Origin of the sequence: Lichenihabitans sp. Uapishka_5, from assembly GCF_033947565.1 — a bacterium.
In the GTDB taxonomy this organism is placed as follows: domain Bacteria; phylum Pseudomonadota; class Alphaproteobacteria; order Rhizobiales; family Beijerinckiaceae; genus Lichenihabitans.
Window position 1 is genome coordinate 1 of the sequence record NZ_JARPVX010000024.1, and the last position, 48,788, is coordinate 48,788.

At 69.0% G+C, this 48,788-nt stretch carries 50 protein-coding genes, 1 tRNA gene and 1 pseudogene; 21 read left to right on the forward strand and 31 right to left on the reverse strand.

The genetic code is table 11. The annotated features are described in order from the left end of the window. Positions 1-1,014: 1,014 nt before the first annotated feature. Positions 1,015-1,554 carry a protease adaptor protein RcdA gene (rcdA, locus tag P7D22_RS10885; protein WP_319934255.1) on the forward strand — a complete coding sequence of 180 codons (540 nt, stop codon included), beginning with the start codon at positions 1,015-1,017 and terminating at the stop codon, positions 1,552-1,554. A gap of 13 nt (positions 1,555-1,567) precedes the next feature. On the opposite strand, the gene P7D22_RS10890 is transcribed toward rcdA, so the two are convergent. The 4 genes from P7D22_RS10890 to dinB all read right to left on the reverse strand — a co-directional run bounded on the left by P7D22_RS10890 (position 1,568) and on the right by dinB (position 6,243). Continuing rightward, on the reverse strand, positions 1,568-2,374 hold the full coding sequence (locus P7D22_RS10890; protein WP_319934256.1) for an HpcH/HpaI aldolase family protein: 807 nt from the start codon (positions 2,372-2,374) through the stop codon (positions 1,568-1,570). 202 nt (positions 2,375-2,576) lie between these two features. After that, complete coding sequence (locus P7D22_RS10895; RefSeq protein WP_319934257.1) at positions 2,577-2,828, reverse strand: hypothetical protein; 252 nt, start codon at positions 2,826-2,828, stop codon at positions 2,577-2,579. A 149-nt stretch (positions 2,829-2,977) separates the two neighbouring features. Then, positions 2,978-5,074: an ATP-dependent DNA helicase RecG gene (gene recG / locus P7D22_RS10900; protein ID WP_319934258.1), complete on the reverse strand. Its 2,097-nt coding sequence runs from the start codon at positions 5,072-5,074 to the stop codon at positions 2,978-2,980. An 86-nt stretch (positions 5,075-5,160) separates the two neighbouring features. Beyond that, a complete protein-coding gene (gene dinB, locus P7D22_RS10905; RefSeq protein ID WP_319934259.1) occupies positions 5,161-6,243 on the reverse strand; it encodes a DNA polymerase IV in 1,083 nt (360 codons plus the stop codon). Positions 6,244-6,700: 457 nt separating this feature from the next. On the opposite strand from dinB, the gene P7D22_RS10910 reads away from it, so the two are divergent. Then, positions 6,701-7,249 (forward strand): FxDxF family PEP-CTERM protein, encoded by a 549-nt coding sequence (locus P7D22_RS10910; RefSeq protein WP_319934260.1) that lies wholly within the window; start codon positions 6,701-6,703, stop codon positions 7,247-7,249. A gap of 383 nt (positions 7,250-7,632) precedes the next feature. Here the strand turns inward: P7D22_RS10910 and P7D22_RS10915 are convergent, their stop codons facing one another. Further along, positions 7,633-8,580: an exopolyphosphatase gene (locus P7D22_RS10915; protein WP_319934261.1), complete on the reverse strand. Its 948-nt coding sequence runs from the start codon at positions 8,578-8,580 to the stop codon at positions 7,633-7,635. A 233-nt stretch (positions 8,581-8,813) separates the two neighbouring features. Here P7D22_RS10915 and P7D22_RS10920 point away from each other — a divergent pair, with 233 nt between their 5' ends. From P7D22_RS10920 to zwf, 3 genes are all read left to right on the forward strand, one after another. Then, positions 8,814-8,960, forward strand: coding sequence for a hypothetical protein (locus tag P7D22_RS10920; RefSeq protein WP_319934262.1), 147 nt, complete (start codon positions 8,814-8,816; stop codon positions 8,958-8,960). A gap of 77 nt (positions 8,961-9,037) precedes the next feature. Continuing rightward, a complete protein-coding gene (locus tag P7D22_RS10925; protein ID WP_319934263.1) occupies positions 9,038-9,592 on the forward strand; it encodes a hypothetical protein in 555 nt (184 codons plus the stop codon). Positions 9,593-9,701: 109 nt separating this feature from the next. After that, positions 9,702-11,234, forward strand: a complete 1,533-nt coding sequence (zwf, locus tag P7D22_RS10930) for a glucose-6-phosphate dehydrogenase (protein ID WP_319934264.1) — start codon at positions 9,702-9,704, stop codon at positions 11,232-11,234. Positions 11,235-11,373: 139 nt separating this feature from the next. Here zwf and P7D22_RS10935 read toward each other — a convergent pair whose 3' ends face one another. The 6 genes from P7D22_RS10935 to P7D22_RS10960 form a co-directional block, all read right to left on the reverse strand. Continuing rightward, positions 11,374-11,976 carry an adenylate kinase gene (locus P7D22_RS10935; RefSeq protein ID WP_319934265.1) on the reverse strand — a complete coding sequence of 201 codons (603 nt, stop codon included), beginning with the start codon at positions 11,974-11,976 and terminating at the stop codon, positions 11,374-11,376. Then, a complete protein-coding gene (gene secY / locus P7D22_RS10940; protein WP_319934266.1) occupies positions 11,973-13,307 on the reverse strand; it encodes a preprotein translocase subunit SecY in 1,335 nt (444 codons plus the stop codon). The genes P7D22_RS10935 and secY overlap by 4 nt, the downstream gene beginning before the upstream one ends. Before the next feature lie 265 nt (positions 13,308-13,572). Further along, positions 13,573-14,073, reverse strand: coding sequence for a 50S ribosomal protein L15 (gene rplO / locus P7D22_RS10945; protein ID WP_319934267.1), 501 nt, complete (start codon positions 14,071-14,073; stop codon positions 13,573-13,575). A 14-nt stretch (positions 14,074-14,087) separates the two neighbouring features. Next, positions 14,088-14,279, reverse strand: a complete 192-nt coding sequence (gene rpmD / locus P7D22_RS10950; protein ID WP_319934268.1) for a 50S ribosomal protein L30 — start codon at positions 14,277-14,279, stop codon at positions 14,088-14,090. Between the two features lie 17 nt (positions 14,280-14,296). Continuing rightward, a complete protein-coding gene (rpsE, locus tag P7D22_RS10955; RefSeq protein ID WP_319934269.1) occupies positions 14,297-14,857 on the reverse strand; it encodes a 30S ribosomal protein S5 in 561 nt (186 codons plus the stop codon). A gap of 109 nt (positions 14,858-14,966) precedes the next feature. Beyond that, the gene (locus P7D22_RS10960; RefSeq protein ID WP_319934270.1) at positions 14,967-16,235 is read right to left on the reverse strand and encodes a glycerate kinase type-2 family protein; all 1,269 of its coding nucleotides are present in this window, start codon (positions 16,233-16,235) and stop codon (positions 14,967-14,969) included. A 218-nt stretch (positions 16,236-16,453) separates the two neighbouring features. Here P7D22_RS10960 and P7D22_RS10965 point away from each other — a divergent pair, with 218 nt between their 5' ends. Then, a complete protein-coding gene (locus P7D22_RS10965) occupies positions 16,454-17,659 on the forward strand; it encodes a glycosyltransferase (protein WP_319934271.1) in 1,206 nt (401 codons plus the stop codon). On the opposite strand, the gene P7D22_RS10970 is transcribed toward P7D22_RS10965, so the two are convergent. From P7D22_RS10970 to P7D22_RS10980, 3 genes are read right to left on the reverse strand one after another with little or no spacing between them, the layout of a single operon-like run. Continuing rightward, positions 17,589-18,173, reverse strand: coding sequence for a class I SAM-dependent methyltransferase (locus P7D22_RS10970; RefSeq protein WP_319934272.1), 585 nt, complete (start codon positions 18,171-18,173; stop codon positions 17,589-17,591). The two genes, P7D22_RS10965 and P7D22_RS10970, sit on opposite strands and share 71 nt — an antisense overlap. Beyond that, positions 18,170-18,910, reverse strand: coding sequence for a PIG-L deacetylase family protein (locus P7D22_RS10975; RefSeq protein WP_319934273.1), 741 nt, complete (start codon positions 18,908-18,910; stop codon positions 18,170-18,172). Before P7D22_RS10975 ends, P7D22_RS10970 begins: the two co-directional genes overlap by 4 nt. Beyond that, complete coding sequence (locus P7D22_RS10980) at positions 18,907-20,061, reverse strand: acyl-CoA dehydrogenase family protein (RefSeq protein ID WP_319934274.1); 1,155 nt, start codon at positions 20,059-20,061, stop codon at positions 18,907-18,909. Before P7D22_RS10980 ends, P7D22_RS10975 begins: the two co-directional genes overlap by 4 nt. 136 nt (positions 20,062-20,197) lie before the next feature. On the opposite strand from P7D22_RS10980, the gene P7D22_RS10985 reads away from it, so the two are divergent. The 4 genes from P7D22_RS10985 to P7D22_RS11000 all read left to right on the forward strand — a co-directional run bounded on the left by P7D22_RS10985 (position 20,198) and on the right by P7D22_RS11000 (position 24,398). Then, positions 20,198-21,379 carry an MFS transporter gene (locus P7D22_RS10985; RefSeq protein ID WP_319934275.1) on the forward strand — a complete coding sequence of 394 codons (1,182 nt, stop codon included), beginning with the start codon at positions 20,198-20,200 and terminating at the stop codon, positions 21,377-21,379. Between the two features lie 80 nt (positions 21,380-21,459). Continuing rightward, positions 21,460-22,623, forward strand: a complete 1,164-nt coding sequence (locus tag P7D22_RS10990) for an MFS transporter (RefSeq protein ID WP_319934276.1) — start codon at positions 21,460-21,462, stop codon at positions 22,621-22,623. A gap of 58 nt (positions 22,624-22,681) precedes the next feature. After that, positions 22,682-23,893 carry a DUF2252 family protein gene (locus tag P7D22_RS10995; RefSeq protein WP_319934277.1) on the forward strand — a complete coding sequence of 404 codons (1,212 nt, stop codon included), beginning with the start codon at positions 22,682-22,684 and terminating at the stop codon, positions 23,891-23,893. Positions 23,894-23,936: 43 nt separating this feature from the next. Beyond that, on the forward strand, positions 23,937-24,398 hold the full coding sequence (locus tag P7D22_RS11000) for a hypothetical protein (protein ID WP_319934278.1): 462 nt from the start codon (positions 23,937-23,939) through the stop codon (positions 24,396-24,398). 7 nt (positions 24,399-24,405) lie between these two features. Here P7D22_RS11000 and P7D22_RS11005 read toward each other — a convergent pair whose 3' ends face one another. Continuing rightward, entirely contained in the window at positions 24,406-25,185 is a 780-nt protein-coding gene (locus tag P7D22_RS11005; RefSeq protein WP_319934279.1) for a metallophosphoesterase, read from the reverse strand. 90 nt (positions 25,186-25,275) lie between these two features. Here P7D22_RS11005 and P7D22_RS11010 point away from each other — a divergent pair, with 90 nt between their 5' ends. Further along, positions 25,276-25,434, forward strand: coding sequence for a hypothetical protein (locus P7D22_RS11010; RefSeq protein ID WP_319934280.1), 159 nt, complete (start codon positions 25,276-25,278; stop codon positions 25,432-25,434). A gap of 22 nt (positions 25,435-25,456) precedes the next feature. On the opposite strand, the gene P7D22_RS11015 is transcribed toward P7D22_RS11010, so the two are convergent. The 3 genes from P7D22_RS11015 to P7D22_RS11025 form a co-directional block, all read right to left on the reverse strand. Beyond that, positions 25,457-25,951, reverse strand: a complete 495-nt coding sequence (locus P7D22_RS11015) for a DUF892 family protein (protein WP_319934281.1) — start codon at positions 25,949-25,951, stop codon at positions 25,457-25,459. A gap of 105 nt (positions 25,952-26,056) precedes the next feature. Then, positions 26,057-26,539, reverse strand: a complete 483-nt coding sequence (locus tag P7D22_RS11020; protein ID WP_319934282.1) for a c-type cytochrome — start codon at positions 26,537-26,539, stop codon at positions 26,057-26,059. A gap of 27 nt (positions 26,540-26,566) precedes the next feature. Continuing rightward, a complete protein-coding gene (locus tag P7D22_RS11025) occupies positions 26,567-26,983 on the reverse strand; it encodes a Fur family transcriptional regulator (RefSeq protein WP_319934283.1) in 417 nt (138 codons plus the stop codon). A gap of 148 nt (positions 26,984-27,131) precedes the next feature. On the opposite strand from P7D22_RS11025, the gene P7D22_RS11030 reads away from it, so the two are divergent. Next, on the forward strand, positions 27,132-28,727 hold the full coding sequence (locus P7D22_RS11030; RefSeq protein ID WP_319934284.1) for a catalase: 1,596 nt from the start codon (positions 27,132-27,134) through the stop codon (positions 28,725-28,727). A 159-nt stretch (positions 28,728-28,886) separates the two neighbouring features. After that, positions 28,887-28,962, forward strand: a tRNA-Glu gene (locus P7D22_RS11035). 97 nt (positions 28,963-29,059) lie between these two features. Here P7D22_RS11035 and P7D22_RS11040 read toward each other — a convergent pair. Then, on the reverse strand, positions 29,060-29,254 hold the full coding sequence (locus tag P7D22_RS11040; protein WP_319934285.1) for a hypothetical protein: 195 nt from the start codon (positions 29,252-29,254) through the stop codon (positions 29,060-29,062). A 215-nt stretch (positions 29,255-29,469) separates the two neighbouring features. Here P7D22_RS11040 and P7D22_RS11045 point away from each other — a divergent pair, with 215 nt between their 5' ends. After that, positions 29,470-30,033 carry a DUF4337 family protein gene (locus tag P7D22_RS11045; protein WP_319934286.1) on the forward strand — a complete coding sequence of 188 codons (564 nt, stop codon included), beginning with the start codon at positions 29,470-29,472 and terminating at the stop codon, positions 30,031-30,033. A 111-nt stretch (positions 30,034-30,144) separates the two neighbouring features. Continuing rightward, a complete protein-coding gene (locus P7D22_RS11050) occupies positions 30,145-31,257 on the forward strand; it encodes an FAD-binding domain-containing protein (protein ID WP_319934287.1) in 1,113 nt (370 codons plus the stop codon). 42 nt (positions 31,258-31,299) lie between these two features. Here the strand turns inward: P7D22_RS11050 and P7D22_RS11055 are convergent, their stop codons facing one another. The 3 genes from P7D22_RS11055 to P7D22_RS11065 all read right to left on the reverse strand — a co-directional run bounded on the left by P7D22_RS11055 (position 31,300) and on the right by P7D22_RS11065 (position 35,316). Further along, a complete protein-coding gene (locus P7D22_RS11055; protein WP_319934288.1) occupies positions 31,300-32,289 on the reverse strand; it encodes a bile acid:sodium symporter family protein in 990 nt (329 codons plus the stop codon). Between the two features lie 331 nt (positions 32,290-32,620). Then, complete coding sequence (locus tag P7D22_RS11060) at positions 32,621-34,414, reverse strand: cation:proton antiporter domain-containing protein (RefSeq protein ID WP_319934289.1); 1,794 nt, start codon at positions 34,412-34,414, stop codon at positions 32,621-32,623. Next, complete coding sequence (locus P7D22_RS11065) at positions 34,411-35,316, reverse strand: uracil-DNA glycosylase (RefSeq protein ID WP_319934290.1); 906 nt, start codon at positions 35,314-35,316, stop codon at positions 34,411-34,413. Before P7D22_RS11065 ends, P7D22_RS11060 begins: the two co-directional genes overlap by 4 nt. 85 nt (positions 35,317-35,401) lie before the next feature. On the opposite strand from P7D22_RS11065, the gene P7D22_RS11070 reads away from it, so the two are divergent. Continuing rightward, positions 35,402-37,096 carry an electron transfer flavoprotein-ubiquinone oxidoreductase gene (locus P7D22_RS11070; protein ID WP_319934291.1) on the forward strand — a complete coding sequence of 565 codons (1,695 nt, stop codon included), beginning with the start codon at positions 35,402-35,404 and terminating at the stop codon, positions 37,094-37,096. Positions 37,097-37,232: 136 nt separating this feature from the next. Continuing rightward, positions 37,233-38,252, forward strand: a complete 1,020-nt coding sequence (locus tag P7D22_RS11075; RefSeq protein WP_319934292.1) for a glycosyltransferase family 2 protein — start codon at positions 37,233-37,235, stop codon at positions 38,250-38,252. A gap of 291 nt (positions 38,253-38,543) precedes the next feature. Here the strand turns inward: P7D22_RS11075 and P7D22_RS11080 are convergent, their stop codons facing one another. The 4 genes from P7D22_RS11080 to P7D22_RS11095 form a co-directional block, all read right to left on the reverse strand. Further along, on the reverse strand, positions 38,544-38,957 hold the full coding sequence (locus tag P7D22_RS11080; protein WP_319934293.1) for a DUF3830 family protein: 414 nt from the start codon (positions 38,955-38,957) through the stop codon (positions 38,544-38,546). Between the two features lie 115 nt (positions 38,958-39,072). Continuing rightward, the gene (locus P7D22_RS11085; RefSeq protein ID WP_319934294.1) at positions 39,073-39,693 is read right to left on the reverse strand and encodes an urease subunit gamma; all 621 of its coding nucleotides are present in this window, start codon (positions 39,691-39,693) and stop codon (positions 39,073-39,075) included. Positions 39,694-39,711: 18 nt separating this feature from the next. Next, on the reverse strand, positions 39,712-40,539 hold the full coding sequence (locus P7D22_RS11090) for an urease accessory protein UreD (protein ID WP_319934295.1): 828 nt from the start codon (positions 40,537-40,539) through the stop codon (positions 39,712-39,714). 2 nt (positions 40,540-40,541) lie between these two features. Continuing rightward, the gene (locus P7D22_RS11095; protein ID WP_319934296.1) at positions 40,542-41,114 is read right to left on the reverse strand and encodes a DUF1190 domain-containing protein; all 573 of its coding nucleotides are present in this window, start codon (positions 41,112-41,114) and stop codon (positions 40,542-40,544) included. A 352-nt stretch (positions 41,115-41,466) separates the two neighbouring features. On the opposite strand from P7D22_RS11095, the gene gspG reads away from it, so the two are divergent. Next, the gene (gene gspG / locus P7D22_RS11100; protein ID WP_319934297.1) at positions 41,467-41,964 is read left to right on the forward strand and encodes a type II secretion system major pseudopilin GspG; all 498 of its coding nucleotides are present in this window, start codon (positions 41,467-41,469) and stop codon (positions 41,962-41,964) included. Positions 41,965-41,968: 4 nt separating this feature from the next. Here gspG and P7D22_RS11105 read toward each other — a convergent pair whose 3' ends face one another. The 5 genes from P7D22_RS11105 to P7D22_RS11125 are packed head-to-tail and all read right to left on the reverse strand — an operon-like array spanning position 41,969 to position 46,479. Beyond that, a complete protein-coding gene (locus P7D22_RS11105; protein ID WP_319934298.1) occupies positions 41,969-42,664 on the reverse strand; it encodes a PulJ/GspJ family protein in 696 nt (231 codons plus the stop codon). After that, the gene (locus tag P7D22_RS11110) at positions 42,664-43,056 is read right to left on the reverse strand and encodes a type II secretion system protein (protein ID WP_319934299.1); all 393 of its coding nucleotides are present in this window, start codon (positions 43,054-43,056) and stop codon (positions 42,664-42,666) included. Before P7D22_RS11110 ends, P7D22_RS11105 begins: the two co-directional genes overlap by 1 nt. Then, positions 43,053-43,502, reverse strand: a complete 450-nt coding sequence (locus P7D22_RS11115; RefSeq protein WP_319934300.1) for a GspH/FimT family pseudopilin — start codon at positions 43,500-43,502, stop codon at positions 43,053-43,055. The genes P7D22_RS11110 and P7D22_RS11115 overlap by 4 nt, the downstream gene beginning before the upstream one ends. Further along, complete coding sequence (locus P7D22_RS11120; RefSeq protein ID WP_319934301.1) at positions 43,499-44,713, reverse strand: type II secretion system F family protein; 1,215 nt, start codon at positions 44,711-44,713, stop codon at positions 43,499-43,501. Before P7D22_RS11120 ends, P7D22_RS11115 begins: the two co-directional genes overlap by 4 nt. Next, positions 44,713-46,479 carry a GspE/PulE family protein gene (locus tag P7D22_RS11125; protein ID WP_319934302.1) on the reverse strand — a complete coding sequence of 589 codons (1,767 nt, stop codon included), beginning with the start codon at positions 46,477-46,479 and terminating at the stop codon, positions 44,713-44,715. The genes P7D22_RS11120 and P7D22_RS11125 overlap by 1 nt, the downstream gene beginning before the upstream one ends. Positions 46,480-46,665: 186 nt before the next feature. On the opposite strand from P7D22_RS11125, the gene P7D22_RS11130 reads away from it, so the two are divergent. The 3 genes and pseudogenes from P7D22_RS11130 to P7D22_RS11140 form a co-directional block, all read left to right on the forward strand. Further along, on the forward strand, positions 46,666-47,733 hold the full coding sequence (locus tag P7D22_RS11130; RefSeq protein ID WP_319934303.1) for a PilN domain-containing protein: 1,068 nt from the start codon (positions 46,666-46,668) through the stop codon (positions 47,731-47,733). A 3-nt stretch (positions 47,734-47,736) separates the two neighbouring features. After that, positions 47,737-48,312, forward strand: a complete 576-nt coding sequence (gene gspM / locus P7D22_RS11135) for a type II secretion system protein GspM (RefSeq protein WP_319934304.1) — start codon at positions 47,737-47,739, stop codon at positions 48,310-48,312. A gap of 10 nt (positions 48,313-48,322) precedes the next feature. Then, a pseudogene (locus P7D22_RS11140) lies at positions 48,323-48,788 on the forward strand (hypothetical protein); the annotation flags it as partial.

Below are 48,788 nucleotides of genomic sequence, written 5' to 3' on the forward strand. Positions count from 1 at the left end.
AGATGTGTATAAGAGACAGGCGCAAGGGCGCCTATCCGCCGCCGCCCGGCGCCTCCGACCTGCTGGGCCTCGAGGTCGCCGGCCTCGTGGCGGGCTTGGGCGAGGGCGCCGGGCGCTATGCTTTGGGCGACGCAGTCTGCGCCCTGACGCCCGGCGGCGGTTATGCCGGCTATGTCGTGGCGCCCGAGCCGCAGGTGCTGCCGGTGCCGGCCGGGCTCGGGCTGCTCGAGGCCGCGGCCCTGCCCGAAACCTTCTTCACGGTCTGGACCAACGTGTTCGACCGCGGCGGCCTGAAGCGCGGGGACACGCTGCTGGTGCATGGCGGCACCTCGGGCATCGGCACGGTGGCGATCATGCTCGGCAAGGCTTTTGGGGCAACCGTGCTGGCCACGGCCGGCTCACCCGAGAAATGCCAGGCCATCCTGTCGCTCGGCGCCGACGGCGCCATCGACTACCGCGCCCAGGATTTCGTCGCCGCCGTAAAGGAGGCGACCGGCGGGCGCGGCGCCGACGTGATCCTCGACATGGTCGGCGGCTCCTATGTGGGACGCAACTACGAGGCCGCGGCCGAGCGCGGCCGCATCGTGCAGATCGCCTTCCTCGAGGCCGCAACCGCGACGGTCGACTTCACCAAGCTGATGACCAAGCGGCTGGTCCATACCGGATCGACCCTCCGGCCCCGCAGCATCGACGAGAAGGCCGCCATCGCGCGGGCGCTCGAAGCGGAGGTGTGGCCGCTGATCGAAGCCGGCACGGTGCGGCCCGTGATGGATCGCAGCTTCCCGCTGCGGGAAGCCGCCGACGCGCACCGCCGTATGGAGGCCGGCCACCATGTCGGCAAGATCATGCTGACGGTCGACGCCGCGTTAACCTTAAGCGGAAGTTAACATGGGGACGGGCGCTCCGGCGCGGTGCTTGCAACCATCCCGACAGTTACAACGAAGCGGTTCAAAACGAGACAAGGCGGGCATGGCCCCCCTTGTCCGTCGGGCCGTGACGCAAGCGAGGTCGAAGATGGCGAGCACGGAATTTCGGGACAACACGGTGAGCTTCGCCGATCGGCTTGCCTCGTCCCAACAGTTCAAGGCGCTGTTCCAGGATGGGATGCGGCTCGTCGAGGAGGTTGCGGCCTATCTGGACGGCCCCGGCCGCCAACAGTCGAAGGGGCTGCCGCGCCCGCTGGCGCTGGCCTATGCGGCCGAAAGCATGCGCTTGACGACACGGCTGATGCAGATCGCGTCCTGGCTGCTGGTGCAGAAGGCCGTCAACGACGGCGAGATCGCCGACGACGACGCGGCCCGCGGGCGGCAACGGCTCACGGCATCGAGCCAGGGCATCGCCTCGCAGGCGAGCCAGTTCGCCCAGCTGCCCGAGGATCTGCAGGAGTTCACGGCGCAGTCGCTGCGGGTGCATGCGCGCATCGTGCAGCTCGACGCCCAGGTGCATGCCAAGCCGGTGGAAGCGCCGCGCAGCGCGGCCGCCGGGGTGCAGGCCCAGTTCGACATTCTGCGCCGCGCCTTCCCGGGGCAGGCACAGCCGGGCCTCGGGGGCTGACGGCGCCGGCGCCCTAGTAGGCGGAACGGGCCGCCGGCACGGCGGCCTCGCCCAGCCGCTCGCGGACCTCGGCGAGGCTTGCGGCGGCGCCGCTCGCCAGGAGCTGCACGTCGCCCGGCAGCGTCACCATGTCGAACCCCCAGCCGACCGCGCGCGCCGCATAAGCGGCCGAGCCGCAATGCAGGCCGGTGCGCAATCCGGCCGCCTTGGCGGAGCGCAGGATGGCCTGAAAAGCCTCGATGATCTCCGGCTCCTCCCGGTCGAGGCCGAAGCGGTAGCGCCGCCCCGTCAACGCGATCGTCAGGTCCGACGGGCCGACATACAGCCCATCGAGCCCCGGCGTGCGAGCGATGGCCTCGAGGTTGCGGAACCCGGCCGCCGTCTCGATCATGGCGAAGCCAAGCATGTGGTCGTCGGCCGTGCCGTCATAAGGCATGCCGACCGAGAAGGCCGCCCGCGTCGGCCCGAACGAGCGCGTGCCGACCGGCGGATACCGCAGATAGGACACCAGCGCCGCCGCCTGTTCGGGCGTGTCGATCATCGGGGCGATGACGCCGAGGCAGCCGGCATCGAGGGCCCGCATCACGGCGGCCGGATCGAGCCAGGGCACGCGCGCGAGCGGCACCACGCCGCTGGCCCGCATGGCCTGCAACAGCCCCACCATGGCCTGGGCGTCGACGACCCCGTGCTGCAGGTCGACGGTCAGGCTGTCGTAGCCCTGGGCCGCCATGATCTCGGCCGAGAACGGGTTGGCGATCGACAGCCAGCCGTTCAGCACCGGGCGCCCTGCCGCCCAACGCTCCTTGAGTGGGTTGCGCATCGTGTTTTCCCTTCAGCCTGGGCTTTGACGGCGGGGCCGTCCCATCGTGAGGCCCACGCCTCCATGGTCCTTGAGCGATGGTCTGCGCTTCATGGCCGACGCGCAAGGCCAGCGCCAGCGCCCGGTCGTCCGTGCGGGCGCCACAACAACAAACGGCCCAGCCATGAGGACTGGGCCGCAACGGCGAGAAGCGTCCGACGGCTCAGTCGGTGCGGCCGGATTCCTTATAGGCGGCCTCGCATTTGGCGCTGATCTCGCTCTTGTGCTGCTTCATGCAGGCCGCGACCTTGGCCTCGTCCGGCATGGCGTCCTTGCAGAGCTTCTCGACGTCCGGGTAGCAGGCGGCCTGCAGCTTGTCCTCGGCAGTCGGCGCCTGGGGGCCGGCCGCCAGGGCGGGCGCGACGGCGGCGGACAAAAGCAGGCCGGCGGTGCAGAAGGTGCGGAACAGCGTCATCGGGAACTTTCTCGGTTGATCGGGACCGTTCTGGATCACCGGCCCTGAACGCAGAATGTACAAGGGTGGCATCGAGGTCCCGCGGCCCGCCCGACGGCGCGCCGATTCGCGCTGAGGTGTGTTGTTTCGGCCTCGCCGACGGCACGACGCTATCCCGCGGCCAGCAACCGCACGGCGGCATCGCGCTCGAACAGGTAGAGCAACGTGCGCAGCCGCACGCCGCGATCGGACGCAAGCTGCGGATCGTCGGCGAAGATCCCGGCGGCCTCCTCGCGGGCTTCGGCCAGGAGGGCGCCATGCTGGTCGAGCCGCGCCACGCGGTAGGTCGGCAGGCCCGACTGGCGGGTGCCGATGAGCTCGCCCTCGCCGCGCAGCTCGAGGTCCTTTTCGGCGATGACGAAGCCGTCCTCGGTGTCGCGCATGACCCGCAGCCGCGCCTCGCCGGTTTCGCCGAGCGGCCCCCGATAGACCAGCACGCAGCTCGACTTCGCGGCGCCGCGCCCGACGCGGCCGCGCAACTGGTGCAGCTGGGCGAGGCCGAAGCGCTCGGCATGTTCGATCACGATGACGCTCGCTTCGGGCACGTCGACCCCCACTTCGATCACCGTGGTGGCGACCAGCACCTGGGCTCGACCGGCGGCAAAATCCGCCATGGCCACATCCTTCTCGACCGCCTTCATCTGGCCGTGGACGAGCCGCACCGCGTCGCCGAAGGCTTCCCGCAGGGCGGCGTAACGGTCTTCGGCCGCCACGAGGTCGCTGTGCTCGCTTTCGCTGACCAGCGGGCACACCCAATAGATCCGGGCGCCGTCCCGGATGGCGCGCGCCAGACCCGCCACCACCTGGTCCAGCCGCTCGGCGCCGATCAGCACGGTGGTGATCGGCTGCCGCCCGGCCGGCTTTTCGCGCAGGATCGAAACGTCCATGTCGCCGAACACCGTCATCACCAGGGTGCGGGGGATGGGGGTGGCGGTCATCACCAGCATGTCGGCCGCGGTGCCTTTTTCGGCCAGCAAGAGGCGCTGGTTGACGCCGAAGCGATGCTGCTCGTCCACCACCACGAGGCCGAGGTCGCGGAAGGCGATCGGGTCGGTGAACAGCGCGTGGGTGCCCACCACGATGTGGATGGCCCCCGACGCCAGGGCTGCGAGCTTCGCCTCCCGCTCCTTCGGCCGGTCGCGGCCGGTGACCAGTTCCACCACGAGGCCGACGGTGGCACCGAGCGCGCTCAGGCGCTCGTGATGCTGGCGGGCCAGGATCTCGGTCGGCACCATCAGGGCCGCCTGCCGGCCCGCCTCGACGGCCGTCACCATGGCCAGCAACGCCACCACGGTCTTGCCCGAGCCGACGTCGCCCTGCAGCAGCCGCAGCATGCGCTCGGGCGCCGCGAGGTCGGCGCGGATCTCGGCCAGGGCCTGCGCCTGCCCGTCCGTCAGGCGGAACGACAGCGCCGCCTCGAGCCGATCCGCGATGGCGCCGGTGCCCAGCGTGCGTCGCCCATCGCCGGCGCGCAGCCGCCCGCGCACGCTGGCGAGGGCCAGTTGGCTCGCCAGCAGTTCGTCATAGGCGAGGCGCTGATGGGCGGGGCTCGTGGGCTCGACATCGGCCGGCTTGGCGGGCCGGTGCAGCGTCGCCAGAGCGGCGTGGAACTCCGGCCAGCCGCGCAGGATGCGGCGGTTGTCGTCCTGCCACTCGGGCAGGACCGGGACGCGCACGAGCGCGTCCGCCACGATGCGGCCGAGCACCCGGGGGAACAGCCCCTCGGTCAGCGGATAAATGGGCTCGACCGCCGGCATGGTGGCCAGGTCCTCGGCCGTCATCACCCGGTCGGGGTGCACCATCTGCAGGTGGCCGTCCCACAGCTCCAGCCGGCCCGACACCCAGCGGGTGGCGCCCACGGGCAGCATCTTGCCGATCCAGGCGGCGCTGTTGTGGAAGAAGATCAGCGTCACGGTGCCGGTGTCGTCCTCGACCAGCACCCGAAACGGCGCCTTGCCGGAGCGGCTCTGGGCCGGCGGCTGGTGATTGACCACCCGCACCTCGAGCGTCACCACCTGGTCGCGCGCGGCCTCGACGACCCGGGGGCGGGCGCGCCGGTCGATGACGCCGGTCGGCAGATGCAGCGCGAGGTCGAGCACCCGCGCATCGCGGCCGATAAGCCGGTCGAGCGTCGGCGCGAGCTTCGGCCCCACCCCCTTCAGGGTCTTGGCCGCGGCGAACAAGGGATTGAGGCTATCGGGGCGCATGGGGTCCGGAATTCATCCTTGTCCATAGCCAAGCCGGCCCCGCGACGAAACCCATGCGCCTCAACGACACCAAGGCTCTGCGGGCCTCAGATCTCGAAGCCGAGCTGTTCTTCCCGCAGGTCGCGTGGTGGCTCGAAACCTGACAGCGTGATGCCGAGCAGGCGCACGCCGCGCTCCATCGGGCAGAGGTCGCGCAGCAGGCCGCCCCCGGAAGCCGCGAAACGTTCGAACGAAGTCACCACATCGGCATGGCTCTGGGCCCGCGTCAGCTGGCGAAACGTGTCGAACTTGACCTTCAGGGTGACGGTGCGGCCGAAGCTGTTGCCGGAGGTCACGCGATCCCACACTTTGGTGGCGATCTCCCCCAGCGCGGCGAGCAGGTCCGCTTCGGCCCGCAGGTCGACCGGAAAGGTGCGCTCGGCGCCGATCGACTTGCGAATGCGATGCGCCCGCACCGGCCGCTCGTCACGCCCCCGCGCAGCCCAATAATAATAATCGGCCGACTTGCCGAACTGGTCCTGCAGGAAGGCCAGCGATTGGTTCTTCAGGTCGGCGCCGGTGGCGATGCCGAGTCGGGCCATCTTGGCGGCCGTGACCGGGCCGACGCCGTGAAAGCGCGACACCGGCAGGCCGGCCACAAAGGTTTCGCCCTGGCGAGGGGTGACGATGCAGAGCCCGTCGGGCTTGTGGTGGTCGGAAGCGAGCTTGGCCAGGAACTTGTTGTAGGACACGCCGGCCGAGGCCGTCAGGCCGGTCTCGGCGCGGATCGCGGCCCGGATGGCCTCGGCGATCGCGGTGGCGGTGCCGAGGCCGGCGGGGTCGGCCGTGACGTCGAGATAGGCCTCGTCGAGCGACAAGGGCTCGATCACATCGGTGTAGCGTTCGAAGATGGCCCGGATCTGCGCCGACACGTCCTTGTAGACGTCGAAGCGGGGCGACACGAACAACAGCTCCGGGCAAAGCCGCCGCGCCGTGACGGAAGGCATCGCCGACCGAACCCCGAAGCGGCGCGCCTCGTAGCTCGCGGCCGCCACGACGCCGCGCTCGCGTGAGCCGCCAACCGCGAGCGGCCGGCCGCGCAGCGCGGGATCGTCCCGCTGCTCGACGGACGCATAGAAGGCATCCATGTCGACATGGATGATCTTGCGGGATGAAGCCTCCGGATCCATAGGAACAGAAGAGGAACAATCAAACCCGGCGTCAAGGGGGAAGGTCCTCCCTAAACACGATTTTCACGGCGTCCTGGCAGCGCGGACCAGTTCGGGCTGCACAAGTTAAATAACAAGATCGAACACGCAATGGGTCCCTGTTTATTCCACGAGGCCGGGCGCCACTGTGCCCCACTCCGGCTCGTCGAACGTCGCGGCAATTCCACCGGTCAGGTTCGACTATGCTTTATGTGAAAAGATGGATCGACATCTTGCAAAAGCGGCCTACCGCCGAGTTTTAGCGTCTCAACAAATGATAATATTTGAACTTATTATTACAAAACAAACAAATGTAAGTGAACGTAGACATTTTTGTTACAAGAACATATTATGTCTGCGTTTTTATCTTAAATTAGTGTGCCAGATTCCGAGATCAATTTTCGTGACCGGGGACATTGCGTCCCCGAGGATGTTACTCATGACGTCATTGCTTAGGATAGGCTTGCTCGCCGGCGCTGTTATTTTCCCGGCTATCGCTCCGGCCCATGCCTCGACCATTTCCTTCGGGGTTGTCACGGGAACACCCGCGAACGACTCCCGATCGTGGATGAACACGGTCAAAGGCACGTTCACGGATTACGCAACCTTCTCCACCGTCTCGACCGCCTCCTTCTCGGCATCGATCACGAACTCCTACTCGTCCGCAGCGCAATACATCTCCGACTTTACGCTGGCTCTCTACAGCGGCAGCATCGGTTCTGGAACGTTGGTGACGTCGTTCACCAGCACCGATCCGAATGCTCCGCCAGAAACGCAAGGCACGAAGCTCAAGGCCTTTCTGCAACCTGCCAATAATTATTACCTGCAGGTCAGCGGCACCACGAGCGACACGCCGTCTTACGGCGGGTCCCTGGCGGTCTCTTCCGTCCCGCTGCCGTCGTCGGCGCCGCTTTTCGCCGCCGGCCTCTTCGGTCTCGGTGTTCTTGGCTACCGCGCCAAGCGCCGGAAGGTCCTTGTGCAGGCCTGATCGAACCCGCCACATAGCCGGATGCGCCCGCGGCTCACGCCGCGGGCGTTTTTAAATTATTCTCGCCGCCATGCGGAATCGTGCGTTCCAGCAAGGTCGCTGCCATCAGGAAGCCCATGGCGTTCTCTTGAATCTCCTCGTTGGTCAGCTGTCGGACTTGGCGAAAGCGTGGATGCCGATCTCGCAGACCTCCTGGATCTGTACGATCCTAACCGCCTCGGATGGCACTTCGGAGATGATGCCACACAGGGTGGGGAAAATTGTCGCTCATGGGGAAAGCCTAGGTGCCGGAAACTCTATTTGATTTGCCCGGCCCTTGTAGCCTCTCTTCAAATCGGTAATGCCGCAGTTTCCATACCGCTCTGCGTGGCTGCACGCTGCCCTTACGCTGCATCCGCCATCAGTTTCGGATTAAGGCGGGCAATGAGCTCGGCCTTGACGGTTTCGGCCCGGTCATTGGGGATCTGACACGTGCCGGCCGCCTCGTGGCCACCGCCGCCATAGCTGGCGCAGATGCCGCCGACGTCGACCGGCGACGAGCGGTCGAGGATCGACTTGCCGATGGCGAACACCGTGTTCTGCTGCTTCAGGCCCCACATCACGTGGGCCGAGATCGAGCAGTTGGGGAACATCGCATAGATGGCGAAGCGATTGCCGGCGTAGATGACCTCCTCGTCGCGCAGGTCGAGCAAGGCGAGGCTGCCGTGCACCGTGGTGCAGCGGGCCACCTGCGCGGCGAAGAGCGCCTGATGGGCCTCGTAAAGGTCGATGCGCTCGCGCACGTCCGGCAGCGCCAGCACCTCGTCGACGCCAAGGTGCCGACACTTGTCGATGAGCTGCATCATCAGCTCGTAGTTCGACACCCGGAAGTCGCGGAAGCGGCCGAGACCGGTGCGCGAATCCATCAGGAAGTTCAGCAGCGTCCAGCCGTGCGGCGCCAGGATCTCGTCGCGGCTGAACTGGGCCGAGTCGGCCTTGTCGACGGCCGCCATCAGGTCGTCGCCGACGTTCGGGAAGGCTGCGGCGCCACCGAAATAGCGGTAGACCACCCGGGCTGCCGAGGGGGCCGTCGCGTCGATCACATGGTTGTCGGGCGTCGCGCCGTGGCGGTCGACCTCACTCGAATGATGGTCGAAGGCGAGGTGACAGCCCGCCACATGGGGAAGGTTGGTGATGATGTCCCGGCCGGTGATCGGCACCAGGCCATCCTGCATGTCCTTGGGATGGACGAACTTGATCTCGTCGATCAGCCCCTTCTCGCGGAGCAGCATGCCGCAAACGAGGCCGTCGAAGTCGCTGCGGGTGACGAGACGGTAGGGGGACGAGGTCATGCGGCGGCTCCGGGGCATTCGCGTTGTAAGTGTGCCTCGTTCTTGCGCCGCAGAAACTAAGCGAAGGTGAGCGGCGGAGGTTATCCGCAAGCCCGGCTCGCCACAGGGTTAAGCTTGGCTCAAGCCAATGCTGGCAATGCCCGGGACCACGAGCCGGACATCGCCGGCGCGACAATATTTGCAGCTTGAGCTCGTCCGTCGCGGATGGGTCGCAAAAGTCCGATAGGCAGACGATGAACCGCAACCTCCTTTATCTGATCGTCGTCGCGCTGGTGGCCGTGGTGGCGGTGCTGGGCTACCAGAGCTACCAGGACCACAAGGAACCGCAGGGGGTGCAGATCAACGTCGGCAAGGACGGGATCGCCGTGACGAACAAATGACGCCGGTTCGACGTGACCGGCCCTGCGCGCCTTGCTAGACTCGCGGCGCATGATCGCGACACGGGACAGCCGGTTCGATGGATTTCAACGCGGCGCATAATCAGGCGCCTCTCGTGCGGGGCCGGGAATGCGGCTCCTGCACGATGTGCTGCAAGGTTTACAAGATCGAGGCGCTCGGCAAGCCGGAGGGGGCCTGGTGCACGCATTGCACGATCGGCTCGAGCTGCCGCATCTACGACAGCCGGCCCGACGATTGCCGACACTTCTTCTGCCTGTGGCGCACCGATGCGAGCCTGCCCGACATCTGGAAGCCAAATGTTTCCAAGCTGACGGCCGCCCTGTATCCCCGCAACGGCTTCATCTACATCCAGGTGGACGCTTCGGCCCCGCAGGCGTGGCGCAAGGAGCCGTATTTCTCGACGTTGAAGAGCTGGGCCGCGATCCTGCTGCCGCACAACCGGCACATCCTGATCTTCGTCCGCGATCAGGCGACCCTCATCATGCCGACCGGCCCGATCCTGATCGGCCCCATGTCGCCCGATGACGGATTCGTGGTGCGCGAAACCTTCACGGCAGCCGGCCGGGGGTTCGCCGTCGAGCGCGTGGCGCAGGCCAAGCCAACGGCCGCCTGAACGAGCCCGGCAACTTAAGGCACATCCCAATCGTTCGCAGGGCATCGGCTGCACCGTGCGCGTCGCTCGGCCGCAGCCGCCTGTTCGCCGCAATATCCAGGAGAGCGCCTTGGCCGATTCGATGCCCACAACGGAACCCAAGAAGGCCGACCATCCCGAGGCCTGCGCCATCGTGATCTTCGGCGCCTTCGGAGACCTGACGAAGCGCCTCGTCATGCCGGCCATCTACAACCTCGCCACCAAGAAGCAGCTTCCCGAGAAGGTCGCCCTGATCGGCGTCGACCTGGCCGATGGCGACGCGGCGGCCTGGGCCAAGCACCTGCACGACATGCTGGAAAGCTTCGTCGGCAATGCCTCGTCGGAGTTCGACGTCGACAAGATCGACGAAGACACCTGGAAGAACCTCGCGGCCACCATGAGTTATGTCAAAGGCGACATGACCAAGCCCGACCTCTACAACGATGTCGGGGCGGCGATCGACAAGGCCGGGTTCAAGGGCGGCAACGTCATCTTCTACATGGCGATCGCGGATCGCTTCTTCGGCACCGTGGCGACCGAGCTCGGCAAGGCCGGGCTGACGAAGCAAGACGACAGCCATTGGCGCCGTGTGGTGGTGGAGAAACCCTTCGGGCACGATGTCGAGTCGGCCGTGCAGCTCAACAAGACGCTGCTCGACTCGCTCGAAGAAAATCAGATCTTCCGCATCGATCATTTCCTCGGCAAGGAAACCGTACAGGCCATCGCGGCCTTCCGCTTCGCCAACGGCATGTTCGAGCCGCTCTGGAACCGTGACCGCATCGACCATGTGCAGATTTCGGCCGCCGAGGTCGTGGGGGTCGAGGCACGCGGCAAGTTCTACGAGGCGACGGGCGCCCTACGCGACATGGTGCCGAACCACCTGTTCACCCTGCTGGCCATGGTGGCCATGGAGCCGCCGGTGAGCTTCGACGCGACGGGCGTGCGCAACCGCAAGGCCGAGATCTTCACCAGCATGCCCCCGCTGAAGCCCGAGGATGCCGTGCGAGGCCAATACGGGGCCGGCACCGTTCAGGGCAAGGAAAAGGCGGCCTACCGGCAGGAGCCCAACGTGTCTCCCGACTCGAACGTCGAGACCTATGTGGCGCTGAAGGTCGGCATCGATTCCTGGCGCTGGGCCGGCGTGCCGTTCTACCTGCGCACAGGCAAGCACCTGAAGAACCGCGTCACCGAGATCGCAGTGCGGTTCAAGCCGGCGCCCTTGCAAACCTTCGCGGGCACCAACGTGTCGCAGCTTTCGGCCAACTGGCTGGTGATCCACATTCAGCCCGAGGAAGGCTTCTCGCTGCATTTCGAGGTGAAGAAGCCGGGCCCCGAGGTGGTGTTGGCCCCGGTCCGCATGGATTTCGCCTACAAGGACTTCTTCAAGCAGGAGCCCAGCGTCGGCTATGAAACGCTGCTGTATGACGTGATGATCGGCGACGCGACCTTGTTCAACCGCGCCGACATGGTGGAGGACGCTTGGCGGGTGGTGCAGCCGATCCTCGACGCCTGGAAGGAAGGCACGCCGGAAATCTATCCGTCGGGCGCCACGGGGCCGAAGGGTGCCGAAGATCTGCTGGCCGAGAGCGGCCGCAAGTGGCGGTCGCTCGACGACACCGCCTGAGCCACCAACCTGGCTGTCGCTGCGCGCCCCCAACGGGTTCGCAGCGACAGATCGGATTGCGATCCACCTTCGACCGACGGTGCGGCCGTCACTCCCAGACTGCCGGAGCCGAGCTTATCCGGCGACAAACGCTTTCATTTTAGCGGAGGCTGGCTCCGGCCGGGGCCGACAGCAGCGTGTCGATCTGACCCGTCACATCGGCGATCGGCGCCATGCCGTCCACCCGCTGCAATTGACCGGTCTGGCGATAATAATCGGACACCGGAGCGGTCAGGTCCCGGTAGGCGGCCAACCGCACCCGGAACGCTTCGGCATTGTCGTCGAGCCGCACGGTGCCCCCGGCCGCAATAGTTTCCTCGACCCGCTTGGCAATGCGGCCGGCCAGCATGTCCTCGTCGACGCCGAGCTCGATCACGGCATCGAGCGGCTTACCCTTCTGCCGCAACATGACATCGAGCGCCTTCGCCTGGGCGACCGTGCGCGGAAAGCCGTCGAGGATGAAGCCCCCCTTGGCGTCTTCTTCTTCGATACGCTCGGCCACGATGCCGACCACGATCTCATCCGACACGAGCTGGCCCGAGGCCATCACATCCTTGGCCCGGAGGCCCGTCGGGGTCTCGGCCTTCACGGCGGCACGCAGCATGTCGCCGGTCGAGAGTTGCGGAATGCCGTGCAGCGCCATCAGGCGGGCGGCTTGTGTTCCCTTGCCGGCGCCGGGCGGCCCCAGGAGGATGATCCTCATCGTTTCTTCCCTCTCAAGCGCGACTTCTTGATGAGCCCTTCATACTGGTGTGCCTGAAGGTGCCCGTGAATCTGCGCCACGGTGTCCATGGTAACGCTGACAACGATCAGGAGGGAAGTGCCACCGAAGTAGAAAGGCAGGGCCGCGTAGGAGATGAGCAGTTCGGGAAGGACGCAGATGATCGCGATATAGGCGGCGCCCAGCACCGTGATGCGGGTCAGCACCTTGTCGATGAAGGCCGCGGTACGCTCGCCGGGTCGAATGCCGGGCAGGAAGCCGCCGTGCTTGCGGAGGTTGTCGGCCGTCTCGGTGGGGTTGAACACCACAGCCGTGTAGAAGAAGGCGAAGAACACGATCATCGCCACGTAGAGCAGGATGTAGAGCGGCCGCCCGTGGCCGAGCAGGCCCGTGATCGTGCCGAGCCAACCGCCGGTGCCGGCATTGGCCGAGAAGTTCGCGATGGTAGTGGGCAGCAGCAACAGCGACGACGCGAAGATCGGCGGAATGACACCGGCGGTGTTGAGCTTCAACGGCAGGAACGAGGTCTGCCCTTCGTAGACCCGGTTGCCGACCTGACGCTTCGGATAGGTGATGAGCAGCCGACGCTGTGCCCGCTCCATGAACACGATGAAGGCGATCACGGCCACCGCCATGACGATGACAACGAGGATCAGCGGCGTCGAGATGGCGCCCTGGCGACCGAGCTCCAGGGTGTTGGCGATGGCGGCCGGAAAGGCCGCCACGATGCCGGCGAAGATAATCAGCGACGAGCCGTTGCCGATGCCGCGCGAGGTGATCTGCTCGCCGAGCCACATCAGGAACATGGTGCCGCCGACCAGCGTGATGACAGTCGACACAATGAAGAACACCCCCGGCTCGGTGACAACGCCCCCCTGCGCCGACAACCCGACCGCGATGCCATAGGCCTGGAACGTCGCCAGGATGACGGTGAGGTAGCGGGTATATTGGTTGATGACCTTGCGGCCAGCCTCGCCTTCCTTCTTCAGCGTCTCGAGCGACGGGATGACCGAGGTCATCAGCTGAATGATGATGGAGGCCGAGATGTAGGGCATGATGTTCAGCGCGAAGATCGCCATGCGCTGCACGGCCCCGCCGGAGAACATGTTGAACAGTTCGAGCACGCCCTGCTTGTGTCCCGTGAACGAGGCCTCGAAGGCGGCGGGATCGATGCCGGGCAACGGGATGTAGGTGCCGAGGCGGTAGATCACCAAGGCGCCCAGGGTGAACCAGATGCGCTTTTTCAGATCCTCGGCTTTGGAGAAGGCCGAGAAGTTGATGTTCGCCGCGAGCTGTTCCGCTGCCGATGCCATGAGGCGCTCCAAGGGGCGGCTGCCCCATCCCGGGCTCCCGGGATATTCTACGAAAAAAGCGGGACGATGGGCATCAGGCCCATGCGCCCCGCTTCGGACTTATCGTGGAGGGCGCGAAAGCGCCACGCCGAAATTGAGCCTCACCCCGGATGCCCCGTCTGCGACCGGGCATCCGAAAGCATGGCGTGGCAGACAGAACGCGGCGCCCAGACCCTGCGACGACCGAGGCAAGCCCGGCCGTCCCACCAGGGAACCGCGATCCGGCTTAGGAGGCCGCAGCCTCCTTGACCACCTTGGCGGTCTTGGCCACCTTGGCGGGCAGCAGGTTGACGGAGCCGCCGGCCTTGCCGATGGCTTCCTGGGCCGACTTCGACGCAGCCGCCACCTCGAACTGGAGAGCCGCCGTCAGCTCGCCCATGCCGAGGATCTTGACGCCGTCGCGCGCCTTCGACACCACACCGGCCTCGATCAGCGACGCCACCGTGACGGCGCCCGAAAGCTTGCCGTCATCGACGGCCTGCTGGATGCGGCCGAGGTTCACCTCGTTGTAGTCGAGGGTCGAGATGTTCTTGAAGCCACGCTTCGGCAAGCGCCGATGCAGCGGCATCTGACCACCCTCGAAGCCCTTGATGGCGACGCCGGAGCGCGCCTTCTGGCCCTTGACGCCGCGGCCGCCTGTCTTGCCCTTGCCGGAGCCGATGCCCCGGCCGACCCGCATGCGATCCTTCGACGAACCGGCGTTGTCGGCGATGTCATTCAGTCTCATGATCCCGCCTCCGCTCAGTTCGCTTCGACCACGCGGACCATGTGCGCCACTTTGGCGATCATGCCCCGCACGGACGGCGTATCTTCGAGCACCGACTGGCGCCCGATCTTGTTGAGGCCGAGGCCGATCAGCGTCGCGCGCTGAGCGGCCGGGCGGCCGATGGGACTACCGGTCTGCTGGACCGTGATCTTCTTGTCGGAAGCCATCGTTCATGCCCTCCCGATCACGCGTCAACCGCATCTGCATCGACGCCCTGACGGCGGCCCTGCAGAACGGAGACCTTCATGGTGCGGCGAGCCGCAACGGCGCGCGGCGAATCTTCCTGCTTCAAGGCATCGAAGGTCGCGCGGATCATGTTGTAGGGGTTCGACGAGCCTTGGCTCTTGGCCACGACGTCGTGCATGCCGAGCGTCTCGAAGATGGCGCGCATCGGGCCACCCGCGATGATGCCGGTCCCGGCCGGAGCCGAGCGCAGGATCACCTTGCCGGCGCCATGGCGGCCATGCACGTCATGGTGCAGGGTGCGGCCTTCGCGCAGCGGCACGCGGATCAGCCCGCGCTTGGCGGCGTCGGTGGCCTTGCGGATGGCTTCCGGCACTTCGCGTGCCTTGCCGTGTCCGAAGCCGACGCGGCCCTTCTGGTCGCCGACCACGACGAGCGCCGCAAAGCCGAAGCGACGGCCGCCCTTCACCACCTTGGCGACGCGGTTGATGTGGACCAGCTTGTCCACGAATTCGTTGTCGCGCTCCTCGCGGTCGCGACCGTGCTCTCGTTCTCTTGCCATTTCGGTTCCGTCACTTGCGCGGGTGCATCGAATGCAAGCCGCTCGCTGGGATGGGAGGTCGGGTGGATGGCATGGGAACGGCCGGCAGGTCAAGCCTGAGGGCCGCCGCTCAGTCGCCGAGCACCAGGATGGCGCGGAAGTCGTTGACGTTGGTGAGGGTCGGGCCGGTGACGACCTGGTCGCCCAAGCCTGCGAAAACCCTGTGGGCGTCGTTGGCGTCGAGGCGCGCCCGCGGCGACAGGCCGAGCGCGACGGCGCGGGCCAAGGTGTCGGGCGTCACAACCGCACCTGCGACCTCCTCGGCCCCGTCGACCCCATCGGTATCGCCGGCGAGTGCGAAAACGCCCGGCAGACCGTCGAGCGCCACCGCAAGCGCCAGCAGGAACTCGACGTTGCGCCCGCCCCGCCCGTCGCCGCGCAGCGTGACGGTGGTTTCGCCGCCCGACAGGAGCACGAGCGGCGGCGGGGCCGGTTGCCCGCGCAGGCGCACCTGGCGGGCGATCGCCGCCATGACGCGCGCCACCTCGCGGGCTTCGCCCTCAATGGCGTCACCAAGAATGAAGGGCGTCACGCCGGCCTGCCGCGCCGTGGCGGCCGCGGCCTCGAGCGCCTGCTGCGGTGTTGCGATCAGAACCGTGCTGGCGCGGGCCAGCCGTGGATCGCCCGGCTTCGGGGTTTCGTTTGCGGCGCGGCGCAGGTGGTCGAGCACGCCGGCCGGGCCCGCGATACCGTAGCGCTCGAGCACCGCCAGCGCTTCCGCAAAGGTCGAGCCGTCCGGCACGGTCGGCCCCGAGGCGATCACAGCGGGATCGTCGCCGGGCACATCCGAGATCACCAGGGTGACGACGCGCGCCGGCCAGGCGGCCGCCGCAAGCCGGCCGCCCTTGATGGCCGACAGGTGCTTGCGGACCTGATTGATCTCGACGATCGAGGCGCCCGAGCGCAGCAGCGCCGCATTGACGGCCTGCTTGTCGGCGAGCGTCAGCCCGGGGGCCGGCAGGCTGAGCAGCGCCGAGCCGCCGCCCGACACCAGGGCCAGCACCAGATCGTCGGGGCCGAGGTCCGCCACCAGGGCCAGCATGCGGGCGGCTGCCCGTTCGCCGTTATGGTCCGGCACCGGATGGGCGGCCTCCGCCACCTCGATGGTCCGGCACGGCACCGCATGGCCGTACCGGGTGACGACGAGGCCCGTCAGCGGGCCCGGCCACAGGTCTTCCAGCGCTTGCGCCATGGCGGCGGCGGCCTTGCCGGCCCCGACCACCAGGGTGCGACCGGCCGGCGGTTCAGGCAGGCACGCCGGCAAGCGCAGGCGCGGTGTGGCACTGGCCACCGCGGCGTCGAACAGGCTCCTCAGCAGGGCGCGGGGTTCAACCGGCATGGGCATCTCCGGCGCGACAGTCGAGCGACGCGCCCCGATGGTCGTAGCGCATCGAGGCGACGCCCGACCAGCCTCGGCCGTGAATGACGCCCTTCGTCACCGCTGGTTCAGCCGGTCAGAATGGGCAGCCGGGTGATGCGGCATTTCGCGCGGCTGCCGTTTGTTAGTGCAGCCCGTGGCAAAACGGCCTTAAGCGACCTGCATTGTAGGATCATTCGATGATGGATTCCGGCCTCGCAGCCACGTTTCAGGCCGGACAGGCATCGGCGATCGTCGCGATCCCGGCCTGCAACGAAGCCGGGCGGATCGAGGCCTGTTTGGCGGCCCTGGCGACCCAGCGCGACGGCTGCGGAGCGCCGATCGAGGCGGGCGCCTTCGAAATCCTGGTCTACGCCAACAATTGTTCGGACAACACCGCCGATGTGGTGACCCGCTTTGCCGAAACCTGCCCGCATCCGCTGCGGGTGGTGTCGGCCCGGCATGAGCCCGCGCGCGCCAATGCCGGTTGGGCCCGCAAGGCCGCGATGGACCTCGCGGCCGATCGGCTTGAGGTGGCCGGCTGCCACCAGGGCCTGCTGCTCACCACCGATGCGGATTCCCTCGTGTCCCCGACCTGGTTCGCGGCCACCCGGACCGAGATGGCGCGACCGGTCGACTGCGTGGCCGGCTATATCGACGCCCTGCCGGAGGAGATCATGCGGCTCGGACCACGCTTCGTGCGGCGCGGCCGGCTGGAAGACCGCTACCTGCGCCAGATCGCCGAAATCTATGCCCGCTGCGACCCCCGCCCGCACGACCCCTGGCCGAACCACCGGGTGTCGTCCGGGGCGAGCCTCGCGGTGACGCTTTTGGCCTATCGGGCGGTCGGCGGCCTGCCCGCGGTGGCGCTCGGCGAGGATGCGGCCTTCACCCGGGCCATCGAGGCGGCCGGCCTGCGGGTGCGCCATCCGATGAGCGTCACGGTCGCCACCTCCTGCCGCTTTGATGGGCGGGCCAAGGGGGGCGCCGCCGATACGATGCGGCTGCGCCACGCCGTCGAGGAGGCCCCGTGCGACGACGACGTGGAGCTGGTGCTGGCGCTGCTGCGGCGGGCGCTGCTGCGCGGCAGGCTGCGGCAGGCCCATGCGGCCGGCACGCTGGCGGACCCGGGCTGGGCGCGGCGCCTCGGTCTGGATCGCCCGGCCTGGCAGGCGCTGGTGGGTCAGGACAACACCGGAGCGTTCGAGCCGGTGTGGGAGCGTGTGCAAGCCGAATGTCCCAGCCTGCGCCGTCATTGCACCCTGCGGCCCGCCGACCTGCCCCGGCAGATCGCCCGGGCCGAGGCCTTGCTGCGACGCCTCGCGAGCGATCCCGTCAAGGGGCCCGGAAGCGTTCCAACCGGTAGACCTCGCCTGCGAGCCGCTCCCGAACCAGAGATCGCCTGAGCGCCGTCGCGGCGAATCCGTCGGTTGCCTGGTCACCGGTCAGCGGGTAGTCGGTTTCGCCCAGCCAATGGCACAGTACGATCGTGCCGCCGGGCTGCAGGGCGTCGCAGCAGCGTTGCGCCACCGCCTCGAGGTCGGCGGCCGTGAGATAATACAGCACCTCGGACAACACGATCAGGTCGTAGCGGCCGGACGGAAACCCGGCCGGCACCATGCGGCAGGCGAAGTCCACATGGGCCAGCGCGGCGCAATCGCGCTGCGCCTGCGCAAGTGCCACAGAAGACCCGTCGATGGCGAGCAGCCGGTCGCATCGCGCGGCGAGTTGCCGGGTCAGCACCCCGATGGCGCAGCCCACCTCGAGCGCCGCCGCATAGCGCGGCCGATCGAGCGCCTCGATCGTCGCCCGGTACTTGTCGTGTTCATAGGCGCTGGTGCGGAACCGCCAGGGGTCGGGGTCGGCGCTGTAGAGCGCATCGAAATAGCCGGCCTCGATCGTGTCGCGGCGGCGACTCATGCGGACAGCTCGAACACGGTCTCGACCGGCTGCAGGAAGGGCGCCAGGGTGTCGTCCGTAAAGCGGAAACCTTCGGGGTCGTCGTCGATCAGGGCCGTCATCTGCGACGCATGGGCCGCGATGGCCTGATGCTTGGCGGCCTGCCAGGGCGCGATGTCGATCCTGAAGCCTTTCGGCGCCGGGGCCGCGACCGTCTCGGCGGCGTCGAGGTGCCAACCCCAGATCGGATACGACCAATAGCGCAGCGCCGGCCGGTGCCGGCGCAGGTGCCGCGCCATGGCATCGGCGGCTTCGTGATCGCAATGCGGATCGTGCCCCCAGGTGACGAAGCAGGAGGCCGCCCCGCAGGCCTCGACCACGGACGCGAGATGCGCCACTGCGGCCTCGAAGGCGAGCCCGTCCATCGGCACGGCGGTATCGGGCAGGTCGAGGTGGGTGACGCTGCCGGGCGCGAGCCCGAGCGCCCGTGCGGCGGCGTCGGTCTCAGTGCGTCGCAACACCACCAGGTCGTCATGTGGCACCCGGCGCGAATTCGGGTGCGACCCCGCCCCGTCGCTCACCACCACCACCCGCACGTCGATGCCATCGGCCCGTGCGGCCGCGATCAGGCCGCCGAGGCCGAGCGACTCGTCGTCGGGATGCGGCGAGATCACCACGAAGGGCTTGCCTCCCGTGATGTCCCAGGGGGTCGCCATCGGCAGGGCCCGCCAGGCTGCGTGGAGGTCGCCGGCCTTCATGGCGTCGCGCTCCACAGTGTTGCGGTGTCGCGGTCGGACGCCAGGATCGCCTTCGCGGCATCCGCCATCGCAAGGTCGGGCACGGGCTGGCGCAGATAGGTCGCGAGGTCGCGCGAAATACGCTCGATCGGGTGGGGCCGCAGGAATCCCCCGAGCCCGACGCCGCGATGGACGCGCTCCAACACGTCGAGGCAGGCACGCTCGGTGACGCCGCGGGTCAGGTTGGCAAAGGCCACGACCGTCTCGGGCGTGGCCGTCGCTTCGCCCAGCCGTTGCGCCGCCGCCGCGACCCAGAAGCGTGCCGTGGTGACGGCCGCCGTGGCCTCGGCGACACGCTGCAGCTGGTAGGGGTCGCCGGCCCGGCCGCGCGATGTCAGATGGTGGCGCATCAGGTCGACGAGGCGCTCCGCCGCCCCGAGGTGAACGGCGCAAAACCGCCAAGCCCCGCCCGAGAAAGTCGGCTGGCGCATGAAATCGCCAGGGTCGCCGACTACGCCCTCCTTCGGCACTTCGAGGCCGCTGAGATCAACAGTGCCGGTGGCGGTCGCCCGCATGCCCTGCGCGGTCCAGCCCGACAGATCGACCCGCTCGCCGGATTGCAGCACCGGCATCATCAGCATCTGCTCGGTGCCGACCCGCACCGGCACCAGCGGATACGTCACGGTGCCGGCTCCAGAAGCCAGGATCTTACCCCCCGCAAGCCGCCAGCCGCCCTCGCACGGCTCGGCCGACAGCGGCACGGGGCCTTCGGCACCCCAGACGCCCGACAGACCGCCCGCCGCGATGGCGGCGGCCAGGGCCGCCACCTGGGAGGCGGTGCCATAGCGGCGCACAAGCAGCACCGCGTTCATGTGGCCCTCGACCAGACGGGCCACAGACAGGTCGGCGGCCCCGAGCCGGCACAGGACGTCGAACAGGTCGGCATGGTGGACGCCGGACACGACGTCGTCACCCCCGAGTTCAACCGGGAACGGTGCCATCAGCAGACCCGATGCCCGCAGCCTCTCCCAGATGGCAGGGGTGACGGCGCGGGCCTCGTCGCCCGCTTCGGCCGCCGCGGTCAGCACCCGGCAAAGGTCGCGAAGACGCTCCGAAAGCGGGTCGTCGGGTCTTGAAACCCGATCCGTCGGGCGTCGTGGGCGATCAAGCATCCGGGCTCGCTGGGTTCAGGTGCACAATGGCAACGCCGGATGGCGGCATTCGGATCATGCGGCAACGCCCCACAGAGCCGAAATCCCCTCGGCCGCCGTTCGCGTTGCGGGCTGGGCCAACGGAACGACATCCATCATGCAGATCGGTTCGGCCCTCGACGCCGTCAACTTTTCCGTCGCGGGGGCACAAGAAGGGTTTGGGCCGTTCCTCGGCGTCTACCTGCAACAACGGGGTCTCAGCCCCGCCACCACGGGGCTCGCGATGGGGTTGGCCGGTCTCGCCGGCCTGCTGGCCACCACGCCGATCGGCGCCGTGGTGGACCGCACCACGGCCAAGCGGATGGCCCTGGCGATCGCGGTCTGCGGGATCGCGGTCGGCGCCGTGCTGCTGGTGGCGACCCGCAGCATCTGGGTGATCGCCATTGCACAAGGGCTTATCGGCGTCGCCGACACCAGCATCGCGCCCCTCCTGGCCGCCTTGACGCTCGGCATCGTCGGACAGGACGCCTACGAGACGCGCGTGTCCCGCAACGTGGCCTTCAACCATGCCGGCAATGCCCTCAATGCGGCGCTGTCGGGGGTGCTGGGCTATTGGTTCGGCCTCGGCTTCGTGGCGATCGCCATCGGGGTGATGGCCGTGGCTTCGACGCTGGCGGTGCTGGCCATCCCGGCGTCCAGCATCGATCACGAGCAGGCGCGGGGCAGCGCCGACGGCGAAACCGCCAAGACCACCACCTGGCAGGCGATGCGGGGCTCGCGGCCCCTGATCGTGCTGGGACTCGCGGTGTTGTTGTTCGAGGTCGCCAATGGCGCCATGCTGCCGTTCCTGGCCCAGGCTCGCACCAGTGCCGGCAGTAACCCGAGCGTGGCCACCGCCACCATGACGGTGATCACCCAGGTCACCATCATCGGCGCGGCGCTCGGGGCGGCCGTGCTGGCCCGACATGCCGGCCAGGGCCGGGTGCTGGCCGTGTCGCTGGTCGTCGTGGCGCTCCGGGGCGGCCTCGCGGCCTTTGGCACCTCCTGGTGGCTGATCGTGCCGGTCCAGGTTCTCGAAGGGGTGGCGACCGGCCTCGCCAGCGTCGCGATCCCGGCCCTGGCGTCCGGCATCATGGCCGGCTCCGGCCATGCGACGGCGGGCCTCGCCGGGGTGATGACCGCCTTCGGGGCGGGCGCCGCCTTGAGCCCGATCCTCGCCGGCGCCGTGGCGCAATGGCTCGGCTTCCCGGCCGCTTTCGTCACCATGGGGGTGGTGGCCGCGGCCGGGGCGGCGCTCTGGATGGTGGCCGGCACGCGTGACACGCGGCAGGCGGCGTGAAACACTCCACCGGCTGAACGGAGCCGCCGATGCGACAGCCGGAATCCGGAGCGGATCGACCTCGGCTCGGACCGCGCATCTTGCACGGGTCATTCCCGTCCCTTGCCGCGATCTTCGCCGCCTTGTTCCTGGCCTACGGGACGGAATCGCCGTTCCTGCCCGCCTTCCTGGGTGAGCGGGGCGCCACACCGAGCCAGATCGGCCTGATGCTGGCGGGCGGCACGGTGGTGCGCATCATCGTCACGCCGTTCATCGGTGCGGCTGCCGATCGCTGGCGTGCCGTCCGCGGCACCCTGGCCGTGTTCGGGCTGATGGCCGGGGCCTTGTCGTTCACCTATCTGGCCGGTTCGGGCTTTGCAGCGCTGCTTGCGCTGAGCTTGCTGAATGCCTTTGCGACCGCGCCCCTGGCACCGCTGGCCGATGCCATCGCGCTACCGGCGGCGCGACGCGAAACCAGCTTTCAATATGGCTGGGTGCGTGGGGTCGGTTCGGGCGCCTTCATCCTCGGCACGCTCGCCTCGGGGCGGCTCGTGGCCGCCAAGGGTCTGTGGACCATCGTGGCCACCTCGGGCGTGCTGTTTCTCCTTCTCGGCGCCCTGGCGCGGCTCGCCCCGGCGCCGCAGCCGGATGCTGCCAGCGTACAAGAGCCGCGATCCGGATGGCGCACCCTGCTGGCCGACCCGTTGTTTCGGCGCATCATGCTGGTGGCGGCGCTGGTGATCGGCAGCCACGCCCTCAACGACACCTTTGCGGTGATCCGCTGGCGCGAAGCCGGTATTTCCGCCGGCACGATCGGCCTCCTGTGGTCGGAGTCGGTGGCGTCCGAGGTGGTGGTCTTCCTGCTGGTCGGACCGCCGTTGCTGGCACGGCTCGGGCCCGCCCGCTGTGCCGCCCTGTCCGCCCTGGCGGGCGTGCTACGCTGGACGGTGTTGGCGCAAACCAGCCAGGTGGCGGCTCTGGCGGCGATCCAGCTCACGCATGGCCTCACCTTCGCGTTGCTGCACCTCGCCAACATGCAATTGATCGGCGCCACCGTGCCGGCCGAGCGCACGGCCTCGGCCCAGACGCTTTACGCCACGGTCGGCCTCAATGTCGCGACCGCGATCCTGACGGCCGCTTCCGGGTTCCTGTATGGGCATTTCGGTGCGCAAAGTTTTTGGCTGTCGGCAGGCCTCTGCGGGCTGGCCTTGCCGCTCACGCCCGGCCTCAGGCGGCAGAACGGCGCAGCCACAATTTCGTCATGAACCAACCTGGGTCCGAGCGGTTGAGCGAGTCCCGAAGCCCTCGCGTTCCAGGTGGCTCATGTCGCGTTCTGCCGGCGTCACGCCGTTTCCCGATCCCGCCGATCGCCTGGCGCGGCTCGAAGCCAGGCGCGATCGCAAGATGGCCCGCTCGGCCCATGCCTATGTGCGGGGCTCGACGGCGCAGTTCTACCAGTGGCTGCGGGAGATCGACCACAGCGCCGTGCCGGCGGCACCCGACGTGTGGATCTGCGGCGACTGCCACATCGGCAACCTCGGGCCGACCGCCAATGCCGCCGGACGGGTCCACATCCAGATCCGCGACCTCGACCAGACCGTGCTGGGCAATCCGGCCCATGACCTGATCCGGCTCGGGCTGTCGCTATCGGCGGCGGCGCGCGGCTCGAACCTGCCCGGCATCGCCACCGCCCACATGCTGGAACAGGTGATCCACGGCTATCGCGACGCGCTCGACGGCCATGACGAAAGCCTGTCGGAAGCCCGCGCCGGCAAGGCCGTGCGGGCCGTGATCGCCGAAGCGACGCATCGGCGCTGGCGCCACCTCGCGCTCGAGCGCCTCGACCGGGTCGAGCCGAAGATTCCGCTCGGCAAACGCTTTTGGCCTCTGTCAGCCGAAGAACTTCACGCCGTGGAGCGGCTGGTCTCGTCCGAGGCGGCCGCCGCGGTGATCGGGACGGTGCACGGCCGCGGCACTCATCAGGATGTCACGGTGGTGGATGCCGCCTATTGGGTGAAGGGTTGCAGCTCGCTCGGCACCCTGCGCTATGCGGTGCTGCTGCGCATCGGCGGCGGCAAGGACGGTCGCAGCTATTGCCTGCTCGACATCAAGGAGGCAGTGGCCTCCGTGGCGCCGACCCGTGCGGACCATGCTGTCGATAACAACGCCCGGCGGGTCGTCACCGGCGCCCGGGCGCTGTCGCCTTATCTCGGCGACCGCATGCTGCCCGCCACACTGCTGGGCCGGTCCGTGGTGGTGCGCGAGTTGATGCCGCAAGACCTCAAGCTCGAGATGGATCAGTTGACCCCGCGCGAGGCCGTGGAAGCGGCGCGCTTCCTCGCCGCCGTCGTGGGCCATGCCCACGCCCGGCAGATGGATGCCGACGCACGCCGGCGCTGGAGCCGGGAGCTGATGCGCGACCACACCCGCGAACTCGATGCGCCACTCTGGATGTGGGGCAGCATCGTCGAACTGGTGGGACGGCACGAGCGGGCCTACCTCGATCATTGCCGCCTGCATGCGGGGGCCGCGTGAACGGCGGCCCAGCAGCGACCCTTCTCGACCAGCGAGCCGCACCATGACGCTTCCGCTTGCGCTCCGCGCCACGGTTTCGGGCAGCCTCGGCAGCCTTACCTCCACCGCAGCCCTGATGGTGTTGGCAGAAGCGGCAGGCAAGTCGGCCTGGCAGCCCACCAATGCCACGTCGCATTGGCGCCATGGCCCGATCGCGGCGGCGGTGCGGCAGGCCGATACGGCCCATACGGGGGTCGGCTACGCCACCCATCACGCCGCGACCGTCTTTTGGGCGCTCGGTTATGAATGGTGGGCGGGCTCGCGTGTTCGCCTCACCCCGGCGGCCGCTTTCGGGGGCGCCTTGGCGGTGTCGGCGCTGGCCGCCGTTGTCGATTACGGCGCCACGCCGAAGCGCTTCACCCCGGGCTGGGAGTTCGTGCTGAGCCGACGCGCCATGGCGGGCGCCTATCTGGCGATGGCGGCCGGTCTCGCGGCCGGCGCCCTGCTGGTGCGCCGTCAGGCCTGACTGCCCGTCAGGCGAGGACGTCAGTGTCGAGGATCAGCGTCCGATTGAAGTGGCGCGCATTCTCGCCGCCATAGCCATGCGGGTTGTTGATGACCCGGGTCGGGCCGATGCGGTAATCGGCGCTGCCGTGCATGTGGCCGTGCACCCAGGCGACAGGAGCGTGCCGGACGATCAGATCGGTCAGGTCCGAGCAGAAGGCCGGGTTCAGTGGGTGGCCCCGGTAGCGCGGCAGGATCGATCGCGGGCTCGGCGCGTGGTGGGTGACGACGACACTCGGCCCGGCGAAAGGCTCGGCCAACAGCGCATCCAGCGCCGTGACGGCATCGATGTGCAGCGCCAGCCCATGGGCCGGCATGAAGCGATCGCGTGTGCCCGCACGCCAGCCGATCAAACGATGGTCGTTCATTTCGCGGGCGGCGCGCTCCATGGCGGGGCCACGCTCCGCCTCGCCCTCCACCGCATAATCGGTCCACAAGGTGGTGCCGACGAAACGCACGCCGCCGATCACCGCCGCCGCATTCTCCAGCAGGGTGATGCCGGCCGCCTGGGCTGCCGCGCGGCCCCGCCGCCATTCGTCATCCATGGCGCGACCATAGAAGCTGTGGTTGCCGGCCACCGTGATGATCGGCGTCGGAGCCGGAATGTGGCTGCGCAGGAGCTGCATGGCTTCGACCAGCCCCTCGCACACGTCGCCGGCGCAGACCACCGCCTCGGCACCGGGCGCCAGCTCGGGGTGCCATTGCCCGGCGAACCCCAAGTGAAGGTCGGAAAACACGTGAAGCTTCATGCAGCTCGTTTCGTCAGCGCCGGCTCGAGCCGGTGATCGTGTCGCAGCGGGGCGACGCAGCCGTTCCGCCCGGCCGGCGTTTCGGTTTGCATGAGTACAGATCGTCCAGACCGTCACGCCGGCAAGCCAATCGCCACTGACACGAAGCAGACGGCGCCACGCCGCCTCGCGCTTTGGATCGTGCCCCTGGCGCTCGTCGCCCTGGCGGTGCTGCTGCTCGGCGTCCATTTCACAGGCGGCATCAAGTAGGACGCCGCCGCAGCCGCGGGGATCAGCCCCGCTTGTGGCCGAGATAGGCCGTGACGAGCGCCGGAAGGTGTTCCCCGAGCCAATCGCCGGTTTCCTGCTCCTCCTTCATCGACTGTTCCAGCGTCGCGATATCGCCGCTCGCCCCGGCGGCACCCGCCAGCGCGATCAGCGCCTTGTAGGAAGCGATCTCGTAGGCCTTGAAGCCAATGGCCGCGAGGACGTTCTTCAACACGTCGTCGTCCGAGCCCACATGGGCGAAGCCCGCGATTGTGGCGACCGCGCCCGCCACCGCTTCCTTGGCAAGCGACTTGCGCGAGCCGTGCTTCTCCAGCAGCGCGTCGAGCCGCGCCGCCTGGGTGGTCGAACGCTCCTTGTCGGCCTGCATCCGGGCATGCAGGTCCGGATAGGCCTTGGTGTAGCTGATCTCGTTCTGAAGGGTGCCGATCGCCTGCGTTTCGACTGCGTGCTGGTTGCGCAATCCCGTCAGGTAGATCTCCTGGGTGGCGGCGTCGCTCATCGGTGGTGCTCCGTAGTTCCGTGTCGTCGCGCTTAAGCTTTCCTTCGTCAGCCCTGCTTCAACGAGGCAAAATGCCCGTTGCGACATGATCTCGCCCGCCGTGGCTCAGGGCGGCGAGGGACCGCCCTGCTGGGCCAGGAAGGCGATCACGTCGGCGCGGTCGCGGCCGTCGGCCCACCCCTCGAACGGCATGTTGGTGCCGGGCGCAAAGGCCGCGGGGCTGGTCAGCCAGGCATCGAGCCGCGCCGGCGTCCAAAGCCCGCCGACGCGGCGCAACGCGGAGGAATAATTGTAGCGCGGCCGGCGCTCGGCCACCGGGGCGCCGACGACGCCGTAAAGGTTGGGACCGTCGAGGTCGACGCCGCCACGACCCACCGAATGGCAGGCCGCACAGGTGGCGAACAAGTGCGCTCCGGCCCCGGCATCGGCCTCGCGCATCCGTGTATCGAGATCGGCGGTCGGGTCGGCCGGCCCGCGCCGGTGGGGCGCCGGCCCGGCGACGCCGTGCATCAGGGCTATGGTCAGACCGCCCAGGCCGAGCAGAACAACGCCGGCGAGCCAGGGGCGCGCGAAGCGCGAGACCGTCATGCAGGGTCCATGGAGGCCGAACCGGCGCTACGACGCGGCCGCGCCGCGGCAGCCTTGGCAAAGACCGTTGAAGGTCGTCACCATCGTGTCGATCTCGATATCATGGCGCTTCGCCAGGGCCGCAAGCTCCGGCTCGGGCAGGCTGAACGCCACATCGTCGACACGCCCACAACCGACGCAATGGAAATGCGCATGCCCCGGCCGCGCCGGCTCATACAGCGCCGAAGCGCTTTCGGGCAGACGCACCTCGAGCACCAGCCCGAGGTCGCGCAGCCGGTCGAGCGCGCGATACACGGTCGAATAGCCCAGGCCCGGCTGCAACTGCTTGGCGGCGCCATGGATCTCGCTCGCCGACGCATGGTGGCCTTCCGCCTGGGCGCAGAGCACGTCGTAGATCAGCTTGTAGTTCTTCGGCAGCTTTGGCCGGCGCGAAACGCGTTCCATCCCTCACTCGATCGTGCATGTCCCAGGCTTGCGGCCCGGCCCGAAAGTGAATATCAGTTTCATTCTCAAATTCCAAATGCTCGGCCTGGGCCGGCGACGCAAGAGTGCGTGTGCCTGCCGCGAAGAGCAAGCGTCATCGGAGCGCCAGATGAGTGACGACAAGACCATCCTGACGACCCGCCAGGGTCATCCGGTTCGCGACAACCAGTCCACCCGCACGGTCGGCGAACGCGGCCCGGCCACGCTCGAAAACTACCAGTTCATCGAGAAGATCACCCATTTCGACCGTGAGCGCATCCCGGAGCGCGTCGTGCATGCGCGCGGCGCCGGTGCCCATGGCTATTTCGAAGCTTATGGAAAGATCGGCGACGAGCCGGCCTCCAAATACACCCGCGCCCGCGTGCTGAACGAGACGGGCGTCCGCACCCCGATGTTCGTGCGCTTCTCCACCGTGGCGGGCGCCAAGGAATCGCCTGAGACCGAGCGGGACCCGCGCGGCTTCGCGGTCAAGTTTAAGACCGTCGACGGCAACTGGGACCTGGTGGGCAACAACCTTAAGGTCTTCTTCATCCGCGACGCCATCAAGTTCCCCGACATGATCCATGCCTTCAAGCCGGATCCGGTGACCAACCGCCAGGAAGCATGGCGCTTCTTCGACTTCATCGCGAGCCACCCCGAGTCGCTTCACATGGTGACGCACCTGAAGTCACCCTGGGGCATCCCGGCCAACTTCCGCGAGATGGAAGGCTCGGGCGTTAACACCTACAAGCTCGTCAACGATCGGGGCGAGGCGGTGTTGTGCAAGTTCCACTGGGAACCCAAGCAGGGCATCCGCAACCTGACCTCCGCCCAGGCGGCCGAGATCCAGGGCCGCGACGTCGGCCACTCGACGCGCGACCTGTATGACAACATTGCCAAGGGCAACTTCCCCGAGTGGGAATTCTGCGTGCAGATCATGCCCGACGGCCCGAACGACCATCTGTCTTTCGATCCGCTCGACGACACCAAGCTGTGGCCGGTTGACCAGTTCCCGCTGCTGCCCGTCGGCCGCATGGTGCTCGACCGCGTGCCGGACAACTTCTTCGCGGAAGTGGAGCAGTCGGCCTTCGGCACGGGCGTGCTGGTGGACGGCATCGAGTTCTCGGACGACAAGATGCTGCAGGGGCGCACGCTGTCCTATTCGGACACCCAGCGCTACCGCGTCGGCCCGAACTACCTGCAGCTGCCCATCAACGCTCCGGCGCCGGGCGTGAAGGTGTCGACCAACCAGCGCGACGGCCAGATGACCTTCATGGTCGACGGCATCGGCGAGTCGAAGCACGTCAACTACGAGCCGTCCTACCTCGGCTCAGGCCTCGTCGAGGCCCCGAAGCCCGCCAAGGACTATCACCAGCTCGTGCAGGGGCACCTCGGCCGCTACCAGCCGACCCGCACGGCCGACGACTACACCCAGGCCGGCGAGCGCTATCGCTCGTTCGAGACCTGGGAGCGTGACGACCTGATCAACAATCTCGTCAACGACATGAAGGCCTGCCCGGAAGCGCTGGCGCTGCGCATGGTGTGGCACTTCTGGCATTGCGACGAGGATTACGGCACGCGCGTCGCAGAAGGCGCCGGTCTCGATCTCGCAAAGGCCAAGGCACTGCCGCCGCTGCCCGGCAAGCCGGTCCCGGGCCAGAACCGCGCCCAGCCGACCTACACGGACGGCCAGGCCGAGGAGCCGGTGCGCCAAGCAGCCGAGTAATCGGCCACACCACCATCGACGCTGATCGGGAGGGCGAAAGCCCTCCCTTTTTGTTGGCCGATCCGCGATCCGCGCAGGACCTCGGAAAATACGCCCATCTCGCCAACCGGACCTTGTCTCTCCTTCGGCTCCGGCCTATAAGCCTCCCACCCGGACAGTGCGCCCATCGTCTAGCGGTCTAGGACGTCGCCCTTTCACGGCGAAAACAGGGGTTCGATTCCCCTTGGGCGCACCAATTCCGGTCAGACCTTCGAAGCCGACGCCGCTCGGGTCTCTCACAATCAAGCCTGCCTTAATGCCCGGTCCCGGGTGGCCGACATGATTTCAGGCCGTCATCGGACGTAGCGCGGGCAGATGATCACGCCCGAGCGACGCGTCCTGCAATGGTCCTGGTCATAGGCGTAGAGCGCCGGCGATGGCGTCGATCCCGAGAAGGGCACCAGTTCGCTGAGCTCGGGAAGCGGGCGGGTCAGGTTGTGGCTCGTACCGCTGGCCATCGCCAGGAAGGTCGCAAGAACGGCATGCATGATCGTTTCTCCTTCCGGCCGAGGGTGGCCGTTTGCTCGATTCGCGCGCCGCGATGGTGCTTCGCCGCTCCGGCCGGCGCAACGTGCGCAGCATTGCGGATGACCCCTCATCGTCGCCGTCGCCCCCACGGATTGCGCGCTTCGTTGATTGCGGCGTGCTAACGACAGGGACACACGAGGCTGTCCCGCCGCACTGCATCCGAAGAAGCGACATCATGGACGACATGCCCACCGAAGCGCACGAACAAGCCGAGCATGCCGAACACGCGGCGCATTCGGGCGACAGGACGTTGATCCTCGCTTCGGCCACCATCGCCCTGATGGCGGTCGCGGCCGCCACCGTGGGCAGCCTGGAAACTATCGAATCCGGCAAGGCCATCTCGGCCAAGAACGAATCCGTGCTGGCCCAGGCCAAGGCGTCCGACGCCTGGGCCCTGTATCAGGCCGAGAGCATCAAGCGGAACGCCTACGAGATCGCCGCCGAAACCAATGCCGACAAGGCACAAAGCTATCGCGACAAGGCGTCCGGCTATGCGGCCGAGCAGACGGGTTCGAAAAACGAAGCCCAGCGCCTCGAGGACGAGCGCAATGGTGCGCTCGCGGCAAGCGAAGGGCACGAGCAGCGCCATCACGTGCTGACAGCCGGCGTCACGCTGATCCATGTGGCGATCGCGGTCGCCACCCTGACGATCATCACCCGCAGCCGTCGGCCCTGGCAGGCCTCGCTGTTCCTCGGCGGGCTCGGGGTCGCCATCGCGGCCTATGCCTATCTGGGCTGAACCGAAGGCGGGCCCGACAAAGCGATCGGGCGCTGCTGCGTCATGTGGCAGCGGCAGGCGGGCCGAGCCGGCCCCGCACCCTAGCTAGGGCCGATGATCCAGCATCTCTCCATGACCCGCGAGGCGGGCCTGTCCGGCCTCGACGCTTTCCTGGCCGGCCAGGGCCCGCATTATGCCGCCCTGCGGAACACCGATCGCGGGCGGGATGCGGCGCCCACCACCTCGGCATTGTCGCCCTTTCTGCGGCGACGCCTGATCACCGAAGACGAGGTCGTGCGCGCCGCCATCGACGCCTTCGGAGAGCAGGACGCCGAAAAATTCGTGTCCGAAGTCTTTTGGCGCACCTATTTCAAGGGCCATCTCGAAACCCATCCGCAGGCCTGGACGGGCGCCCTCGCCGGGGCCGCGCGCGCACAAGGACGCCTCGCCGCCGAGCCCGGCCTGCGCCGGATCTACGATCAGGCGGTCGAGGGCCGCACCGGCATCGACGGCTTCGACGATTGGTCCAGGGATCTGGTCGAGACCGGCTGGCTGCACAACCATGCGCGCATGTGGTTCGCTTCCATCTGGATCTTCACGCTGCGGCTGCCGTGGGAACTCGGGGCGGACTTCTTCATGCGCAACCTGATCGACGGCGATCCGGCCAGCAACACCTTGTCATGGCGCTGGGTCGCGGGCCTGCACACGCGCGGCAAGCATTATGTGGCGCGGCGCGACAACATCCGGCGCTTCACCGACGGCCGCTACGATCCGCAAGGCCTCGACGAGGACCCGGACTGCCTGGAGGAGGCGCAACCGCCGCGCGAGGCGCCGCTTTCTCGCGCCGAAGTGCCCCCCTCGGGCACTGTGGCGTTGCTGCTGCATGGCGACGACCTGCACCCCGAAACGCTGCCGCTTGGCCGGGGTGTGGTGCAGCGCATCGCGGTGCTGACCGCCCATGCGCCAGATGCGGTGGGGCGCGTGCGCGCGGCCGATGAACAGGCACTCGAGGATGCTTCGCGACGCGCCGAGGCCCATTTCGGCTGTTCGGCCGAGCCGCTCGGTGAGGGGTGGAACGCGGGCCTGCCGATCGTCACGGCCTATGCGCCGGTCGGGCCCTCGGCCGACGCGCTGCCGGCCGGGGTCATCCGGCTTCGCCGCGCCTGGGACGAGGCCGCATGGCCGGTGTCGAACCGCGGCTATTCCCGAGTGAGGAGCGCCATCCCGCGTTTGTTGGGCGTTTAGCGGCCGTCACGCGAAGCCAGCCGCGGCCCGTCCCTGCCACGCTCAGCTGACCGCTTTGGCCAGCGTGGCTTCCGTCACCTCGGCGCGGGCGCCGTAGCGTTGCGCCAGGAACGCGCAGGCGAACAACTGGATCTGGTGGAACAACATCAGGGGCAGCACCACCAGACCCACCGACTGGGCCGGGAACAGGATGTTGGCCATCGGGATGCCGCTCGCCATGCTCTTCTTCGAGCCGCAGAACACCGTCGCGATCTCGTCGGCTTTGTTGAAGCCGATCGCCCGGCTGGCCAGCGTGGTGGCCACCAGCACGATGGCCAGCAGCGCCACGTCGAGCCCGATCACGCTGGCGAGGCCCGCAAGGTCGACCTGATGCCAGATGCCCGCCACCACGCCGGCGCTGAACGCGCCATAAACCACGAACAAGATCGAGCCGCGATCCACATAGGAGGTCAGCACCTTGTGGCGCCCGAGAAAGGCGCCGATCAGCGGCCGTGCCGCCTGCCCGAGCCCGAAAGGCAGCAGCAACTGCAGGGCGATGTCCTCGAAAGCCTTGAGGTTGAAGCCACCCTGGGTGTGCAGCACCAGCCCGACCAGCAGCGGCGTCAGGATCACCCCGGCGAGGTTCGACGCGGAGGCGGCGCACAGCGCCGCCGGGACGTTGCCACGCGCGATGGACGTGAAGGCGATCGAGGATTGCACCGTCGAGGGAAGCAGGCAGGTGAAGACGAGGCCGGTGACGAGCGGCGCCGGCAGGTGGCCGCCGATGAGCGCCTGCAAACCCATGCCGAGAATCGGGAAGACCACAAAGGTGGTGAGCAGGATGGCGCCCTGCAGCCGCCAATGCGCGAAGCCCGTCAGCACGGCCTGCGGGGCCAGCCGGGCGCCGTACAGGAAGAACAACAGGAAGATGGCTGCGTTGGTGACGATTTCCGTGATGACGGCGCCGGTGCCGCGCGCGGGCAGCAGCGCCGCCAGCCCCACGGTCGCGGCCAGCGCGATCAGGTAGGGGTCGATCCGCAAGCGCTTCAACATCGTTCGTCGTCCATCGTGAGGCTTCCGAAACCGTCGCAGCTGCCGCAGGCAGGGTGCCGGACGATGGCGGCCGATCCGTTCAGTGCCCGCATTCGGCGGGGAGGTCGAGCCCGGAACCCTTCGAACTCCAGAGCCCACCGTCTGCGAAGGGCTTCGAAGCCAAGTCTGGCTGCACCCAAGCTGGGTTGGGGATGACGGGTTCCCTCATTCCGGGCGGAGCGAAGCGGAGACCCGGAACCGGGGCGCCTGGGCGATGCAGGATGGAGCACACCGGTTCCGGGTTCGGCTGCGCCGCCCCGGAATGAGGGTCACGGGTGGTTGCGGGAGAATTCTAAGCCTTCGACTCGGCGGTGGGGCGGCGGATCGCGCGTCGTTCGCGCCTTGGGCCTTGGGGCTCGGAAGCGTTCAGCATGCGGCGGTATTGGTCGCGCTTCTCGTGGATCGAAGCGATCACGAAGCCCATCGGGATACCGATGTCGACCAGCACGGCCTCGCTCAGTTGCAGGCTCGCTTCGATGGTTTCGGGCACCGCGTCGGTGACGCCGGCCTCGTAGAGCTTGGCCGCATGGGCGGCGTCCCGGGCGCGCGCCACGATAGTGAGGTCAGCGCGCTCGCCGCGACCGGCCGCCACCACCTGCTCGACCACGCGGGTGGTGCTGACCGTGACCACCAGGGCCCGGGCCTGGGCGAGACCGCACAGGCGCAGGAAGTCGGGGCGCGTGGCGTCGCCAAAGGTGATCGGCACCCCGGCGTCCCGCGCCCGCGCCACGACGGCCGGGTCGTCGTCGATCGCCAGATAAGGCAGGTTGTGCCCCGTCACCATCTCGGCCACCAGCTGGCCGACGCGGCCATAGCCGACGATCAGCACGCGGGCCTGACCGTCGTCGGGCGGCGGCAGCGGCACCGTGTTGCGGGCGGCCGGCAGGCGCCGCGCCAGCCGCTCGGCGCCGCGCGCCATGAACGGGGTGGCGATCATGGTCAGCGTCACGGCCACCAGCAGGCTGGCGCTGATGGTCTCGGGCAGCAGCGCGCCGGCGGCTGCCTGGTTGATCAGCACAAAGGCGAACTCGCCCCCCGGCGCCAACAGCAGCGACACCTCGGCCGACACGCGGCGCGGCATCTTCAGGAGGCGGGCGGCGCCGTAGAGAACCAGCGCCTTGATGGCCACGAGCCCCACCGCCATGCCGAGCACCAGCGCCGGCGTGGCAAACAACCGCGACAGGTCGAGCTCCGTGCCGACCGACACGAAGAACAGGCCGAGCAGCAGCCCCTTGAAGGGCTCGATCGTCACCTCGATCTCGCGGCGATATTCGGTTTCGGCCAACAGCAGCCCGGCGATAAAGGCGCCGATCGCCATCGACAGGCCGCTGGCGGCCGTGATGGCGCCCGTGCCGACGATCACCAGCAGCGAGGCGGCGGTGAACAGTTCGGTCGAGCGCGCCACCGCCACGAGGTGGAACAACGGCCGCAGGATCAGGCGGCCCACCACCACCAGGGCGCCGACCGCCAGGATGGCCGGCGCCAGCGTCAGGGCGAGCTTCAGCCCGAGGCTGCCCGGCTCGTGATCGGCCAGCACCGACACGGCGAACAACAAGGGTGCCACCGCGAGGTCCTGGAACAACAACAGCGCGAAGGCCATGCGGCCCGTCGGCGAGTTGAGCCGTTTGCGCTCGGCCAGCACCGGCACCACGATGGCGGTGGACGACAGCGCCACGGCGCCGCCGATCACCAGCGCCACGCTCGGCGCGACGCCGAGCGCCATGCCGGCCACCCCGAGCCCCAGCGCCGAGGCCACCACCTGGATCGGGCCAAGGCCGAAAATCAGCCGGCGCAGCGTTGCCAAACGCGCAAAAGACAGCTCCAGCCCCAGCATGAAGAGCAGGAACACCACCCCGAACTCCGCGATGGAGGCGATGCGGGCCTGATGGCTGATGGCGAGATATTGCAGCGCCGGCACGCTGTCGACCAGCGCGCCGATGCCATAGGGCCCGAGCGCGATGCCGGCGAACAGGAAGCCCAGCACCGGGCTGATGCGCAGCTTGGTGAAGGCCGGCACCACCAGCCCCGCGGTGGCGAGGAACAACAAGGTTTCGCGCGTACCGGCCGGAAAACTCGCTTCCGTCATGGCGTGTCGGCATCCAGGGCCTGGCGCAGCGCCAGCAGGTCGCGCCAGGCGAGCTTCTTATGGGCCGGCTGGCGCAGCAGATAGGCCGGATGCAGCATCGGCATGGCGCGGATCGGGCCGTGCGGGCCGGGATAGTCCAACCAGCGTCCCCGGGTGCGCAGGATGCCCTCCTTGGTGCCGAGCAGCGTCTGGGTGGCGGGGCCGCCGAGGCAAAGCAGGAAGCGCGGCGCCGCCAGCTCGATCTGACGGGTGATGAAGGGGCGGCAGATGCTGATCTCCTGCGGCGTCGGCGTGCGGTTGCCGGGTGGCCGCCAGGGCACGACGTTGGCCACATAGACCTTTGTGCGGTCGAGCCCGATCGCCTTCAGCATGAGGTCGAGCAACTGGCCGCTGCGCCCGCAGAACGGGGTGCCGTGCCGGTCTTCTTCGGCGCCGGGCGCTTCGCCGACCGCCATGATGCCGCCGGCGGGGTCGCCGTCCGAAAAGGCGATCTGGGTCGCGGTGGCCTTCAGGGTGCAGGACTCGAAGGCCGCCACCGCGGCCTTCAGCTCGTCGAGGCTGCGGGCCGCTGCCGCGAGCTCGCGGGCCGACATCACGGCGGCATCGGCCGATTGGGCCGCAGCGTCGCCGAACAAGGTCGTCGGCTGCGGCCTCGGCGGCGAGGCGGCCGCGATCGCGGTCAAGGGCGGGCGTCGACCCGCCTCTCCTCCGGTCGATGTCGCGGCAGGCGGTCGCGCCGCGGCAGGCTGTGAAGCCGGTGCCGGCGAAGGAGCCTCGGCCCGGTCGCGCTGGGTCGCGGCATGTTCGGCGAAACGATCATGCGGGGTCGCATCGACGACAGCGTCGATGCCCATCTCGGCATACCAGCGCAGGGCGGCGAATGCGTCGCCAAAGTCGGTCATGGGGCCCGATGTAGCACCCTCCTGGCTTGCGCGTCACGCCATTCTCATCTTTGACGTGGGATCGAACCCTAAGGAGAGCGGGCGCATGGCCCTGGTGAACGAGCCGGCGAGCGGCGAGGCGCTGCCCGAACGCGAGGCGATGGACTTCGACGTCGTGGTGGTGGGTGCGGGGCCGGCAGGCCTCGCGGCGGCCATCCGGCTGAAGCAGCTCGACGACACGCTGTCGATCGTGGTGGTCGAAAAGGGCGGCGAGGTCGGGGCCCACATCCTGTCGGGCGCCGTGATCGATCCGAAAGGGCTCGACCGGCTATTGCCCGAATGGCGGGACGATCCCGACCGGCCGCTCGTCACCCCGGTGACCGACGATCACTTCATGCTGCTCGGGCCCGCCGGCGGCATCCGGCTGCCCAACGTGCTGATGCCGAAGCTGATGTCGAACCACGGTAACTTCGTCGGCTCGCTCGGCAATGTGGCGCGCTACCTCGGCCGCAAGGCCGAAGCGCTCGGCATCGACATCTATCCCGGCTTCGCGGCCGCCGAGGTTCTGTATGACGCCGACGGCGCCGTCGTCGGCGTCGCCACCGGCGACATGGGCGTCGCCCGCGACGGCCACATCACCGAAGGCTTCACCCGCGGCATGGAGCTTCGGGCCCGCTACACGCTGTTTGCCGAAGGGGCGCGCGGTTCGCTGTCGAAGCAGCTGATCGCCCGCTTCCAGCTGCACAAGAACGGCGAGCCACAGAAATACGGCATCGGCCTGAAGGAGCTGTGGCGGGTCGATCCGGCAAAGCACAAGCCGGGACTGGTGCAGCACAGCTTCGGCTGGCCGCTCGACGGCACCACGGGCGGCGGCTCGTTCCTGTACCACATCGAAGACAACCAGGTGGTGGTCGGCTTCGTGGTGCATCTGAATTACCAGAACCCCACCTTGTCGCCGTTCGACGAGTTCCAGCGCTTCAAGACCCATCCGATGATCCGGGACGTGTTCGACGGCGGCACGCGGCTGTCCTATGGGGCGCGGGCCATCACGGAAGGCGGCTGGCAGTCGGTGCCGCGGTTGACCTTCCCGGGCGGCGCGCTTCTCGGCTGCGCGGCCGGCTTCGTCAACGTGCCGCGCATCAAGGGATCGCACAATGCCGTGCTGTCGGGGATGCTGGCGGCAGACCATGTCGCGGCGGCCCTCAAGGACGGCCGCAGCCACGACGAGGTGGCGGGCTACGAGGACGCCTGGCGCGGCTCCGACATCGGCACCGACCTTTACCGCGTCCGCAACGTGAAGCCCTTGTGGTCGCGCTTCGGGACCATGCTCGGGGTGCCGCTCGGCGGCCTCGACATGTGGATGCACCAGCTGTTCGGCCGCTCGCTGTTCGGCACGCTGAAGCACGGCAAGCCCGACCATGCCAGCCTGAAGGAACTCAGCGCCGTCAAGCCCATCACCTATCCGAAGCCCGACGGCGTGCTGACCTTCGACAAGCTGTCGAGCGTGTTCTTGTCGGGCACCAACCATGCCGAGAACCAGCCCGCCCATCTGGTGCTGGCCGATCCCAGCATCCCGATTGCCAAGAACCTGCCGCTCTACGGCGAGCCGGCGCGGCTGTACTGCCCGGCGGGGGTCTATGAGGTGGTCTACGCCGAGGAAAAGACCAAGTCCGATCCGCGCTTCGTCATCAACGCGGGAAACTGCGTCCACTGCAAGACGTGCGACATCAAGGATCCGAGCCAGAACATCACCTGGGTGCCGCCCGAGGGCGGCGGCGGGCCGGTCTACCCGAACATGTAGGCCAGCCTCGCCCGGCAGGCAGCATGGCAGCGACCCAAGCCGCAGCGTTGCCGGTGCGGAACCCGCAGGCTACAGAACGGCTGCTCCGGCCTCACCAGGCCGAGCGGCCGCCCCTGCCTGCAAGGACGTGACGACCATGCCCTCCCCCGACCAGCCGCCCCATGCCACCGGGCCGACCGCCGTCTCGATGGTGGGATTCCGCAATGCCGACGACGTCCGGCACTGCGTGGCGACGCTCGCCGAGGGCTCGGACCCGAACTTCGTCGTGTTGATCTGCGAGAACGGCGGTCGTGCGGGCTTCGACGACCTCGTGGCGGGGCTCGCCACCCTGGCGGCCGAGGGCACTGCCCCGGCCGTGACCGATCCGGCCATCGCGACTGTCTGGCGCGGCACCCTGCCGGGCGGCCAGGTCGTCGAGGCGCTCTGCGCCGCCGACAACCTCGGCTATGCGGGCGGCGTCAATGCCACCATCGCCCGGCTCGCTGCCTTCCCCGACTGGAGCGCCCTTTGGGTGCTGAACGCCGATACGGAGCCGGACCGCGACGCCCTGGCGGCCCTGGTCCGCAAGGCCCGATCGGACCCGCGCTACGGCATCGTGGGCAGCCGCCTCGTGTTGTTCGGCACCGGCAAGATCCAGGCCTATGGGGGCCGCTGGCGCAAATATACGGCGCGCGGCTTCAACATCGGCCTGGGGCGCCCGGCTGAGGCGCCGGTCGATGCCGGCGCGGTTGAGCGCGAGATGACCTATGTGCTGGGCGCCTCGATGTACATCACCCACGCCTTCATCGACGAGGTCGGCGGCATGACGGAGGATTACTTCCTTTACGTCGAGGAGGTCGACTGGTGCCTGCGCCGTGGCCGCTTCCGCCTGGGCCTCGCGGCGGATTCGATCATCCACCACCATCATGGGGGCACGCTCGGCTCGAGCACGTCGCGGCGGGCGCGATCGCGGCTTGCAGTCTATCTCGAAGAACGCAACAAGCACCTGATCTCGCGGCGCCTGTACCCGGCGCTCTATCCGCTGGTGGCGCTGACCACGCTGGTGTTCACGGCCCAATACATCCGGGCCAGGGCGCCGCGCAATTTCGTCATCGCGCTCGAAGGCTGGTGGGCGGGTCTGCGAGGGGAATCCGGCAAGCCGGCCTGGATGCGCTAAAGCCAGCCTGTCCCTGGTTCGGGATCGGGATCTCCGCTGCGCTGCGTCCGGAATGAAGCTGTGAGCCGGATGGCTCAGTCGTGCCCTTCCATGTCGGGCGCGACGTCGACCAGATGCAGCAGAACCGCCACCGACAGGAGCCACAGATCGATCAAGGCCAGCATGGCAAGGCGCGCTCGCGAAAACGCCAGTGTCCGCCCCAGGCCTTAACGAAGCCTTAGCGCATCGGCGTGCGCCCGAGATTGGTGAGGGCTGTGGCAGAACCGGGCCATGCCGGTTCCGCCGGTCGCGTCAGATGGCTTCGAAGACGATCTCCTGGGCCCCGTTATAAAGCACATGGGGCCCGAACTCCGGCAGCCGCTCGGCGCCTTCGGTAATGGTCAGGAAGTGGTTGCCGGCCAGTTGGCCGACCTTGCTGGCGAAGTTGACGCCGCCATAGGCCAGCAGGATCTCGGTTTCGCTGATGCCGCCCGGATAAACGATGATCTGCCCCGGGGCCGGGTAGCTGGTATGGTTTTCGAAGCCGAGGCCGAAATCCGTTTCGCCAAGCGGGATCCAGCAGGCTTCGCCGCTCCAGCGGACATGGATGATGCGCTGCCGGTAAGGCAGCAGCGCACGGAACATCGCGCAGGTCTTCGGCGCGCGCTTGTCCTCGAACCGCGCCTTGAAGCGGAAGTCGCCGGACGTGATGGTGATGTCGCTCATGCGGTGGTCTTGGCCCCTCGGTGCGCTGGATGCACGCGCTCCCCCTCTACAGGCTGGCGGGCCGATGGTCACCTGCCGGGATCGCGCCCCACCACGGCGGCCCCGCCAGGGTGGCTCAGAGCGGCCCCATCACCTCCTGGCGGAACCCATAAACCTCGCGGCGGCCCGACAAGGCAACGAGGCGCACCTCGCGGCTTTGGCCGGGCTCGAACCGCACCGCCGTGCCGGCCGGGATGTCGAGCCGGAAGCCACGCGCTTCCGCGCGCTCGAACCGCAGCGCCGGGTTGGTTTCAAAGAAATGGTAGTGCGACCCCACCTGGATCGGACGGTCACCCGCATTGGCGACCGTCAGGGTCACAGTGGCGAGCCCCTCGTTCAACACGAGGTCGCCCGGCGCCGTCAGCACCTCGCCGGGCACCAACGCATCGGCGGCGTCGCGGATCGGGTGGTGCACGGTGACGAGCTTGGTGCCGTCCGGGAAGGTGGCTTCCACCTGGATGTCGTGGATCATCGCGGCGATGCCGTCCATCACCTGGTCCGCCGTCACCACATGGGCACCGGCTTCCATCAGGTCGGCGACCGAGCGGCCGTCGCGCGCGCCCTCCACCACATGATCGGTGATGAGCGCGATCACTTCCGGGTGGTTCAGCTTGACGCCGCGCTCAAGCCGGCGGCGGGCCACATTGGCCGCCATGGCGATCAGGAGCTTGTCTTTTTCGCGCGGCGTCAGGTTCATGGCGTCAGCAACCCCGATCTATTGCCAGACGCGGGGCGCCGGCTGGCCCCGCAGATGGTCGAGCGCCGCCACGATACTGCGGCGCAACCGTTCTGGCGAGACCGCTGCGGCGCGCCAGCTCAACAGACCGTTCCAGGCGCTGGCGCCCCAGTCGACGCCCTCGCCAAGGGGCGCGAGGGCAGCCCGCAGCGGCTCGAGCCGCGCTTCCGCGTCCGAGGCCACGAGCAGCAGCGTCGCAAAGGCCCGGGCGCCGCCCCCGAGCGCCGGCCGGTCGAGCAGCGCCTCGACCGGCCCCTCGAGGCGCAAGTCCTCGGCGAAAACGAGCCGGCCGCCGCGCTGCACGCGCCAGCGGTCGCGTACCAACCCCGTCCGCATGGTTTCGCCCATGGCGAGGCGGCCGAACACCAGCGCCTCGAGGGCCAGGAAGGTCGCGTCGGGCGCGAGGCGCACGTCGAGGGTCCGGGCGAAGCGGGCGCGGTCGAACAGGATGGTTTCCTGCGGCAGCCAGTCGAGCCGGCCGCCCGCCTCCACGTCCAGCGCCGTCGACACCTGCGTGGTGGCGCCGGCGCTGCCATACATCTTCTCGGCCGATTGGGTGGTCAGCGTCAGGGCGGCGCCGGGGCCGCAGGCGAAGTCGAGCCCGAGCCGGTCGCCGCCCACCATGCCGCCGCCGGTGTTGATGCACACGGCCTCATAGGCGGAACTCGGACCGGCCGGCACTTTGGGAAAGCGCATGCGATAGCCGCCCGCTTCGCGCAGATCGAGCACGCGCGTGCGGCCGCCGATGCTCGCGAAGCGGGCGCGCAGAAGGCCTTCGGCGTGGTTCGGAGGGGCCGCGGCCGTCATAACTATCTCGTTTTAGGCTGGAAGCGCGCCGGCGCCGGATAGGTAAGCACGCCGTCGATCACCGTGAAACCGCCACCGGCCCGCGGCGTCGGCAAGCGCGACACCGTATCGTCGCGATCCGGCGTCAGGATGGTGGGATGGTCCCCCTCGGGGTCGGGCGCCGGCCCGGTCGGCGCCACGGCGGCCGGCGACAGGCTGGCGGTCGATTGCGTCGCAAAGTCGAGCCGCAAACGCCCAGGCGCCACGGCGGGAGCCACCGAAGCATCGGCGGCCAGAACGATGCCGATCCATTGCGGCCGGAAGCTCGAATAGCGGCGGGTGCCGATCGGCCAGGGCATGCAGGGCCCGAAAGCCTTCATGCAGGCACGCCGCGACGGATAGCTCGGCGCCTTGGCCGCAAATTCCGCCAGGGCATTGGCAAAGGCGGTGCGGCAGGCCGCGGGCGCGATGGCCTTGGCGCCTTCGCATTGCCGCGGCGAGGCGAAGAACCGGCCCGGCATCGCCTGGGCCTGCCATGGGGTCGCGGGGCCGCACACCATCAGGGCCGCGAGCAGCATCGGCGCCAGCCCCTTCATCGTGCCCCAGGCCTCCCACGCCGGCTCCGATCGGCCAGCGATCCGGTCTACACCGCGACGCCCCGTCGACTCAATGCGGCAGAGGGCGAGCACGCGGCCCTCTCACGTCGGCGGCTCGGGAGACACGTCAGAGCTTCGTCAAGCAATTGCATCGAATTGCGCTCATGTCGTGAAGCTGCCCCTAGTCGAGCCGCACGCTCCCGCGTCGCAAATACAGCCGAAGCACCCTGTCCCGATCGGTTGTACTTTGGCGGGAAGGCTTTTGTTAATGTCCGGAAACTCTAGTGTGGTCCATCGAATCGGTGTTGAAATCTCGATCGTCGCGGTCGAACAACGAAGGACGATCATTCCCATGCGGCAGACACGGCTTCTCCGCCGACTTCGCAGCCTTGGCGCCATCGTGGCGCGGCGCAGCCGGACGGCCCCATCGGCGCCGCGCCGGGGACAGGACGGTTTCACCCTGGTGGAGCTGCTGGTGGTGCTCGGCATCGTGGGCATGCTGGCCACCTTGATGGCGCCCCGTGTGCTCGGCTATTTTTCGAGCGCCAAGGCCCAGACGGCGCAGGTGCAGGCCAAGAACATCGCTTCGGCGCTGGAGCTCTACTATCTCGACGTCGGCTCCTATCCCTCTACCGAGCAGGGCCTCGAAGCCCTGCTGAGCGCGCCCGACGGCGCGGCCGGCTGGCACGGCCCCTACCTGAAGAACAGCAGCGGCCTGCTGGACCCCTGGCACAAACGCTACGCCTACCGCATGCCGGGCCGCACCGCCGAGTTCGACGTGTATTCGCAGGGCCACGAGGGCGACCTCGCCAGCACCCACCCGATGAAGGCCGGCGACAATCCGGGCTGACGGGTCAGGGCGTCGAGGGCACCGCGGCGGCCGCTGTCTTGCCGACTGTCGCCAGTGCGGCTGCGGCAGGGCTGCGGGCGGTCGGCATCAACACCACGAAGGGCGGCCAGCGACGCGGGTCGCCGGGCGGAAAGGTCACGTCGATGCGCATCAGGCGCGGCGTGGCCTCGGGGTCCGTCCAGTCGCGCGCCCAGCCGGGGGCGGCATCGCCCGACAAGGCGCCGTAATAGCGGAAGCCGACCGCCGCGGCACCCCCGACGAGGCGACGCGTCCGCGTCTGCGGATCGCCGCTTCCTTCCTGGCCGATCGGCGCCCGGGTCTCGACGAGGGCCATGCGGCCGTGATCCGGCAGCGCCGCCAGGGTGATGCGCACCGAGGCCCCCGATTCGAGCAGGCGGTCGCCCGGCACGCTGAACACCGCCGTGTCCTCCACCCCGGCGAAGCCCATGGCCTGCGGCCCGGTGCCGCCGCCGAGCGCCGCCGCCACGGTCGCGCGCAGGTGGTCGCGCACTGCCAGGGTTTCGTCCTGGGCCGATACGGCGGCACCGAGCCGGCCGAAGCTGCGGATCATGCCGGTCCCCTCAGCCACGAAGGCGATCACCAGGGCGCCGATCGCCAGGGAAATGATCATCTCGATCAGGGTGAGGCCCGCACGCGGGTCCTCGATGGTGCCGGCCGTCGGTTCCGCAGCGCGCCGCATCAGGGCGCCGCCCGCGCCACGGTGGCCAGGGTGGACAACAGGGCGGGGCCCTGCCGCGGACCGGCCAGCACCTCGACCCGCATTAGTTGGGCGGGAGCCCCGGGCACGACCTCGGCCGTCACATCGACGACGCGCAGACGCCAGGGCGCCCCATCGGCGAAGCGCCCGGTGCGCTCGCCCGGAGCGAGGCCCGGCTCGGCCAGGGTCGCGTCGAGCAGCGAGGCGGCTTCCTCCAGGCGCAAGGCCGTGGCGGGGCCGCGCCGCGCCCAGCCGGCCCCCTCGCCCAGCACCTTGAGCGCCATGGTCAGTGTCAGGGCCGCGATGAAGAAGGCGACCAGCACCTCGACCAGCGTGAAGCCCGCCTCGTCGCCCCGCGTTCCGCGGCGCCTCACGGCGTCACCCGCCGCGGCCAGCCCGTCAGCCAGTCCACCGCGATGCGCACCGCCGTAGCGCCAGGAAGGCTCAACCGCACCTCGCCCCCGCTGGAGCGGCCGTCCGGCAGGAAGCGGATCGTCGGGCGCTCGCCGTCGTCCATGCTGCGGCTCGTCACCAGCGTCGCCGTCACGTCGTGCGGCACCGGCAAGCGGCCCTGCCCCGGCCGTACCAGGAAGGCGCGACCGGGGGCATCGAACACCAGCGCGGTTTCCACGTTGAGGCGCATCGATTCGGTACGGGCCCGCCGCGCCTCGATGGCCACCCGGGTGCCGAAGGCCTCGAGATCACGCGGGGAGGTGCCGCGCCGCACCATCGGCCCGAGCAGCGCCATGCCGAGCGCCATCAGGCCCAGCACGATGATGGCCTCGATCAGCGTGAAGCCGGCCGTGCGGTCTCCCGTCAATGCGCCGTAGCCAGGTCGTTGACGCTGAGGATGGCGCTCATCACCGAGAACACGAGGCCGCCGATCGTCAGCCCCATGCCGGCCGTCAGCAGCGGTACCAGCAAGCCCATCAGCCGCTCGATGCGGGTCTGCGATTCGGTTTCCTGCATGTCGGCCGCATGCAGCAGGATCTCGCCGACGCGGTTCACCTGCTCACCGGTGGCGATGAGGTTGAGCACCACCGGCATGTAGGGCTGCAGGCGGTCGAGGCTTTGCGACAGGCGGGCGCCTTCCACCATGCGGCGCCCGGCTTCCGCTACGGCATCGCGAAACACGGGGTTGTTCGGGATGGTGCGCGAGGCCGCGATGGCGGCCGGCAGCGACACGTCGGCCGACACCAGCGTGCCCAGCACCCGGCACAGCCGGCCAGCCTCGACCCCCACCAGGATGGGGCCGAGCAGCGGCGCCCGCAGGGACGCCTCGGCGACCCATCGGCGCAGGCCCGGATGGCGCACCAGCGCCACGATCCCGGCCGCAGCCGCCGCGATCCCGGCCAGGATCAGGGGCCAGGACTGCGCCACCGTGGCGTTGACGCCGTTGACCAGCCGGATCAGCGGCGGCGGCGTGACGCCGGGATCGTCGAACAAGGGCGCCAGCGCCGGCACCAGCACGGTCAACACCACCGCGATGGCACCGATCGACATCACCACCAGCATGGCCGGGTAGACCATGGCGGACACGAGCCGCTGCCGGATGGCGCCGCGCCGTTCGAGCGATCCCGCGAGGTTGCGCAGCACGGTCGGGAAGGCGCGCGTCTTTTCGCCGGCCGCGATCACCTCGATCACGTCGTGGCTGAACACGTCGCGGTGCTGGCCGAGCGCCTGCGAGAAGCTGGAGCCCGCCACCACGGCCTCGATCACGGCGTTCAGCCGCGGCTTCAGCGTGGCGGGCGCATGCTGGGCCACCAGCCGCAGCGCCCGGTCGATGGTCAGCCCGGCTTCCGTCAGGGTGGCGAGCTCGCGCACGAAATCCACCACCTGCCGGGCCTTGGGCCGACCGCCGAACTTGAAGTCGCGCGTCCAGAACCCGCCGGCCCCGACCTCTTCGGCCGAGATCAACCGCAGGTTCTGGCGCAGCACCTGGGCCGAAACGTCGGCCTTGCTGGGCGCCTCGGCCCGCCCCTCCACCAGGGCGCCGCGTGCATCGAAGGCCTTGAAGGCATAGTTCGGCATCAGCTCGCCCGCACCGACGCCGGGCCGAGGTCGATGTGGCGCAACACCTCCTCGAGCGTCGTTTCCCCGGCTTCCACCTTGGCGAGCGCACTGACCGCGAGCGTCGCCATGCCGGCCCGGATCGCGGCCGCCTCAAGGGTGCCGGCCGTGGCCTTGTCGGTGATGAGGTCGCGCAGGATGGCGTCGACCGGCATCACCTCGCCCACCACGGAGCGGCCCTTGAACCCGGCCTGGCTGCATTGCGGACAGCCACCGGGACGCATCCGATGGGGGCTGCCGGGCTCGGGCTGGGCGCAGGCCGAACACAGCGACCGCACAAGGCGCTGGGCCACGACGCCGTTCAGGGTCGCGGCGATCAGGTAGGGCTCGATGCCCATCTCGACGAGCCGCGTCACCGTGGCGGCGGCCGAGTTGGTGTGGATGGTGGACAAGACCAAATGCCCGGTCAGCGCCGCCTGCACGGCGATGCGGGCCGTTTCGCCGTCGCGGATCTCGCCGATCATCACGATGTCGGGGTCCTGGCGCAGGATCGAGCGCAGCGCCGTGGCGAAATCGAGCCCGATGGCCGCATGGGTCTGAACCTGGGACACACCGGCGATCCGGTATTCCACCGGGTCCTCGACCGTGATGATCTTACGTTCGGTGCCGTTCAGCATCGCGAGCGCCGTGTAGAGCGTCGTGGTCTTGCCGCTGCCGGTCGGGCCCGACACCAGCACGATGCCGTTCGGCCGGCCGATCATGGTGCCGAGCCGCGCCTCGGCGGCGGCCGAGAAGCCGAGCGATCCGAGCGTGCCGACCTTGCGGGACTGGCGCAGGATGCGCATCACCAGCGCCTCGCCGTTGGCGGTCGGCAGCGCCGCGACGCGCAGGTCGGTGGCGGCGCCGCGGTCGACCACCTTCATGCGCCCGTCCTGGGGCAGCCGCAGTTCGGCGATGTTCAGCCCGGCCAGGATCTTGAAACGCGTCGTCAGCGCCATCTGGACGGCCTTCGGCAGCGTTTCGGCCCCGACCAGCACGCCGTCGACGCGGTAGCGCACCCGGATGTCGGCCTCGCCCGGCTCGATATGGATGTCGGACGCGTTGAGCTCGAAGGCGGTCTTCAGCAGGCGGGAGCCGAGCCGGATGATGGGGGCCTGGCTGGCCACGTCCTGCAGTCGCGCCAGGTCGTCGGCGGCGTCGCCCGCGTCGCCCGGCAGGTCGTGGGCCGCCTCTTCGCCGCTGCCGAGCGTCCGCAACGCGGTCTCGAACACCGAGGCCCCGATGACGCTCGCCACCACGGGCTTGTCGAGCAGGTGCGCCAGCGCCTCGCGCTTGTCGGCCGCAAAGATGTCGACGACGGCGACGCGGAGCCGGTCGGGTTCGTCGGCGAGCGGCAGCATGCGGCTGCGGCTCCAGAAGGCGGACGGCACGGCCCCGACCGACGGCCATTCGGCCGGCAGGGTGTCGGCGGTCGCCACCGGACTGTCGTGGAACTCTGCCAGGGCGGCCACGAGGTCGACCTCCTCGATCAGGCCGAGGTCGGTCAGGATGGAGCAGTCGGTGCCCGACATGGTTTGGCGCAGCGCCGCGGCGGCCCGGTTCTCGTGCGCGGCATCGAGCCGTCCGGACGCCACCAGCGCGGAAACGAAGTGGAGCACGTCGCGCGCCGGCACCACCGCGGCTTCGACCGGGGCGGCCACCGTCGCCACGGCGTCGCCGTGCGCCTCGGGGTCAGGGCGCCTGGGCCGTGGCGCCAGCGCGCGCAGGATCCCGAAGGCCTTGGGCACGCTGGCTCCTTGCGGTGACAAAGGGGGAACGACGCAGGGCGCCGCGCCGCGTCTCGATAGCCATGACGATGGAAGAACGCCGTTAACAAACCTTAAACACCGCCTGCGTAGCCTCGGCGGCAGTGTCATCCAGGAGCCCGGCCGAGCCGTCATGCGATCCCTTCCGCCGACCCCGGCCGCCTTCCCATGAGGGGAAGGCTGGCCCAGTCCGCCACGGGCCTCCTGCAGGGCGCCCTGGCCTGGTGGATGGCGGAACTGCGCGGTCTCGTGCCGCGGCGCCTGCGCGAGCGTCGCCGGCGGTTGTATGATGCCGACCTGCGGCTCGACCGCGACGGATGGGTGCTGCGCGACCGCGCCGGCCAGACCACCGCGGTCATGCCGGGCGACATGGCCGGACTGGCCGAGGCGACACATCGCCTGAAGGGGCGCCGCAAGCAGGGCCGGGTGCGGCTGGTGGTGCCGCATGGCCGATGCTTTATCCGGCAAAGCGAGCTGCCGCGCCGCATGCTAGGGCGCGCCGCCACGATCCTTGCGTCCGAACTCGAGATCGGCACGCCGTTCAACGCCGGCACCGCCCATTGGGACTGGTATGTGCGCGACCCGGGGAGCGAGCCCGGCTTGGTGATGGTGGAGCAGGTGGTGCTGAAGCGCCGCGACACGGAGGCCGCCCTCGGGGGTCTCGCGGCTCACGGCGTGGCGGTGACCGCCATCGCGGTGGAGGATGCGGCCGGGCGTCATTGTTTGCCGGTCGACCTGATCCGCAACGACGTTCTGGCCGGAACAGAGCCACCCAACCTGCAGGCAGCCCGCCGCGTGCTGGTCGCCGCCGCCGTGATGGCCGTGCTGGCCATCGTGCCGGCCGCCTTTCTGCGGCAGGCCGGCACCTTGTCGGACCTCGACGCTGCCATCGCGGATGCGACCGACGCGGTGGCGCTCCGGCCGGGCCTCGCCCGGGGGCCGCTGCAACTGATCGGCGACGCCCTTCTGGCGCGGCGCAACTTCCCCGTCACCGGTGTGCTGGACAGCCTCGCGGCGAGCCTGCCGGCTGACAGCCACCTCGACCACGTCTTCATGGAAAAGGACGTGGTCACCATCCAGGGGCGCACCGCCTCGGCCCACAACCTCGAGCGGGCGCTTGGCGCCTCGCGGGTCTTCACGGTCGGCCACAACACGGCGCAGCCCGACGGCGACGAGGGCGTCCCCTTCACGCTCAGGCTGAAGCTGCGCCCCGCGCCGCTGCAGCCGGGGGCCTGAGCCATGCTGCGCTTTCCCCTGGTGCGGCGCCTGCTGGCGCTGGGGCTGTTGATCGGCGGCGTCGCGCTGATCGGCCACCTCGCGGTGTCGGCGCTGCTGAGCTTCACCGAAGGCCAGCGCGAGATCGCCGCCCGGCAGGCGCAGTTGCAAGGGCTGCGCGAGCTCGCGGCGGCCCGCACGGCCTTTGACCGCCTGGTGCCCCGCAAGGGCGGCCCGGCCCCGATCCTGCCGGCGGACGCCGATGCCGCGGCGGCGCTGACCAGCGCCGTCACCCAGGCGGCCGAGGGCCAGCAGGTGATCGTCGACGGTACCGAGCCGCTGCCGGCCGAGCCCGTGACGCGGGTGAGCGCCGTGCACCTGCGCGGCACCCAGGCGGGCCTGTACGGGTTTCTCAAGGCGATCGAGGGGCGAAGCCCCTATCTTGTGGTGCCACGCATCGAGGTGACGCCGTCGCGCTCGGCCGATCCCGAACACGGCAAGCCCTTCGTGGTCAGCGCCGACCTGCGGGTGGCGGTGCTTGTGGCCCCGGCGGTCGCCCGCAAGGCGCCGCCGGTCCCGACCGAGGCCGCGCTCCCATGAGGTCGCGCCGATGATCTCCACCGCGATCCTCCTGGTGCGCACCTCCCTGGTGCGGGTGTTGTTCCTGGCCGCCGCCTTGATGACGCTCGCCACCGTGTGGTCCGACGCCCCGCCCGAGCCGGACGACGCGGAGGGGGGGATGGCGGCCGCGCTGGTGCCGGCGCCGCAGCCCCATGCGGCCTCCGGCGACCCGCCTCCGGCCTTGCGGATCGCCTTGTTCGATCCTGAGCGGCGCCCGGAAACCATCGCGGGTTCGATCGACGACCTGCGGGGCGCCGCCGCGCCGCCGCCGCTTGCCGACATCACCATCACGGGCGTGCTGCTCGATGGCCGGGTCCGCCGCGCCATGCTGGGCGTCGCGGGTGGAGCGACGGCCTGGACGGCGCTTGGCGCCGATATCGGCGGCTGGCACCTGGCCAGCATCGACGCCGAAGGTGCCGTGCTGGAACGCGACGGCCGCAGCGTCGCTCTCAAGG

What these genes read in the sequence shown, in the direction of transcription:
- rcdA (WP_319934255.1), top strand. Translation starts at nt 1,015, where the DNA reads ATGGCGAGCACGGAATTTCGGGACAACACGGTGAGCTTCGCCGATCGG.
- P7D22_RS10890 (WP_319934256.1), bottom strand. Translation starts at nt 2,374, where the DNA reads ATGCGCAACCCACTCAAGGAGCGTTGGGCGGCAGGGCGCCCGGTGCTG.
- P7D22_RS10895 (WP_319934257.1), bottom strand. Translation starts at nt 2,828, where the DNA reads ATGACGCTGTTCCGCACCTTCTGCACCGCCGGCCTGCTTTTGTCCGCC.
- recG (WP_319934258.1), bottom strand. Translation starts at nt 5,074, where the DNA reads ATGCGCCCCGATAGCCTCAATCCCTTGTTCGCCGCGGCCAAGACCCTG.
- dinB (WP_319934259.1), bottom strand. Translation starts at nt 6,243, where the DNA reads ATGGATCCGGAGGCTTCATCCCGCAAGATCATCCATGTCGACATGGAT.
- P7D22_RS10910 (WP_319934260.1), top strand. Translation starts at nt 6,701, where the DNA reads ATGACGTCATTGCTTAGGATAGGCTTGCTCGCCGGCGCTGTTATTTTC.
- P7D22_RS10915 (WP_319934261.1), bottom strand. Translation starts at nt 8,580, where the DNA reads ATGACCTCGTCCCCCTACCGTCTCGTCACCCGCAGCGACTTCGACGGC.
- P7D22_RS10920 (WP_319934262.1), top strand. Translation starts at nt 8,814, where the DNA reads ATGAACCGCAACCTCCTTTATCTGATCGTCGTCGCGCTGGTGGCCGTG.
- P7D22_RS10925 (WP_319934263.1), top strand. Translation starts at nt 9,038, where the DNA reads ATGGATTTCAACGCGGCGCATAATCAGGCGCCTCTCGTGCGGGGCCGG.
- P7D22_RS10935 (WP_319934265.1), bottom strand. Translation starts at nt 11,976, where the DNA reads ATGAGGATCATCCTCCTGGGGCCGCCCGGCGCCGGCAAGGGAACACAA.
- secY (WP_319934266.1), bottom strand. Translation starts at nt 13,307, where the DNA reads ATGGCATCGGCAGCGGAACAGCTCGCGGCGAACATCAACTTCTCGGCC.
- rplO (WP_319934267.1), bottom strand. Translation starts at nt 14,073, where the DNA reads ATGAGACTGAATGACATCGCCGACAACGCCGGTTCGTCGAAGGATCGC.
- rpmD (WP_319934268.1), bottom strand. Translation starts at nt 14,279, where the DNA reads ATGGCTTCCGACAAGAAGATCACGGTCCAGCAGACCGGTAGTCCCATC.
- rpsE (WP_319934269.1), bottom strand. Translation starts at nt 14,857, where the DNA reads ATGGCAAGAGAACGAGAGCACGGTCGCGACCGCGAGGAGCGCGACAAC.
- P7D22_RS10960 (WP_319934270.1), bottom strand. Translation starts at nt 16,235, where the DNA reads ATGCCGGTTGAACCCCGCGCCCTGCTGAGGAGCCTGTTCGACGCCGCG.
- P7D22_RS10965 (WP_319934271.1), top strand. Translation starts at nt 16,454, where the DNA reads ATGATGGATTCCGGCCTCGCAGCCACGTTTCAGGCCGGACAGGCATCG.
- P7D22_RS10970 (WP_319934272.1), bottom strand. Translation starts at nt 18,173, where the DNA reads ATGAGTCGCCGCCGCGACACGATCGAGGCCGGCTATTTCGATGCGCTC.
- P7D22_RS10975 (WP_319934273.1), bottom strand. Translation starts at nt 18,910, where the DNA reads ATGAAGGCCGGCGACCTCCACGCAGCCTGGCGGGCCCTGCCGATGGCG.
- P7D22_RS10980 (WP_319934274.1), bottom strand. Translation starts at nt 20,061, where the DNA reads ATGCTTGATCGCCCACGACGCCCGACGGATCGGGTTTCAAGACCCGAC.
- P7D22_RS10985 (WP_319934275.1), top strand. Translation starts at nt 20,198, where the DNA reads ATGCAGATCGGTTCGGCCCTCGACGCCGTCAACTTTTCCGTCGCGGGG.
- P7D22_RS10995 (WP_319934277.1), top strand. Translation starts at nt 22,682, where the DNA reads ATGTCGCGTTCTGCCGGCGTCACGCCGTTTCCCGATCCCGCCGATCGC.
- P7D22_RS11000 (WP_319934278.1), top strand. Translation starts at nt 23,937, where the DNA reads ATGACGCTTCCGCTTGCGCTCCGCGCCACGGTTTCGGGCAGCCTCGGC.
- P7D22_RS11005 (WP_319934279.1), bottom strand. Translation starts at nt 25,185, where the DNA reads ATGAAGCTTCACGTGTTTTCCGACCTTCACTTGGGGTTCGCCGGGCAA.
- P7D22_RS11010 (WP_319934280.1), top strand. Translation starts at nt 25,276, where the DNA reads ATGAGTACAGATCGTCCAGACCGTCACGCCGGCAAGCCAATCGCCACT.
- P7D22_RS11015 (WP_319934281.1), bottom strand. Translation starts at nt 25,951, where the DNA reads ATGAGCGACGCCGCCACCCAGGAGATCTACCTGACGGGATTGCGCAAC.
- P7D22_RS11020 (WP_319934282.1), bottom strand. Translation starts at nt 26,539, where the DNA reads ATGACGGTCTCGCGCTTCGCGCGCCCCTGGCTCGCCGGCGTTGTTCTG.
- P7D22_RS11025 (WP_319934283.1), bottom strand. Translation starts at nt 26,983, where the DNA reads ATGGAACGCGTTTCGCGCCGGCCAAAGCTGCCGAAGAACTACAAGCTG.
- P7D22_RS11030 (WP_319934284.1), top strand. Translation starts at nt 27,132, where the DNA reads ATGAGTGACGACAAGACCATCCTGACGACCCGCCAGGGTCATCCGGTT.
- P7D22_RS11040 (WP_319934285.1), bottom strand. Translation starts at nt 29,254, where the DNA reads ATGCATGCCGTTCTTGCGACCTTCCTGGCGATGGCCAGCGGTACGAGC.
- P7D22_RS11045 (WP_319934286.1), top strand. Translation starts at nt 29,470, where the DNA reads ATGGACGACATGCCCACCGAAGCGCACGAACAAGCCGAGCATGCCGAA.
- P7D22_RS11050 (WP_319934287.1), top strand. Translation starts at nt 30,145, where the DNA reads ATGACCCGCGAGGCGGGCCTGTCCGGCCTCGACGCTTTCCTGGCCGGC.
- P7D22_RS11055 (WP_319934288.1), bottom strand. Translation starts at nt 32,289, where the DNA reads ATGTTGAAGCGCTTGCGGATCGACCCCTACCTGATCGCGCTGGCCGCG.
- P7D22_RS11060 (WP_319934289.1), bottom strand. Translation starts at nt 34,414, where the DNA reads ATGACGGAAGCGAGTTTTCCGGCCGGTACGCGCGAAACCTTGTTGTTC.
- P7D22_RS11065 (WP_319934290.1), bottom strand. Translation starts at nt 35,316, where the DNA reads ATGACCGACTTTGGCGACGCATTCGCCGCCCTGCGCTGGTATGCCGAG.
- P7D22_RS11070 (WP_319934291.1), top strand. Translation starts at nt 35,402, where the DNA reads ATGGCCCTGGTGAACGAGCCGGCGAGCGGCGAGGCGCTGCCCGAACGC.
- P7D22_RS11075 (WP_319934292.1), top strand. Translation starts at nt 37,233, where the DNA reads ATGCCCTCCCCCGACCAGCCGCCCCATGCCACCGGGCCGACCGCCGTC.
- P7D22_RS11080 (WP_319934293.1), bottom strand. Translation starts at nt 38,957, where the DNA reads ATGAGCGACATCACCATCACGTCCGGCGACTTCCGCTTCAAGGCGCGG.
- P7D22_RS11085 (WP_319934294.1), bottom strand. Translation starts at nt 39,693, where the DNA reads ATGAACCTGACGCCGCGCGAAAAAGACAAGCTCCTGATCGCCATGGCG.
- P7D22_RS11090 (WP_319934295.1), bottom strand. Translation starts at nt 40,539, where the DNA reads ATGACGGCCGCGGCCCCTCCGAACCACGCCGAAGGCCTTCTGCGCGCC.
- P7D22_RS11095 (WP_319934296.1), bottom strand. Translation starts at nt 41,114, where the DNA reads ATGAAGGGGCTGGCGCCGATGCTGCTCGCGGCCCTGATGGTGTGCGGC.
- gspG (WP_319934297.1), top strand. Translation starts at nt 41,467, where the DNA reads ATGCGGCAGACACGGCTTCTCCGCCGACTTCGCAGCCTTGGCGCCATC.
- P7D22_RS11105 (WP_319934298.1), bottom strand. Translation starts at nt 42,664, where the DNA reads ATGCGGCGCGCTGCGGAACCGACGGCCGGCACCATCGAGGACCCGCGT.
- P7D22_RS11120 (WP_319934301.1), bottom strand. Translation starts at nt 44,713, where the DNA reads ATGCCGAACTATGCCTTCAAGGCCTTCGATGCACGCGGCGCCCTGGTG.
- P7D22_RS11130 (WP_319934303.1), top strand. Translation starts at nt 46,666, where the DNA reads ATGAGGGGAAGGCTGGCCCAGTCCGCCACGGGCCTCCTGCAGGGCGCC.
- gspM (WP_319934304.1), top strand. Translation starts at nt 47,737, where the DNA reads ATGCTGCGCTTTCCCCTGGTGCGGCGCCTGCTGGCGCTGGGGCTGTTG.